Consider the following 55,890-nt stretch of genomic DNA (forward strand, 5'->3'; position numbering starts at 1 on the left):
CGCCGAGCGCGACGCCCTGGTGCCCGGTGACACAGCCCCAGGCGCGGGTGTAGCCGTCGGCCTTGGCCTGGTCGGAGGGTTCCAGCGGCACCCCGTTGGCGTCGTCGGGCACCTCCCACTCGCCGGCCGGACCGGTCTCGGTGACGATGTAGGGCTTGGTGTAACCGCCCTGCTCCCAGGCGGACTTCAGGCCGCAGACGGCGTTGTAGGCGTTGACGGCGTACAGGTCGAGGTCGGGGGCGTTCTTCTTGAAGTAGGGCCAGGCGCCGGCCCAGGCGTCCGTGGAGGTGACCGGGTGGTCGGGGTCGACGGCGTGGATCTTCTTGGTGATGTCGTTGACGAAGGCGGTGTAGGCGTCGCGCTGGCGTTCCAGTTCGGTGCCGCTGTAGCAGTTCTGCAGACCGAGGACCGATTCGTTGCCGACGTCCCACATCAGTACGCCCGGGTTGTCCTTGTAGGTGCGCACCCAGGTGGGGAACTCGTCGAGCATCCGGTTCTTGTAGGCGGTGTCGGTCGTGTAGTCGACGCAGCCGCCGCTGCCGGGACCGCCGCCGGGCTGGAGCCAGAAACCGGCGATGACCTTGATGCCGTGCGCGGCGGCGGAGTCGAACAGCGGCTTGCTCGAGGCGTCGGTGCCCCAGGTGCGGATGGTGTTGACGCCCATGGACTTCAGGTCGGCCAGGTACCGGTCGGCGTCGGCCGGGGACGGGCCCCAGGTGAGGCCCTTGATCCGGTACGGCTGTCCGTCCACGGTGAGCTGCCAGGCGCCCTGCCCGCCGGTGACCTTGACGACGCTGCCGGCCGCGTGCGCCTGGGTGGCCGGCAGGGCGGTGAGGGCGCAGGCGGCCAGCGCTCCCGCGGTGAGGGGCGCGATGAGGCGGCGGGCGCGGGGTGGTGGTCTCATGGTGGGGTCGCGTCTCCGGGGGTGTCGGCGGGCGTGCAAGTGGGCGTGGTGTGCGGTGGTGTGAGGGTGCGTCAGGGCAGGCGGTAGTCGGTGTTCAGGGCGGCCCCGGCCTCGGGGTGGGCCTGGTCGTAGCCACGGGCGTCGCACTGGAGTCCGCCGACCACGCAGTGGTCCACCAGCGCCTTGAGCGTGCGCTCGTCCCAGGCGTTGAAGAAGTCGTAGTGGAAGCTGTGGCCGGTGCCGCTGGACAGCCGGACCCGGGACAGGTCGCCGTTGACGGGGAACGCCATCTTGAACTCGATCATCGGCAGGGCCACCGGATGGCCGGCGGGACAGACGTTGTCGTTCGTGCCGGGTCTGACCACGGGGTAGGCCATGTGGCTGCGGTGGTCGGGGGTGTCCAGATACCTGCCGTCCCAGCAACTGGGCGCCTGGAACCGGATGTTGAGCTGGACGTCCGCGCGGTTCGGGCAGGTGGCCGGGAACTCGGTGTTGAAGTAGCTGTCGCCGCACTCCCAGCCCTCGACGAACCCGGGGTGGTGACGGAAGGCGTCGGCGCTCTGCATCGGGTCGCCGACGACGAACCTGAGGCCCTTGGGGAAGGGCCGCACGCTGGTGTAGTCGGTGACGCCGGCCTTGTAGTAGATGGTCTGCGGGCCGACCGGCAGGACGGGCCGGTCCCCGTCGTACAGGGTGGGCATCCAGTAGCCGGACAGGTCCCCGGGGGCCTTGCAGGTGGTGCCGCCCGCGCTCAGCGAGGCGGTCGTACTGTACGCGTCGGTGGTGGTGTTGCCCATGAACGTGTGGTCGTGGGACGCGCCCGGCTGCTGCGAGTGGGCGATCGGGTCGTCCGCCTTGGTGTGGCTGACCGCGCAGTTGGCCTGGAACTCGTGGAAGTAGCGGTGCGATGGGTTCTGGGTGGACGGGGTGACGCCGGTGACCGGCGGGACGGCGGGGATGTAGCCGTCGCCGTCGGGGTCCTCGGGTGAGGCGGCCGCCGCCACCGCCACGGTGTGGCCGGCGTGGGCGGTTCCGCCGGCGGTGTGCGGGGCGGGCGACGCGGCGACCGTGGTGACGCCGAGCGCGGCCAGCGCCACGGCGGAGGTGACCAGCGCACCCGGGAGGAACTGCGATCTCCGTGACATCGGGGGCTCCTTGACGCGGGGAAGGAGGGGTCGTACGGAGGCGTTGGGAGAGCGCTCTCCCACCGCTGGAGTGTTGGGGCGGCGACGGGAGGGTGTCAAGGGAGACGACCGAACACGCCGACGACCGCCTCCCTCCCCCGGACGCACGATGTGGGGCGGCGGCCGGGTTCGGTAACGTGGGCCCTCCGTGGAAGGAGGCACGTCAATGTCACGGAGTTCGGCCCGCCTTGCCGAGGCCATGCAGGTCGAGGCCTGTCCGGTCACCGAGGTGCTCGACCACGTGGCCGGCAAGTGGAGCATCGGCATCCTGATCGCCGCCGCCCACGGCCCCATCCGCTTCACCGAGATCGAGCGCGCCGTCCACGGCATCAGCCGGCGCATGCTCACCCTCAACCTGCGCCGCCTGGAGCGGGACGGACTCCTCGTCCGCACCGTGTACCCGACCGTCCCGCCCAGGGTCGAGTACGACCTCACACCGATGGCCCGCGAGCTGTACGCCTCGCTGACCGGACTGGTGGACTGGGCCGAGCGCCACCGGTCCGCCATCTCCCGGGCCCGCGCCGCCTACGACGCGGCGGAGGAGGCGGAGGAACGGACGGCGGACGAGGTCTGAACGGGCGCGGCAGCCGCCGGTACTCGTCGTGGTCGTAGCCGCGGTCCGCGAAGAGCGTGTCCGGCCGTCCGCGTGGCCGCCCGACCACGCCGGCCACGTGGAGCCTTGTCGAGCGGGGGCAGGAGCCGGGTGACGTCGTTGCGGTTGGCGCCGGTCAACGACACCGCGAGCGGGATTCCCTGGCCGTCGGTGAGGACGTGGTGCTTGCCGTCCGGCCGTGCACCGGCCGCTCCCCGAAGTGCCAAAGACGTACGCGAAGCGACCGTACGGCCGCTGGGACGGGTCCGGGTGGGTACCGTCCTTGCCGACAGCAGCCGTCGGCCGAGGAGCGACTCATGCGCACCGACACCGCCGCCCCGGCGCCCGGCGCGAAAGAAGCCGTAAGCGAGGCGTGGCGGGCGCTGCCCGGCATCACCCCGGACGGGGCACGGGGCCGCGCGGCGGTCCTGCGGCATCCGGCGTCGGCGGCTCCCGCACTCGGCTTCGACGGCACCCTCGTCGGCATCGTCCCGGATCCGGCCGCGGCCGTGCCGTTGCCGGATGCCGTCCGTGCGACCGCGCACCGCGCGGCGGCCGGCGGCCGGGTCGGTCCGCCGACCGGCGGTCCACCGCGGGACATGTCGCGGGAGCGGGGTCTCCCGGGTGCCGGCCCGACGGCTCGGGCGCAGGTGCCGGGGCTGTACGGGGCGGATCGCCGGGACCCCGTCACGGCACGGGTCCGGATTCCCGGGGCCGCGCCGGCGCCGGCCGAGGCGCACGCCGGGATCCGGGCGAGGCCCGCGGACCGCGCCGTCGGCCCGGGCGTGCGCAGGGCGGACGAGAAAGGCGCGCTCACCGCCCCGTACGAGCCGTCGGCGGAGCCGGTCGTCCGGCCGGGCCCGCGCGCCGTGACGGCGTGCGTCGTCGAGCCGCGTGTCCGGGACGTGGACGAGGGGACGGCGCCGGCCGCCTTCCTGGAGGAGCGGTACATCGGCGGACCCGTGGGGTACGCGGGCGACGACCACGCCGGCGTACCGGGCGCCGACGCCCCGCGCGAGCGTCGGCGGCGTACCGGACGGTCCTCGGTGCGTCTCCGCGGGGCCGCGTGGCGTGCCGGGGAGCGCCGGCGGGCGGACGCGGTCCGGCCCGCCGTCCTGGGCGGGCCGGCCCAGGCGGTCCGCCCGGCGCGCGGGGCGGACCGCCTCGCCGGCTGCCTCCTGGAGGCCCCGGGCGGCGGGCAGAGCGGTGACGGTCCGGTCAGGCGGTGCCGCCGACCGTCTCCGGCAGCCCTGCGTCGGGGCCGAAGAGGGTGTGGTAGGCGTGCGCGGCCGAGACCAGGGTCACGTGGTGGTGCCAGCCGGGGAAGGAGCGGCCCTCGAAGTCCAGCAGTCCGAACCGCGACACCAGTGAGTCCCGGGTGGGGCCGGCCGCGCACTCCAGCGCCGCCAGGGACAGCAGTTCGCCGATGCTGCCGTCGGTGATGTTGGACAGCCACAGCCGCGCGGGCCGCTCGCCCTCCGGACGCCACTGGGTGAACAGGCGGTACATGCGGTGCCGCGCGGACGCCCCGCCTGCCGGGGACGGCATCTGGACGAGCCCGGACACCACCCGGACGTGGCGCTGGCGGCCGTCGGGCAGGGCGGCGATGACCGTGCGGGGGCGCTGGGCCTGGTGGCTGCCGAGATACTCCCGGGCGGTCACCAGCCCCCGGTTCTGCTGACCGAGCGGCCCGCTGGGCCGGACCAGGGCGGACGGCGGCACCGCCATCACGAAGTCCCGTCCGCGCCGGGTGAGTTCGGTCGCCAGCCGGTGGATGTCCGGGCATCCGCTGAAGTCGGCGACGACGGGCACGTGCGGCTGGGTGGTACGGGCCGCCTGCGAGTCCACCAGACCGAGGACGTGGGACCACAGCGGGCGGCCCTGCACCGCGTCGGGAAGGTGGGCCAGTTTGCGCAGCCGCGCGTCCTCGGCCCACTGGTCGGGCAGGAAGAGCTGCCAGTCCACCGGCACGGAGGCACTCTCGGTCAGCAGGAACAGGCCCATGGCCACCTGGCAGTTGACCATCCGTCCGCTGTGCGGGATGAACCGCCGGTGCACTCCGACGGAGCGATCGCCCCGCTTGGGCAGGATGGTGATGCCGAGGATCCACGCCTGGACGGGCCGGTGGTGCTCGGTCCAGCGCGCCAGTTCCGTCCGCGCCGGATCCCACTCCCAGGGGCTGACGTTGATGAACTGCTGGAGTGACTGGCTCGCGGTGGACGACTCCGTCACCGCTGCGGCCAGTCGGCGCACCGACTTCTTGCCGGACGTGGTGAGCAGGCCCTCCAGATAGACGCGGGCCCAGCGTCGCTGGTCGGAACGGGGCAGATGCCCGAAGAGGCTCTCGGCGTAGGCGTCGATCGATGGCCCGCCGTGCGGGACGAGTGTGCGGATGGTGGCTGTGTGGTTCGCTGACATGACGATGGCTCCCCCTGTCCGTCGTCGTGTGATGGTGAGCGACTAGAAAAAGTAAATAGCGTGGATTTTGTTTTCAACGGGGACGGCGGTCCCTCACGACAACTTGGCCAAGTCTCGCCCCCCGTCGCGGTGGCGATCGGGCGGTTGCTGCCGCAACTTCCCAAGGTCGTACGAACTACTGACGCTTTGCTTGCTGGCCCCTACCGGCCCGGCAGTAGCGTCCCCGGGTCAGCAACCGACCACCCGGCACCCCATCAGGAGTGAACACGCATGACCACTGGACAGGTTTCGGACCGTTTCACGCGTGGCCAGGCCCGCCTGGAGGAGATCTCCGGCCAGGACGCGCAGGCCTTCACCGAGTCGCTGCGGGACATCGCCCCCGACCTGGCGCGCTACGTCGTCGAGTTCGCCTACGGAGACGTGCACTCCCGGCCCGGCCTGAACGCCGCCGATCGTCAACTGGCCGTCCTCGGGGCCCTGGTGGCGCAGGGCGACACCCAGGAGCAGGTGCGCCGCCAGACCGGCATCGCGCTGCACGTGGGCCTGGAGCCCCGGCAGGTCGTGGAGGCGGTGACCCACCTGATCCTCGTCGTCGGCATTCCGCGGGTGCTCAACGCGCTCGTCGCCGTACGGGCGGCCATCGAGGAGCGCGGCCTGAAGGCCGACCCGATCGAGGTCGGCGCCAACACCGAGCGGCAGAGGGACCGTTACGCGTACGGCGAGGCCCGGCTTCGGCAGATCGCCGGAGACGACGGTGTCACGGTGATCCGCGCCCTCGACCCGATCGCGCCCGACCTCGGCCGCTACATCGTGGAGTTCGCCTGGGGCGAGGTGTACGACCGTCCCGGCATCAGCGTGCGCGAGCGCCAGCTCGCCACCCTCGGCGCCATGATCGGCTTCGGTGACACGCCCAAGCAGCAGAAGACCCACTTCAAGATCGCGCTGCGTCAGGGGCTCACCCCCGAGGAGCTCGTGGAGCTCGTCGTCCAGGTCGCCCCCAAGGCCGGCTTCCCCCGGGTGCTCAACGCCCTGGCCGGACTGCGCGAGGTCCTCGACGAGCGCGGCCTCACCGTCTGACCCGCCGCCCCCACCCGTACCGTTCACGCAATCACATCGGAAGGTCTCTCCCCATGCCCCTAGCGCTCCTCGCCCTTGCCGTCGGGGCCTTCGGGATCGGTACGACCGAATTCGTCATCATGGGGCTGCTGCCCGAGGTCGCCTCCACCTACGACGTATCGATCCCGACCGCCGGATGGCTGGTGACCGGGTATGCGCTCGGCGTGATGCTCGGCGCCCCGCTGATGACCATCCTGGGCACGCGCGTCCCCCGCAAACGCATGCTGATGCTGCTGATGGCACTGTTCGTCCTGGGCAACACGCTCTCCGCCGCCGCCCCCGTCTTCGGGCTGATGCTGACCGGGCGCGTGATCGCCTCGCTCGCGCACGGTTCCTTCTTCGGCATCGGCGCCGTCGTCGCGTCCAGCATGGTCGCGCCCGACAAGCAGGCCCGCGCGCTGTCGATGATGTTCACCGGACTGACCGTGGCGAACCTCCTCGGCGTGCCGCTGGGCACGTTCGTCGGGCAGAGCATCGGCTGGCGCACCACCTTCTTCATCGTCGCCGGGCTCGGTGTCGTCGCTCTGTTCGGGCTCGCCGCGCTGGTGCCCGAGGTACCCAGGCCCGAAGGGGTCCGGGTGCGCCACGAGTTCGCCGCGCTGGCCAACGTCCAGGTGCTGCTCGCCATGGCCATGACCGTGCTCGGCTTCGGCGGGGTCTTCGCGGCGATCACCTACATCGCGCCGATGATGACCGATGTCACCGGCTTCGCGGACTCCTCGGTCACCTGGCTGCTGGTGCTGTTCGGCCTCGGCATGGTGGCCGGGAACCTGGGCGGCGGCAAGTTCGCCGACCGGGCCCTGATGCCGATGCTGTACGCCTCCCTCGGCGGCCTCGCCGTGGTGCTGGCCCTGTTCACGCTCACCGCCCACAACAAGGTCGCGGCCGGCGCGACCGTCGTCCTGATCGGCGCGCTCGGCTTCGCGACCGTGCCGCCGCTGCAGAAAAGGGTGCTGGACCAGGCCGCCGGTGCGCCGACTCTGGCCTCGGCCCTGAACATCGGTGCCTTCAACATGGGCAACGCGCTCGCCGCGTGGCTGGGCGGCCTCGTCATCGCCGCCGGCCACGCCTACACCTCGGCCAACTGGGTCGGCGCGGCCCTCGCGGGCGGTGCCCTGCTGCTGGCCCTGCTCTCCAGCGTCCTGGAGCGCTCCGGGGCCGCCGCGCCGACGGCCGCCACGTCCGCCGAGGGAACCGAGCAGCCTCCCGCGGCCGTCACCAACGGCTGACGAGCGACACCGCACGACCCTCCCTCCGGCCCCGACGGGCGGCGCCATTCCGTCGGGGCCTCGGGCCGTCGCCGCCCCGGCGACGGCCGCTTTGCCGTCACACCACGCAGCAGCGCATCCCCAGGAAAGGTGGGCATCATGTCCCTCCCCCGCAAGAAGCTCGGCACCTCGTCCCTCGAGGTGTTCCCGCTCGTCCTCGGCGGCAACGTCTTCGGCTGGTCGGCCGACGAGACGACCTCCTTCCAGGTGCTCGACGCCTACGTCGCCGCCGGCGGCAACGCCATCGACACGGCCGACAGCTACTCGTTCTGGGTGCCCGGCAACCAGGGCGGCGAGTCGGAGTCGATCATCGGCAGGTGGCTGGCGACGCGCGGCGACCGCGACTCCCTCGTCATCGCCACCAAGGTCAGCAACCACCCGGAGTACCGCGGCCTGAGCCCGAAGAACATCAAGGCCGCCGCGGAAGCCTCGCTGCGCCGCCTCGGCACCGACCACCTGGACCTGTATTACACGCACTTCGACGACCCGTCCGTCCCCGTCGAGGAGATCATCGCCGCGCTGGACGCCCTGGTGCGGGAGGGCAAGGTACGGGAGATCGCCGCCTCCAACATCAGCCCCGAGCGGCTCCAGGCGTCCCTGGCGTTCTCCGAGCGTGAGGGAATGGCGCGCTACGTCGCGCTCCAGCCGCACTACAACCTGATGGAGCGCGGGACCTTCGAGGGCGGCGCGCAGGACCTGGCGCTCCGTCACCAGCTGGGGGTGCTCCCCTACTTCGCGCTCGCCTCCGGCTTCCTGACCGGCAAGCACCGGCGGGGCATCGCCGCCGGCACCGCCCGCGCCGGCTACGTCGGCAAGTACGCCGGCACCCCGCGGGGCGAGCGCGTCCTGGCCGAACTGACCCGGGTCGCGCAGGCGCGCGGGGCCTCCCTCGCCACCGTCGCTCTGGCCTGGCTCGCGGCGCAGCCGTCGATCGTGGCGCCCATCGCCAGCGCCCGCACCCTTCAGCAGCTCCCGGACCTCCTGGCCGTGGCCGAACTGCACTTGACCTCCGAGGAAGTGGCCGCGCTGTCGGCCGCCTCGCAGTAGGCCCGGCCCGCGACAGGCCACCGGTACCCTCACACCCCCGGCGGGGACGCCCGATCGCGTCCCCGCCGGGGGTTTTCACTTGGCCGGATCCGTGCGCAGCGTGACTCCGCACCGACCGTGCGCGACTTCACCCCCGCACGTGCCTAAGTCGTCATTCGTGGCAGTCCGCATTCGTATTCCCGCCAATGCCGTACAGTAATGTTCCAGCCACGGTCGGGGGACGCATCATTTCCGCCCGGCAGCCACCGGACTTCCGTGCCCGTCGGCGAAATCTGGAATAGCAGGCTCCACGCCGGCGCCACCACGGAGGCATTACGGGGGAATTGGGAATTCCTCATTCCAGGCGTTCCGACCGTCATCGAGCGATCGTTGTACCAGATTGCTCCCGCCGTCCCGCACGTGCGTCCGGGACGGCCGGACGAACGTGTTCAAGGGGGAGAACATGATCGTACGAGCGCAGAGCGTGCCCGGCGGGCCGGCCGACGGTGTCTCACTCGTGCCCCTGGCCACCCTGGAGCCCGCCGACTCGCCACGGGCCGGCGAGATCGACGAGGTCCACGTACGGCGCCTGGCTGCCGCCCGGACGTTCCCGCCGATCGTGGTCCACCGCGGCACCATGCGGGTGATCGACGGGATGCACCGCATGCGCGCCGCCGCGCTGCTCGGCCGGGACGGCATCGAGGTGCGCTACTTCGACGGCACGCCGGCCGAGGCGTTCGTGCTGGCCGTCCAGCTGAACGTGCGGCACGGCCTGCAGCTCAGCCGCGCCGAGCGCACGGCCGCCGCCGAGCGGATCGTCGCCTCGCATCCCGCCTGGTCCGACCGGGCCATCGCGGCCGCGGCCGGGCTGTCGGTGAAGACGGTCGCCCAGTTGCGGCAGCGTTCAACCACCGCCGTTCCACAGTTGCACGCCCGGGTGGGTCTGGACGGCCGGGTACGCCCGGTCAACGCGGCGGACGGCCGCCGGCGTGCGGCCGACTTCATCCGCGGCCACCCGGACGCCTCGCTGCGGCAGATCGCCGCGGCCGCGGGCATCGCCGTGGGCACGGCCCGCTCGGTCCGCCTCGCCCTGGAGCGCGGCGAGTCCCCGGAGCCGGCACCGCGCTCCGCGCAGGCCTCGACGGCCCGGAGCCCGGACCCCGGCGCCGGTGCGGGTGGCGTCCTCGCGCAGCTGTGCCGTGACCCGGCGTTCCGGTTCAGCGCCTCCAGCCGGCTGCTGCTGCGTCTGCTCGACAACCGCATGCTGGCGGGCCGCGGCGCGGACCATGTGCTGCATCATGTCCCGGCACACGGAAAAGACGCTCTCGCCACGGCCGTACGGCAATGCATCGACACCTGGAACAAATTCCTCCGCAAATTGGAGGAGATACCCGGAGAACAGCCGCCAGAACGCGCGATCTCCCGACCCACGCTGTCGTCCGGCAGGGCATCCGTGTGTACCCGGGAATTCGAAGGAAGGCAGAAATGAACGACACACACCAGCCACAGCTGATCGACCGCGGACCGGTGCCGGAGGAGACCCGGGAATGGCTCGAACGGGTGGCCGCCATCGCCCCGGTCATCAAGGACTTCCGTGCGCAGGGCGAGCGCGACAGGCGCGCGCCGGTCGAGGTGTTCGAAGCGCTGCGGGACGCGGGCATCCACCGGATGGCCGTCTCCAAGGCGTTCGGCGGCCACCAGGTCGACCTGCGCACCGCCGGTGCCGTCATCCAGGAACTCGCGGTGCTCGATCCGTCGGTCGCCTGGCAGATGGGCGTCCAGGGGGCCATCGGCCGCTTCTCCGACTATCTGCCCGAGCGCACCGCGGAGAAGCTGTTCGACGGCCAGTCCTCGCTCGTCATCGGATCGGTCAACCCCACCGGCAGGGCCGAGCGGGTGCCCGGTGGCTACCGGCTGGAGGGCACCTGGTCCTTCGCCAGCGGCGCGGCCCACGCCGAGTGGTTCGTCGCCGCCGCGGTCGTCACCGAGCGGGGCAGCCCGCGCATGAGCGAGTCCGGCGTGCCCGAGATGGTGATGGCGTTCGTGCCGCGCTCCCGCGTGCGCCTGCTCGACACCTGGCACAGCCTGGGGCTGCGCGGCACGGGAAGCGTGCACTACGAGATCGACGGCGTCCTCGTCGCGGACGACCACGCCGTCGCCCAGGCCGCGATGTCCTTCCCGCCGGCCGCACGCCCCTCACGGGCCTACGCCATCAGCTATTACGACTTCGGCCTGTTCGGCACCGCGTCGGTCTGCCTCGGCATCGCCCGTGGCGCCCTGGCCTCCTTCAAGGAACTCGCAGGCCGCAAGACGCCGATGGGCGGCCTGTCCACGCTGGCCTCCGGTCACGTCGTGCAGGACCGGCTGGCGCGCGCCGAGATCCTGGTGCGCTCGTCGCGGCTGCTGCTCGCGGACGCCGCCTGGCACGCCGTGGAACACGGCGAGGACGGCGGCGACTCGCTCAGCGCCACGCTGCGGCTGTCCGCCGCGACCATCGCGGAGAACTGCGCGCAGGCCGTCGACACGGTCTTCACGCTGGCCGGTTCCAGCTCGGTCTACGCCGACAGCCGGCTCGAGGCGTACTTCCGCGACATGCACTCGGCGGCCAAGCACATCACCGTGTCGCCCACCAACATCGAGATGGCCGGCCAGTACCTGCTCGGCGGCGGCCTCCAGCTCCGCCGGTGAAGGCGCCGGCTTCCCCACCCCGAGCACTCCACCAGTGGACGAAGGACGAGGAATCAGCATGCGCACCATGAAGGCGGTCCAGCTCATCGCCCCCCGCAAGACCATCCTGGGCGACGTCCCGGTCCCCGAGGTCCCGGCCGACGGCCTGCTCATGAAGACGCGGTGCGTGTCGATCTGCTCCACCGACATCTCCATGTTCGAAGGGCACCTCTTCCCCTCCGAGTACCCGGTCATCCTCGGCCACGAGTACCTCGGTGAAGTGATCGAAACGGGACCGGAGTTCGACAACCCGGACATCGAGATCGGCGACCGGATCGTCTACTGGGGCCAGACGGACTTCGGCGGCTTCGCCGAGTACCGCTCACTGCGCCCGGTCTTCTCCGGCGAGACCAAGGAGGACGTGTTCCGGGCCGACCGCGACTTCCACGACGACCGCCGCGCCGCCGCGGTGAAGGTTCCGCAGGAGCTGGACGACTTACAGGCGTCCTTCATCGAGCCCGTCACCGGCGCGATGCGCTCGGTGCTGGCCAACCCGCCGAAGATCGGCGACAAGGTACTGATCATGGGCACCGGCCCGATCGGCATCATCGCGGGCAGCGTCATCCGGCGCCTGCTCGCCGCCCGCACGGTGGTCTCCGTCGACGCCAACCCGGCCCGCAACGAGCAGGCCGGCGAGCACTTCTCGCACCGCGCCTACCTGCCCGACGAGCTCATCGCCGAGGTTCCGGACAACACCTTCGACTACGTCTTCGACGCGCTGCCCACCGTCAAGACCGATGACGAGCGGAAGGACCCGCGCCGGGTGGCGATGCGCAAGCTGAAGCCGAAGGGCAGGTACGTCCTGTACGGCGCCTCCCAGGAGATGCAGAAGTTCGACACCTGGCTGATGCTCGCCAAGGGCATCCACATCTGCGCCTCGCCGTTCGACGTCAGCGCCTTCCCGATGCACTGGACGGCGAACGTCATCCAGTCGGCGATGCGGATGCTGCTGTCCGGCATCGTCGACGGCAAGCGGCTGCTGTCCACCGTGCACCGGTTCGACGACTACGACGGCCTGGTCGGCATCTTCGAGAACTACCGCTCGACCACGGACCTGAAGACCATCGTCGACTTCCGGGCGCGCGACGCCTCCTGAAGGGCGCGCCGGTGCCGGCCCGGGTCCGGCACCGCCCCTTTCCGTCCCACGCCGGACAGCGGTCCTCGCCGGCCGGCTGCCCGTCGTCGCGGAACGGGCCGCCGACGGCATGAACGGGTGGAAGCTCAAGCCGGGCGGACCGGCCGGCGCCGTGGGGCCGTTCCCGCTCTCCCGGTGCGCGCCGACTGGGCCGGCCGGCCCGGTTCCCCGACGCCGGGGCGGCGCGCTTCACCGGCGACGGACTCCGGCCGCCCCCGGTGCCCCTGACCGCCGCGGAGTTCCACCACCAGGAAGCCGCCGCCGCAGCCGAGGACGCCACAGTGTGGGACCGGGACCACCAACTCCAACTGGTCCGGGCCGTCCTGCGCGGGCCGCACCCCGACCTGCGCATCGGGTTCTTCCCGCACCTCCCGTTCCCGCCCGTAGGACGGCCCGGCAGACACCGTCGTACCGCTCACGCTCGCGCGGTGCTCCCGGCTGCGCCCACCGCCCCGCACGCCATGGATGTGGCGGCCGTCACACGGTGACGACTCTGCCACGTCGACCTTGCTTCGAATTCGAAGCAAAACCTACTGTCACGGCAGCTTCGCTCGACGAACGCGGAGCAGCCCTCCTCCGAAAGGGAATAACGCGCATGTCCAAGATCCTGATCATCGGCAACGGCAACGTCGGCTCCGCCCTGTCCGGCCGGCTCACCGAGGCCGGTCACGAGGTCACCGCGGTGAACAGCTCGGTGCCGGCGCAGGAGGTGGCCGCCACGGCGAGCGCGTCCGACGTGGTGGTGCTCGCGGTGCCGTTCTCCGCTGTCGCCGGTCTGGACGGGGCGGTCAAGAGCGCGCTGGACGGCAAGACCGTCATCGACGCCACCAACCCGCTCGCCGCCGACTTCATGTCGCTGACGGTGGGTCACACCACCTCCGGTGGCGAGGAGGTCGCCAAGGCGCTGCCCGGTGCCCGTGTCGCCAAGGCGTTCAACAGCGTCTTCGCCAACCACCTGGCCAGCGGCGAGGTGAACGGCAACAAGCTGTTCCTGCCCGTCGCCGGCGACGACGAGGCCGCCAAGAAGACCGCCATCGACCTGGCCACGCAGCTCGGCTTCGACGCCGTGGACGCCGGCCCGCTGTCCAGCGCGCGGTACATCGAGCCCGCCATCGAGCTGCTGATCCAGCTCGCCTTCGGCAAGGGCCACGGCCCGGGCATCGGCCTGACCCTGGTGCGCGGCTGAAGCGCGGCCCGTCGACCGACTCCCCCCACACCTGGGAAATGCCCGGTGATCTCCCGATCGCCGGGCATTTCCCATGACCATGGACAGGTATGGACAGGGCTTTTCCGTGGACCCTCTCCACGCTCGTGAGTCTTATTTTCCCCAAAAACTTGGGCATCGCTTGATCGGTTGAATCGGCGAAGCGGCTCCCGGAGAATCATTCCCACCCAAAGAGGCGGACGGTGCCACTCCTCGCGGAGTTCGCGCACCCGGACAAAATTCCTCCGCTTCCTCCTTCAGGGACTCTTCTCCAAGGAGTATTTCCATGTCCACGGAAGAAATGACCGTTCGGGAGCGTGAGCTCCGGCCGGAAGTCCCCGGGCCCCGGCGCAGCGCCCGCCTGGACACGCTGACCGGACTGCGCTTTCCCGCCGCCCTGCTCGTCTTCGTCTTCCACGCCTCGCTGCCCTACCCGTCGGTGCGCATGTTCGCCGACGACGCCCTGGAGAGCGACTTCACCGCCACGCTTGCGCAGGCCGGCGCGCTCGGCGTGACCTTCTTCTTCATCCTCAGCGGCTTCGTGCTGACCTGGTCGGCCCGCCCCGGCGACACCGCGCCCGCCTTCTGGCGCCGCCGCTTCGTCAAGATCCTCCCCAACTACGTCGTCGCCTGGGCCCTGGCGATGGTGCTGTACGCGGCGGTGGAGACGGAGGCCTGGCGCGCGGTGCTCAGCCTGTTCATGCTCCAGGTCTACATCCCGGACTTCGCCACCAACCTCGCCGTGAACCCGCCCGGCTGGTCGCTGGCCGTCGAGGCGGTCTTCTACCTGGTGTTCCCGCTGCTCATCGCCGTCTGCAACAAGATCCGCGCCGACCGGCTCAAGTACTGGATCGGCGGCACCATAGCGGCCGTCTTCGCCACTCCCCTGCTGACCTACACGCTCGTCCCGGCCGGCACGGCGATGATGGACAACAACCCGAGCACCTCCGCGACGCACTTCTGGTTCGCCTACATCCTGCCCTTCCCGCGCATCCTCGACTTCGCCCTGGGCATCCTGGTCGCCCGGGCGGTCATGCTCGGCCGCTGGCGCAACATCGGCATGCTGCCGGCCGGGGCGCTGCTCGTGGTCGGCTACGTCATCGCCTCCTACGTGCCCCACCTGTACGGCCAGCGCGCCGTCTGCGTGATCCCGGCCGTGCTCCTGATCGCGGCCGGTGCCCTCGCCGACCACGAGGGGCGGCGCTCCCTCTTCCGTCACCGCGCTATGGTCTGGCTCGGCGAGATCTCCTTCGCCTTCTACCTGCTGCACTATGTGGTCCTCGCCTCCACCCGCGAGCTGCTGGGCACCGAGCTGTACTCGACGCCCGTGGGCGTCGCGATCCTCGTCGCGGAGGCAGCGGTCACCGTCCTGGCCTCCTGGCTCCTGTACACCCTGGTCGAGGTCCCGATCGTGCGGCGCTGGTCCCGGCCGCGCGGCGCACGCCGGCCTGTCGCGCCGGCCAAGGGGTGACCGGCCGCTCCGGCCGCACACAGGGCAGCGCCCGCCACGTGAAAGTCGTGGCGGGCACCGCCGTGTGTGCGGCCCGCCGCGACACCGAATTGCATGAACCATTCCCATCGGGTGGCGTGGTGCACGGGCAATTGATGAGCACAATGCCGTCGGCCGACCCGCTATTCCCGCCCGGCACACTTGAACACGCGTGGCAGCGGGCGGCCCGCCGGCTCTCACCGGGGCCTATTTCGAAAGCCATTGCCAGCCGATAGGGTGGCTTCATGGAAACGAGCGAACACCGGTGGCTGAACGACACGGAGATGCGCGCCTGGGCCGGTTTCCTGGAGACGTACCAGCTGCTGCACCGGCTCGTGGACCGGCAACTGCGCGACGACGGCGAGGTGACCCAGGTGCAGTACGAGATCCTCACCAGACTGAACGAGAGCCCCGGCCTCCGGCTGCGGATGACCGAGCTGGCCGACCGTATGGTCTGTTCGCGCAGCGGTCTCACCTACCAGGTCACGCAGTTGGAGAAGGCCGGGCTGCTGTGGCGGCAGACCGACGCCCAGGACGAGCGCGGTGTCCTCGCGATCCTCACCGACGCGGGCCGTGAGGTGCTCGACCGCACGGCCCCCGGACATCTCGCGACCGTCCGCGGCGGCTTCCTCGACGTCCTCACCGAGGAACAGATCGCGCAACTGGCGGACATCTTCGACACAGCCCGGGCCCACCTCGGGGGCATCGACGGACTCTGCTACGGCACCACGGCCGGGGCCAAGCGTCCGGCCGGCCCGCCGGAATGACTCAGTCGGCCGCCGCCTCGGCACTGATCGCGGCGAGCGTCAGCTGCCACACCTGCTCCAGCCGCTCGGTGACGTGCGTGGACGCCGACCAGTCCTGGGCACGCAGGTTCGCGTCCATCCCGACCAGCAGGAAACCGATCATGTCGGCGGCCTTCTCGGCGGAGACGCTCCGCTTCAACTGGCCCTCGTCGGAGGCTTCCTGGAGCAGTTTGCGCATCTCCGGCAGCCAGATCTGCGACCAGCAGCCGGTGCCGCGCTCCGTGGACAGCCGTACAGTGGCCCGGACGACGACGTCCTGCTCCAGCAGCCTGGCGAGCTCCAGCAGCAGTTCGCTCAGCCGCCGCAGCGCGGGCCCCCCGCTCGAGACGGCGCCGGCCACAGCCGCCCGCAGAGTCTCCCGGCCCCGCGCCTCGACCACGTTGGCGAGGTCGCACTTCGAGCGGAAGTGGAACGTCAGCGCGCCCATCGTCATGTCGACGGTCTTGCTCACCCGGGCCAGCGACGTCCCGGCATACCCGCACCGGTCGAACTGCTCGGCGGCGGCCGTCATCAGCGCGTGACGCGTCCTCAGTGCCCTCTCCTGCATGGGCCTGCCCCTCCCGAACGGACTCGGTCGCCCCTCACTGAGGCTCCGCCTCGGCTCGGGCTGCAAGACCCGATGTACGTTCCACACAGTGCTCCGCACAATGATCTAGCTCGGCTCCCGGGGTCCGCAAGGCGAACTTGCCGAAAAAGCCGCCACTGGTGGCGCTTCGTTACTTTCAGTGACCTTTCCTGGTCATGGCCAACTTCCCGGCACCACCCGCGCGTTGTGCCGCGGGCCGCTGCCGCGGGCCGTTGCCGCACAGGGGCCGCTTCGGCATGGGACACCGGCCGTACCGCGTACCGTTCCCGGCGCACCGGCCGGCCGTCGGCCACCGCTCGGGCCGTGTCCCTCCTGGAGGATCCGCTCGGCCGCCGCCCCGGTCCGGAGGCCGACGCCGACGGGCCGCCCCCGGCGTGTGCCACCGCGACCGGCCGCTCCCGCACGGAACACCTGGCCTCGGACGGGAACCGTGCGCTGCGGGCCGCGATCGGCGCACAGATCACCGAGGGGGCCCGGGACCTCGCGGCCGTCGGGCACCACCGGGTGGCTGGGACGGACGGCATGACGGCAACACCCCTCCGCGACACAGGTGCGAGGCGGCCCTGCGGCACACGGCCTGGGCTCAGCGGGCCGCGAGGGCCCCATCTTCTTCGCTGCCGGGCGTGGGCACGGCGGTGGGCGACGGCTGCCGCTTCAGGGCGAGCGTGACGAGCAGACCGACGGCCATGCCGGCCGCGGTGAGCATCACGACCAGGAACTCGCCGTCCGCCCGCGCCGCCTTCAGCGCCCGGCCCGCCTTGCCGTCCGTGCCGATCTCGGCGATGACGGTGAAGATCGCCAGGCCGATGGCGTTGCCGATGTTCAGCGCGGTCGAGGCGATGCCGTTCGCCACGCCCTGCTCCTGCGGGGCGGTGCCGGTGGCGGCGGCGATCCACATCGCCGTCCAGACGATGCCCTGGCCGACGCCGGACACGATCAGGCCGGGCACCAGCACGGCGTAGCTCGCGCCGGCGTCGAAGCCGAAGGCGAGGCCGACCGTGCCGGCGATGCCGACGACGAAGCCGATGACCAGCGTGGTGCGGGTGCCGGTCCTGCCGGCGAACCGCTCGCCGAGTTGGGTGCCGGTGGCGATCGCGAGCGACGGGATCAGGAAGCCGAGGCCGGTCTGCAGGGCGCTGTAGCCGTGCACGCTCTGCATCAGGACGGTGAGGAAGTACGGCAGGACACCGAAGGTCGCCATGTAGAGGAAGGTGATGAGCATTCCCACGGTGAGGTTCCGGTTCTTGAACAGCCGGAACGGCATCAGGGGGTCGGAGCTGCGCGACTCGGCCACGGCGAACAGCGCGAGCAGCACGACGGCGAGGACGAACGCGCCGACCACCAGGCCGTCACCCCAGCCCCGCTCGGGCCCCTCGACGAGGGCGAACACCAGCAGCGTGGCACCGCCGGTGACGGTGAGGGAGCCGGGGAAGTCGAACTTGCGGCGCTCGGTGCGGGCCGGATCACGCGGGATGACGAACAGGGCGCACAGGGCGACCAGAGCGCCGAAGGGGACGTTGACGAAGAACACCGACGGCCAGCCTAAGTTCTCCGTGAGCACACCGCCGAGCAGGGCACCGATGGTCAGACCGCTGGCCCCGGCGCCGCCCCATACCGCGAGGGCCCGGTTCCGCTTGGGACCCTCCTCGAAGAGGGTGTTGATCAGCGACAGGGTGGACGGCAGCAGCAGGGCGCCGGCGATGCCCTGCACGGCGCGGGCCACGACGATGACCTCGGGGCTGGGCGCGAGACCGCCGGCCAGCGACGACACGGCGTACATCGCGAGGGCGAGGACGAACATCCTGCGCCGGCCGAGCAGGTCCGCCGCGCGCCCGCCGAACAGCAGGAAGCCGCCCGCGAAGACGACGTAGGCGCTGACCACCAGCTGCTGGGTCTGACCGGGGAAGCCCAGCTCCTGACCGATCTCCGGCAGCGCCACGAACACGATGTTCAGGTCGAGGCCGTAGAGCAGCTGGGCGAGGGCCAGCAGCGTCAGGGTCCAGACCAAGTGGCGTGGGGCGCCGCCCGGGCTTCCTTGGTTCGGTGCTGATGTGGAGGACATGACAGAAGGGCCCCTTCTGGATCTGCGGGTGTGGTTCTCGGAGCTGCGGTCCGTGCGGTCTCTTGGGACGTGGAAGCCCGGGCGACGCACCAGGCGGCCCGGACGGCGCCGCATCGCCACGACTGTTCGTATAATTACGTACGTTGCATTGTTCGGCAACTTTAGTACAGTCGAACCATCGCGGCCCGCCGACCGGTCCGGCCGCGCGGGCGCGCCGAGAGGAGATCCATGCGGGCGATCAGCTCCCGAGGGGTGTCGGAAGGCGCGCCTAGAGGGACGCCGGGCCGGCGGCCCGGCACCCGGGGAAGAGGCCAACGGACGGTAAGCGCCCAGGTGATGGAAAGTTTGAGTATCGCGGTACTGTGGCAATATGAGCCGCCATCCAGACCGCGACCAGATCCGGATCGAAAGCGTCCTGTCCGCGCTGGGCAGCCCCGTACGACTCGCCGTCGTCCGTGTGCTCGACGCGGGCGGGGAACACAACTGCGGCAGCGTCCTGGGACTGTTGGGGATCACCGCCAAGTCCACGATGACGCATCACTGGCGCGTCCTGCGCGAGAGCGGTGTCATCTGGCAGCACCCCTCCGGCAGGGAGAACCTGTTGTCCCTGCGCCGCGACGACCTCGACGCGCGCTACCCGGGCCTCCTGGACGCCATCCTGGCGGGGGCCGACGACGACGAGGCGCTGGAGAAGGCCCGGCGTCTGATGGCCGTGGGCGGCCGGGACCGATCCGAAACCTGACCCGCGCATCCGGGACCGGCACGGTCCACGCCTCCCCCACAGCGGGTGCGCACCACTGCGACCTGTCGTCACTGCGACCCCTGTGAGGAGCTGCCCCGTGCAATTCGGCATCTACAGCGTCGGAGACATCACCCCTGACCCGACCACGGGCCGTGTCCCGACCGAGCACGAGCGGATCAAGTCGATGGTCCGGATCGCGCTCAAGGCGGAGGAGGTGGGCCTGGACGTCTTCGCCACCGGTGAGCACCACAACCCGCCCCATGTGCCCACGTCCCCGACGACGCTGCTCGGCTACATCGCCGCGCGCACCGAGCGGATCATCCTGTCCACCGCGGTCACCCTGATCACCACGAACGATCCGGTGAAGATCGCCGAGGACTACGCGATGCTCCAGCACCTGGCCGACGGGCGCGTGGACCTGGTGCTCGGCCGGGGCAACACCGCCCCGGTCTACCCGTGGTTCGGCAAGGACATCCGGCTGGGCATCCCCCTCGCGCTGGAGAACTACGCGCTGCTGCACCGGCTGTGGCGGGAGGAGGAGGTGAACTGGCACGGCAAGTTCCGTACGCCGCTCAGCCACTTCACCGCCACGCCCCGGCCGCTGGACGGTGTGCCCCCGTTCGTCTGGCACGGTTCGATCCGCAGCCCGGAGATCGCGGTGCAGGCCGGCCACTACGGCGACGGGTTCTTCGCCAGCAACATCCTGTGGCCCAAGGAGCACTTCCAGGACCTGATCGCGCTCTACCGGCACCACTACGCGGAGAGCGGGCACGGCCGGCCCGAGCAGGCCGTCGTCGGGCTCGGCGGGCAGGCCTTCATGCGCAAGAACTCGCAGGACGCCATCAGGGAGTTCCGGCCGTACTTCGACAACGCGCCGGTGTACGGGCACGGTCCGTCCCTGGAGGACTTCATGGAGGTCACGCCGCTGTCCGTGGGCAGTCCGCAGCAGGTCATCGAGAAGACCCTGCGGCTCCGTGAGTACTTCGGCGACTACCAGCGGCAGATGTTCATCATGGACCACGCCGGGCTGCCGTTGAAGACCGTGCTGGAGCAACTGGACATGCTGGGCGAGGTCGTTCAGGTGCTGCGCAAGGAGTTCGCGAACCAACGGGCCGCCGGTGTCGCCGAGCCGCCGCTGCATCCGGCCGTCGCGGCCCGCCGGCAGGAGCCCGCGGCGGGCCGGCCGGGTGCGGCCCCGCGCCCGAGCCGGACGGATCCCAGGACCTGACCGGTCCTGGGGTCCGTCGCCGCGCGGGCCGGGACGAGCGGCGCGGCGGTGGGGAGCAGGTGTCCGAGCGAGTACCGACGAACACGCTCCAGTGACCGCGGACGGCCCACGGCGACTTCCAGAGGTGAGGCGGTGGATGTCATTCCGGTTCCGTGCGCGCCGCCCGGTCGATGGCGTCCAGGGCGCGGGCGGTGCGTACGATCTCCCGGGCGGTGGGCGGCTCCCAGCGCAGGTCTCCCCTCAGCTGGCCGAGGAATGCCTCCAGCGCGGCTCCGGCCCGCGGCCGCGGCTCGACGGTCACGCTGGCGCGCGTGCCCTCGATGTGCAGGTGCAGGCCGCCGGGGCGGGACGTCCAGCCCGCCTGGAGGGTCACCGGCACGCCGCCCCAGGACAGCACGGCGGCCCCGCCCACGTTCAGGTCGGTGCCGGAGCGGCCGAGGTAGGAGGCGCCGCACACCCGCAGACCCGCCGAGGGGTCCAGCCACTCCAGCAGGTCGACCAAGTGGACCGCGAGGTCGGCGAAGGCGCCCGCGGCGCCGTGCCGCTCGGCCAGCATCCAGGCGGCGGGGCCGGTGAACACACCGTCCAGCAGCCCCGGATGGGTGAAGCGGAGGTGCACGCCCGCCAGTTCGCCGAGGGCCCGGTCGGCCAGCTTGGCGCGCACCTCCCTCAGTTCGGGCGCGCAGCGCAGGAACATCGCGGTGGTGACCGGCCGTTCGGCCGCCGCGAGGAGCACCGCGAGCCGGCCGGTCTCCTCGGCGGAGGCCGCCAGGGGCTTCTCGATCAGCGCAGGGACGCGGGCCCGCACGGCCTGGCGCAGCAGGGTGCCGTGCTGGGCCGTGGTGGAGACGATCACGGCCGCGTCGGCCCCGGCCAGTGCCTCGGCCGCGTCCCGCGCGGGCTCGATGCCCGCCACCGGTGCCGGGCGGTCGCTGTAGACGGCGGCCAGCGCGGCCCGCGGGTCGCGGTCGACCACCTCCAGGTAGTCGGGGAGGTGCACATGGTCCGTGCCCAGCACCGCGAGCCGGAGCGGGGCCGTGGCACGGGTCATCCGGTCGCGGCCATCTGGTCGTTGGGGACGGGCCGGCCGAAGACGCGGTCGCTGTAGACGAGGGGCGCTCTGTCGCCCGCGTGGGTCGCCTCGACCCGGCCGACGAGGATGCTGTGATCGCCTCCGTCCAGGATCTCGTGGGTGGTGCAGGCGATGCGCGCCGCCGCCTCCGGCAGCCCGGGCAGGCCGAGTTCGCAGGGCGTCATGTCACCGGCCTCGAACCGGTCGACGCCCGAGGTCGCGAAGCGCAGGGCGACATCGCTCTGGTCGTGGGCGAGTACGTTGATGAGGAAGTGCCGGGCCGAGGTGAAGGCGCCGTGCGTGCTCGCGCCCTTGTCCAGGCAGATGAGCACGAGCGGCGGATCAAGGGACAGCGAGGAGAAGGAACTTCCGGTGAAACCCCACCGCCGCCCGGACGCGTCGGCCGTGGTGGCCACCGTGACAGGGGCGGGTACGCGGGACATGGTCCGGGTGAAGGCGAGGCGGTCGACAGGCATACGGTCATCCGTTCGTGTCTGGGGCTGAGCGGGCGGGAGTGAGGGGTGGACGGGCCCTCGGCGGACCCTCGGCGAACCCTTCGCGGGTCCTTTGGGGGTCCTCCGGCGAGCGGTCCTGAGCCGTCCGAGGGCCGGAGCCCGAGGCGTGCGCGTCGGGCTGCGTGTCGGGCGTGCGCGTCGGCTCCGCCGTCCGGCCGGGGGGCGGCACGGTCAGGAGGCCCGTCCGCCTCCGCCCGTGGACGGGAGGGCCGGGGCAGGGCTGCCCGCCCCGGGGCCCGTACGGCCGGTGCCTCGCCGTCCGTGGTGGCGCGGCTCCGTCGCCGCGCCACCACGGCATGCGCCCGGTGTGCCCGCCCGGCCGGCCGGGTGGTCGGCCGGGCGGCCGCCGCGCCGGGGCGGCGCCCTGCGGTCAGGCGGTCAGGCGGTCAGGCGGTCTGCCGGACCGGCTCGCCGACCGGCGTGCGGTCTTCGAGCGTGCTCAGGAAGGACTGTGCCCAGTGCCCCACGTCGTGGGTGAGCACCTGGGCGCGCAGCGCGCCCATCCGACGGCCGGCCTCGGCCCGGCTGATGGTCAGGGCCTTCTCCAGTCCCGACTTCACCTCCTCCAGATGGTAGGGATTGACCTGGAAGGCGCTGGTCAGTTCGGCCGCGGCACCGGCGAACTCGCTCAGCACCAGGGCGCCTTGCAGGTCGTGCCGGCAGGCGACGTACTCCTTGGCGACCAGGTTCATCCCGTCGCGCAGCGGGGTGACGAGCATGACGTCGGCCGCCCGGTACAGGGCGGCGAGTTCCTCGCGGCCCACCGAGGTGTGCAGGTAGTGCACGGCCGGATGACCGACCCGGCCGAACTCGCCGTTGATGCGGCCGACGGTGCGTTCGATGTCCTCCCGCATGCGCAGGTAGTGCTCGACACGCTCCCGGCTGGGTGTGGCGATCTGCACCATCGTGGTCGTCTCGGCGGTGACCCGGCCCTCGGCCAGCAACTCGTGCAGCGCGCGCAGCCGGATGTCGATGCCCTTGGTGTAGTCGAGCCGGTCGACGCCCAGGACGATCTTGCGGGGGTTGCCCAGCTGCGCGCGGATCTGCTCCGCCCGCCGCTGGACGTCGGCGCGCCGGGCCAGCCGGTCGAGGTCGGCTGCGTCGATGGAGATGGGGAACGCGCCCACCTTCACGGTCCGCCGCCCGGCGGGGGACTGCGCCACGCCGAGGAGTCCGGGTTCGTCCCCGACGTCCGACACGGCGCGCTCCTCGCGCACTCCGGCCAGCCGCCGGGCGAGCCACTGGAAGTTGCGGGCCCCGCCCGGCCGGTGGAAGCCGATGAGGTCCGCGCCCAGCAGCCCCTGGATCAGCTCGGTGCGCCAGGGCACCTGCATGAACAGCTCGACGGGGGGAAACGGGATGTGCAGGAAGAAGCCGATCCGCAGGTCGGGGCGCATCTCCCGGAGCATCGCCGGCACCAGTTGCAGCTGGTAGTCCTGCACCCAGACGGTGGCCCCGCGTGCGCTGATGTCGGCGGTGGCCTGGGCGAACTTGCGGTTGACGTGGACGTAGGCGTCCCACCAGCTACGTCGGTAGCGGGGCGGCATGATCACGTCGTGGTACAGCGGCCACAGGGTCGCGTTGGAGAAGCCCTCGTAGAAGCCGTCGACCTCGTCGGCGGTCAACGCGACCGGGTACAGGAGCAGTCCGTCGTGCCGCCAGGCACGGGCCGGGGTGCCGCCGGCCTTCGCGGTGCCGGGCCAGCCCACCCAGGCCCCCCGCTGGGTACGCAGGAACGGTTCCAGCGCGTTCACCAGGCCGCCGGGGCTGCGCCGCCAGCGCCGGCGACCGCCGTCGGTGCCGTCGTCCTCCAGGCTCACGGGCAGCCGGTTGGCGACCACGACGAGCCCGGCACCGGCCGCGGGCGGCACGGTGTGCCGCGGCGCGGGTGTCTCCTCCGGCACGTCCATGGGCGGCGGCTTCATCGCCGGAAGTCGACGATGGTCTTGAGGTCGGTGGTGGAGCGGTAGTTCTCGAAGATGTCCACCAGGCCGTCGTAGTCGTCGAACCGGTGCACGGTCGACAGCAGCGCCTTGCCGTCCACGATGCCCGATCGCAGCATCTGCATGGCGGAGGCGATGACATTGGCGCTCTTGTGCATCGGGAAGCTGGTGACGTCGAAGGGCGCGGAGCGGATGGTGATGCCCTTGGCGAGCATCAGCCAGGTGTCGAACTTCTGCATCTCCTGGGAGGCGCCGTAGAGGATGTAGCGTCCGCCGGCCTTGAGCTTGCGCATGGCGACGCGGCGCGGGTCCTTGTTCTCGTCGTCGACCTTGACGGTGGGCAGGGCGTCGAAGACGTAGTCGAAGGTGCCGTCCTCGACGGTCTCGATCAGTTCGTCGGGCAGGTACGCCCGCTGCGAGAACTGCTCCTCGGCGAACGCGTTGCGGGCCGGGTTGTTGTCCACCGAGACCACGGAGTTGGGGGCCAGCAGGCGCCGGATGACGCTGCCCGCGATGACGCCGATCGGTCCCGTGCCCATGATGAGCACCCGGTCGCCGATGCGCGGCGGGTTGGACAGCACCGAGCGCAGCGCTCCGGTCACCGGCTCGATGAAGGAGGCCTCCAGGTCGCTCATGTCCTCGGGGATCTTCACGGCCGCGGCACGGCGGTCGTCGTAGAAGTCGCGGTCGGCGGCGAAGACGTCTTCCTTGACCTGGCCGGAGAAGATCGGCCGGACGGTGCGGTACTCGGCGAAGCCGCCGAAGTCCGTCTGGCCCCAGTACACGATCCGGTCGCCGATCCGCACGTCGGTGCCGCTGCGGTCGAAGTCCGGGCCTATGTCGACGATCTCACCGAGGTACTCGTGCCCGAGGATCACCGGGTACTCGGAGGGGAAGAGGTGGCCTTCGAAGAAGGAGATGTCGGTCGAGCAGATGGACACGCAGCGCGTCTTCATCAGCAGTCCGTCCGCCGGGGTGGCGGGGATGGGCAGGTCGGCCAGCACCGTCTTGCGCGGGGCGAGGAGTTGCACGGCCTTCATCGTCTGCATGAGTGGGTCCTCGTCATGTGGTGGGGCGTGGTGTCGGTCGGGCGTGCGGGTCCCTTGGGGCCGGCCGGGCGGTGGGGCGCCGGGGCCGGCCGGTGGTGGGGGTGGGGGTACGGGGTGGCGCCGTCAGCGCCGCATCACGAGTTCTCCGCCGAGCAGGAACTGCCCGACCGTCTCGAAGTGCGTCGCGGAGAGCGTGATGTGTTTCGTGGCCGAGTGGATGTCGCGGAAGCAGCGCTCCAGCCGGCTGGTGGCGTACACGGAGGTGGCCCCGGCCAGGGTGAACAGCGAGTCCACCGCGGCCACGGTCTTCTCGGCGACGGTCGCGGCGGTCAGCCGCACCAGGGCGGTGAGCGCGTCGCCGCCGTCGGTCCCGTGTGCGGTCACCTGCGCCGCCGCGTGGGCGAGCAGGGTCTCCGCGCTGTGCACCTCCGCCTGTGCGCGGGCCAGCTTCTCCTGGACCGTGTGGCTGGTGGCGAGGCTGCTGGACGCGCCGGTGGCGGTCTTGCGGGCGGCCAGCGCCTTGAAGTCGGCGAGGGCGTCCTGGGCCACGCCGAGGGCGGTGGAGGCGGAGGTGAAGGGACCGAAGTCGTAGTAGCTGATCGGGTAGGCCCGGGAGGGGCGGGCGGCGGGCGGGCGGTGCATGGCCGCTCCGTCGACGGTGAACTCCTGCGGTACGTAGACCTGGTCGACGCGGTAGTGGTTGCTGCCGGTGCCGCGCAGGCCGACGGTGTACCAGGTGTCGCGGATCTCCGCCTCGGCGCGCGGGATGAACAGCATGCGCACGGCCGGTCCGGCGGGGGTCCGGCGGATCTCGCCGCCGTCGGTGACGGGGGCGGCGCACACGAGCCAGTCCGCGTGGGCCGAGCCGCTGGCGAAGGCCCACTCGCCGGTCAGCAGGTAGCCGCCGTCCACCGCCTCGGCCCGGCCGGAGGGGTTGACGCCGCCGACCACCAGACCGTCGCTGTCCCGGAAGAGGGTGCGCGAGGTGCTGTCCGGCAGATAGTCCGACAGCCGTCCGATGGCGCCCTGGACGCCCATCTGCCAGGCGATGGAGGCATCGAGCCGGGCGAGCGCCTGGATGACGGCCGAGCCGGTCTCGATGGGCAGCTGCTCGCCGCCGAACTCCTTGGAGACCCACATGCGCGGGATGCCCGCGTCGCGCAGCGCCTCGAAGACGGGGCGGGGCGTGACCCGGTCCTGCTCGGCTCGCTCGCGGTTCTCCTCGATGACGGGCGCGATCTTCTCCACGCGCGCCAGCCAGTCCTGGGTCTGCTCCGAGGGGGGCGGGCGGAGTATGTCGCCTGCGGCGCCGGCTGAGCTCACGGCAGTCTCCATTCGTAATTACTACAACTTACGTACTGATGGGTACGCAAGTGTGCGGACGATGACTTCGAGGAACGGGGTGTGGTCCGGGAACGCGGGGCCGTATCACGCGGATTCACGGTGATTCTTGGGGCTGGCCCCTGGCCGGGGCAACCTCGACTTGCGGAAGTCGCAGGACGGATCGGCGCCCGTCCGCGCGCCGGTCAGGCGCAGACGCTGTCGGGTACGGTGAGGGCCATGACGCGGTCCCGCGCGGTCAGCCGGGTGAAGGCGTGCGCGGCGGAAGCCATCGTCATGTGATGGTGCCAGCCGGGGTAGGACCGGCCCTCGAAGTCCTGTACGCCGAAGTGGCCGAGGTCCCGGACGGCCGCCTCACCGGCGGTGGCGTGCCGGGCCAGGGCGAGTACCTCCTCGGCCCGCCAGTCGGCCAGGCTGGTGATCCAGTACCGTGCGCCCGGTCTGCCGACGGCCACCGGGCGGGCCAGGGCGCGGTAGACGCGTGGGCCGCCGGATGGTTCGCCCGCCCTTCCGGGCAGCCGCACCTCCCCGCAGTGGACGGCCAGCCGTTCGAGCCGGCCGGTGACGGCCTGGCGCACCACCACCTGTGGCTGGCGCGGATGGCTGCGCGCCATCCATTCCCCCAGACCGGCCGCCGGGGCCACGCCGAATGCCGGCAGTACGGGTTCCGCGGCGCCGACCTCGCAGACGAAGTCCAGTCCGCGCCGGGCCAGCCCCTCCATGACCGCGCCCGCGTCGGCGGTGCGGCGCAGGTCGAGCGCCCACGGGATGCCCGACAGCGAGGGGGTGGCGGATACGTCCGACGCGAAGTCCAGGATATGTCTCCAGGTCGGGCGGGCGGTCACGGACGCCGGGATGCGCGCTCGCGAACGGCGCTTCTCGTCCGCGCACCAGGACTCCTCCAGCAGCAGACTCCAGTTCACGGGCACGCAGCCGACCTCGGCGGCCAGGAAGAGCCCGATCGCCAGTTGGCAGTTGACCGTCCGGCCCAGGTCGGTGTCGAAGCGGCGGTGCACGCCCACGGAGTGCACACCGCGCTTGGGTATGGTCAGTTCGGCCACGGTCCAGGCCCGTGGCAGTCCCTGCGTGGCCACTGCCCGCGCCAGGCTGCGCCGGACCGGCCCCCAGTCCCAGGGACTGGCGTTGATGAACTGCTGCAGTCCGTGGGCGGCGGCGGGAGCGGGTGAGACCGCCTTGGCCAGCCGCTGCAGCGTCTTCTTGCCTGGCACACTCAGCAGGGCGCCGAGATACGCATGAGCCCAGCGGCGCTGGTCCGCACGCTGGAGTGGTTCGAAGACCTCCTCGACGAAGGCCCGAAGCTCATGAGTGTCGACCGCAGTTGCGCCTAAGGTGCCTGCCGGCATGTTCGAAACCTCTCCCCCTGGCATCGGCCGCACCGATGTGCGGTGCGGTGCTCGGTGCATATGCGCAATCAACCCCGAGACAAAATACCTTCTCAAACGTCAATTTCCGGGGAGTGGTTGACGACTTTCCAACCTCCCCCCGCAACCTGCGGGAACTCACACCGGCGGCCGCCGACGCGGTGCCGTCCGGGCGGACCGGGTGACACTCGCCCCCCGTCGGACCGGTCGCGCACACCGTGCCCTTCGAGCCGTGAGAGACAGCAGTGATCCGGCCAGCCGATCCGCGCTTCTCCATATGACCGGCCACCTTCCTACCTATAGGGGCGGTAGCAAGCGGTGTCGGTTTCGGACAGCTCATCTCACTCCGCTTGTGGGCCCCGCAGCGTTAAGAAAGGATTTCTTGGGGGTGATTTGTCGATCCATTCCGGAGCACGAAGGGGCACCGTGATCAAGCAAGACAGAGCACGCAGGACTCATGAGCTACTGCTCGACGCGGCAGCGGGAGAGTTCGCCCGGCATGGGTACATGGGTGCGAATCTGCAACGTGTTGCGCAGGAAGCCCATATGACAAAGGGCGCCCTGTACGCGCACTTCGCGTCGAAGCGGCTCCTGGCCATGGCACTGACCGGACCCTTCGAGCGCGCCTGGCAGGAACTGCTGACCCAGGTCGAACAGGGCCCTGCCACGCCGATGGAGAAACTGCGCCTCCTCGCCGTCAGGCTGGCCGAACGACTGCAGACGGACCTGCGTTTCCGGGCCGGGTTCCATCTGTGCAGCGAGGCCGCCCGCACCCACGGCCGGCTGCCGCGAGTGGCCCAGGACCTGTGCGGCACGGTCGCGACGCTCATGGCACAGGCCCGGCGCCAGGGACAGCTGACGGATCATCATGATCCCGAGCGAATGGGCAAGTTGCTGTTGGCCCTGATGTTCGGCGTCTACTACTCGACGCCCGAATGCCGGATGGATCGCTTCAGCGAACTCCTGTGCACGGCGTGGTGGCAGGCGCTGAACGACGGGCAGCCGGCCCCGCCCCTCCGGCAGCAGGAGGTACCCGAGCCCTGCCGCCAGGCCTAGCGGGGAACACGGAACGGCGCCGGCGGCCGGGCGGCGCCCGGCCGCCGGCGCCGTTCCGTATGCGGTCGGGTGGGTACTCGCGTTCACCCGCGCACTTCGACAAGTAAGACACCGTTCGTGGCGCCGACATGACGTCCGGAGGGTCGGTCCGGTATGCATGGGAACGGTTTTCCGCCACATGGGAGTACATGATTCACACGCATGGCCGTTCTGCCGCCGCTCAACTCCACGCCCGCGTACCCCGCACCCCCGTCAGGCCAAAGAGCCGAATCTGCCCTCATGCCCGGCGATACCGCTTCCCCCCATGCGCCGACGCCGTGCCGAACGGGCCTCAACGGCGGTCGGCATCCTTCCGTTTCCGCGTCAGGGATCCACGCACGTGCGCTGCTGCGCATCCCGCTCATGCCCCGCGACGCGTCGTCGATCACGTCAGACAAGGGATGCCTTCGTGACACCTCCCCGCACTCCCCCCACGCACCCCACCACCGCCGCACGCTCCAAGGAACCCAAACAGGAGCGCGCCATCAGGTCGCGGCACAATATCCTGCTGGCTGCCGGACGTGCCTTCGCCGAACGGGGTTACCCGGCCGTAACCATGCATGACGTGGCCGACCTCTCGGGAATGACGAAAGGGGCCGTCTACTTCCACTTCAGCAGCAAGGAGTGCCTGGCCGTCGCCGTCAGCGCCGAGTTCGCCGACCGGCTGCCCGCCCTCTGCGACGCCGTCGCCCGGCTGTCCCTGCCCCCGGTCGCCTCCGTCACCGAACTGCTGCTGCGCACCGCCGCCGCGCTGCGCGACGAGCCGCTGATGAAGGCCGGGGCGCGGCTGCAGATCGAGCGGAGCCTGATCGACGTCGAACTCCCCCTGCCCTTCGAGGACTACACCGCGCTGATAGCCACCTGGCTGCGGGGCGCGCTGACCGCGGGCGACCTGGAGCACTCGACGCCTCCCGAGCCGCTGGCCCGCGTCCTGGTCTCGGCGTTCTTCGGTGCCCAGCTGCTGTCCTGGATGGCCGACGACCGGACCGGCATCATCGAGCGGACCGTGGAGGTGCTCCACGCCGTCGTCCCCTGCACGCGCGACCCGCGGCACATCAGCCCGTACCTGCACGAGGCGTCCACGGCACGCGAGCCCGCACGGACGCGATCGCGACACCGCGCGGGCCGGCCCCTGGCCTAGCACCGGCGCCGCGACGCGCCACGGCGGCGGTCCGCCTATCCGGCGCGCGCCTCGGCCGTCAGGGGGCGCGGCCGGCGGGCCGGCGGTGTGCCCGGGTGCGGGTGGTGCGCGGGCGGGCCGTCCGGCACACCGGTGCTCTCCGGTCCGCCGGCTGCCGCGCGGCCGAGCCATTCGCGGTACGCCGGTGCCTCCCATGCCACCGTCCAGTAGGCCTCCTCCAACTCCGAGTAGACCCGGTCCAGTTCGCGCTCCGTTCGGGCCGCCAGCAGCAGCCGTACCCCGATCGGGTCACCCTCCAGGGGACGGATCGCGAGGTCGGGACGCACCGGGGCGGTCGGCTGGCTGACCGTGACCACCTCGCCGATGGCGGCCAGCGAGTAGGCGGTGAGGTAGTCGCCGTGCAGCATCTCGGAATCGAGGCCCGCCGCGCGCAGCACCCGGCACAGGGCGTCCCACTCGCCGTCGACCGTGGAGTCGACCATCCACCGGTCGCCGGCCAGGTCGGCGAGGCGCACCTGGGACCGCGACGCCGCCGGATGGTCCGCGGCGAGCGTGACGAACTGCGGTTCCCGCTCGACCAGCACCCGCAGGCACAGTCCGGCCGGCACCCGCAGCGGACTGCCCTCGACCTCGTGCACGAAGGCCGTGTCGAGCCGGCCGGCCGCGACCATGTCCAGCAGCGCGTTGGCGGACACGCTCATCTGCAGCACCGGCTCGATCCCCGGGCGCCGGGCCCGCAGCAGTCGCAGCCAGCCGGGGATGGCCCTGCTGGCCGTGGCCCCGATGCGCAGCTGGTACCCGCCGGCGGCGCGGGCCGCCGCCGCCCTGGTCTCGGTGACGATCGCGGCGAACTCCGCCACCAGCGGCCTGGCCCGGCTGAGCACCGCCAGCCCCAGCGGGGTGGGCCGGCAGCCGGTGCGGGCGCGCACGAAGAGCTGAGCGCCGAGCGCGCGCTCGATCCGCCGTAGCTGGGTGCTCAACGAGGGCTGCGCCAGACCGAGTTCCCGGGCCGCTTTGTGCAGGCTGCCGGTGTCGGCGATGGCGCAGAGCACACGCAGATGTCTCACCTCCAACTCCATGGGGGGAGCGTAGGGCGACATGGAACACGACACCAGATGTTCAAGTTGCAAGGAAAGCGGACGAGTCGGTCGGCGATAGCCCCGAGCTATCCCCAAGTGCCATCATCCCTCGCCGTGTTGGGCTGCCTGAGACTCACTGGCAACCGATCGTTCAACCCCACAGGACGAGAAGGAGCTCCCCCATGGCATCGTTCGGGAACAGCACCGGGTCGAAGAGCACCAGGAGACTTCTGGGTCTGGCCCTCGGCCTCGGGCTGGCCACCGCCGCGCTCGGCACCGCGAGCCCGGTCAGCGCGCAGGACACCGCAACGGCCCCCGCCCGCACCGCACCCGCCCGCACCGCGGCCGCCGGTTACGTGGGCAGCGCCGAGGACGCCGGCGCCAAGGCGTTCTTCGACGCCGTGGTGAAGTCGGTCGCCAAGCGGCAGGCCGAGCAGCCCTCCCTGAAGGCGGTGACCGTCTACTACAACGCCTCCCAGGCCCCGAGCTTCCGCACCCAGATATCGAGCTCCGCCTCGATCTGGAACAGCTCCGTGTCGAACGTCAAGCTCCAGGCGACCTCCAGCGGCGGTGACTTCGCCTACTACGAGGGCAGCGACTCGCGCGGGTCCTACGCCTCCACCGACGGCCACGGCCGCGGCTACATCTTCCTGGACTACGCGCAGAACCAGCAGTACGACTCCATCCGTGTCACCGCCCACGAGACCGGCCATGTGCTGGGCCTGCCCGACCACTACAGCGGGCCGTGCAGCGAGCTGATGTCGGGCGGCGGCCCCGGCCCCTCCTGCACCAACCGCTACCCGAACGCCACCGAGCGCTCCCGGGTCAACCAGCTGTGGGCCTACGGTCTCGCCAAGGCGATCGCGCAGGTCGACAAGGCGGGCTGAGCACGAGGGAACACCACGGGCCGGCTCCCCCGCAGCCGGCCCGCCACGGACCGCGGCCCGGCATCCGCGGTCCGTGGCCCGGCACCCGCGGTCCGGGCACCGGGCCGTGGATAGCATCGGCCTCCATGACCCCGACACAGCGGCGAACATCCCGTGTCCTCCTGGTCGATGACCGCGACCGCCTCCTCCTGCTGTGCGGACGCGATCCGCGCCGGCCGGGAGCGCGCTGGTGGTTCACCGTCGGCGGCGCCGTGGAGGACGGGGAGGACTATGTGCGGGCGGCCGTGCGCGAGGTCGAGGAGGAGACGGCACTGACCCTCGCCGCCCACCGGCTGAGCCCGGTGGTGTGGACCCGGCGCGCGCTCTTCAGCGTGGACGGCCACGGCTTCGACCAGTACGAGGAGTACCGCCTGGCCCGCGTCACGGCCGGCGAGGCGCGCGGGGTCCAGGTCGCCACCGAGGAAGCCCGCTACGGGCACCGCTGGTGGCCGCTGGACGCACTCGCCACCACCGAGCAGACCGTCCGCCCGAAGAGGCTGGCCTGGCATCTGAGCGCCGTGCTCGCGGCCGGCGAGTCCCCTCCGGCGCCCCTTCACCTGGGCGACTTCGACGAGGACACCGATCCCGATTGACGCATCCCCTGACACGGCACGCCCGGGTCGCCCCGGCTAGGTGGCCGGCCGCTCCCTGCGCGGGCCGAGCAGGCGGTCCAGCGCCCGCCGGGTGCGGTCGGTGGCGTCCGGTGCCGCGAAGAGCTGGATCTCCTGGTTCAGGGCCATGAAGAGGCCGATCAGCTCGAACACGACCTGGTCCGGATCGGTGTCCGCCGGCAGGTCGCCCGCCGCCACCGCCGTACGCACCTCGGCGGCCAGCCGGCGCCGCCACACCCGGGACATCCGGGCCACGGCCTCCCGGACGGGGCCGCCGCGGGCGTCGAACTCGATGGACGCCGTGGTGAAGAAGCACCCGCCGGGGAAGACGGCCCGCCCGGCGTCCAGGTCCAGGTAGGCGATCCACTCCTCGCAGACGGCCCGCAGCCGGGGCAGGCCCGGCTCCACGTCCGCCGCGGGCTCCCACACCAGGCGGGAGAACGCCGCCGCCGCGCCCTCCAGCGTGGCCAGCTGAAGGGCCTCCTTGGTGCCGAAATGCCCGAGCACACCGGCCTTGCTCATCTTCAGCTCGGCGGCCAGCCGCCCGATCGTGAGCCCTTCGAGACCGTCGCACGAGGCCAGGGCGATACCGCGCTCGACGATGCGCTGCCGCGTCCTGCGGGCTTCGGCCACGGAATTGCGAGGGCTCATGCCCACCATCGTAGGCGAGGAGGGACCGCTTCAGCTTCCGACCGATCGGTTGCTATATTCCGGGGCACCTGATGCCGAGCCGAGGAGATCACGCCGTGCCGGGAAGCCGTATCGCCGCCCTGGGCCACTACCAGCCGACGCGCGTCCTGACCAACGACGACCTGGCCACCATGGTCGACACCAGCGACGAGTGGATCCGGCGCCGTACGGGCATCGTCACCCGCCGCATCGCCGCCCCTGAGGAGTCGGTCACCGACATGGCGGCGGCCGCCGCGAGCAAGGCGCTGGCCGCGTCGGGGCTGGAGCCCGCCGACATCGGGATGATCACCGTGGCGACCTGCTCGGCCATCGACCGCTGCCCCTCCATCGCCGCCCAGGTCGCCGGGCGCCTCGGTCTGCCCGCCCCGGTGGCCTTCGACCTCAACAACGGCTGCGCCGGCTTCTGCACCGCGCTGGCCTGCGCCGACCACTCGCTGCGCGCGGGCGCCGCCCGGCACGCCCTGGTCATCGGCGCCGAGAAGATGTCCGACGTCACCGACTGGACCGACCGCCGTACCTGCGTCCTGCTCGGCGACGGGGCGGGCGCCGCCGTGCTGAGCGCCTCCGCCGAGGAGGGGATCGGCCCGGTGTGCTGGGGCTCGGACCCCACCCGCGGTGACGCGGTCCGGCTGGTCGGCGACTGGCACCCGCGCTTCGCCCAGGAGGGGCAGACCGTGTTCCGCTGGGCCACCGGCGAGCTGCCCGCCATCGTCCGCGAGGCCTGCGCGCGGGCCGGTCTGACGCCGGCCGACCTGGCGGGTGTGGTCACCCACCAGGCCAATCTGCGGATCATCGACGCCGTCGTACGGCAACTCGATCTGCCCGAGAGCACGGTGATCGCCCACGATGTCGTGGAGTCCGGCAACACCTCCGCCGCGTCCGTCCCGCTCGCCCTGTCCAAGCTGACCGAGCGCGGCGAACTCCCCAGCGGCGCCCCGGTCCTGCTCCTCGCCTTCGGCGGGGGCCTGTCCTGGGCCGGCCAGGTGGTCACCTGCCCCTGAACACCGCGCCCCGGCGGCGTCCGCGGCGCCGACGCCGCCGGCGTCCGGCCGGCCGGCCCGTCACCGCGGCCCGCCCGTCACACCGCTGTAACGGCGGGACAGCACTGTGACAGCGAGACAAAAAAGTGCCTTCTTCCCCGCTCGGGGACGGTTACCCAGGATGGAGCCCGTAACAAATCGGCTCCCATGAAAGGCACACGCATGTCCGCTCGGACCGTGCCCGCACCGGCGGTACGGACGTCCCGCCGGCTCGCGCTGGCGATCCTCTGCGCCGGCCAGTTGATGGTGATCCTCGACGGCACCATCGTGAACGTGGCGCTGCCGGCCGTCCAGGAGAGCCTGGGCTTCTCCTCCTCGGCGCTGGGCTGGGTCGTGAACGCCTATCTGATCCCGTTCGGCGGCCTGTTGCTGCTCTCGGGCCGGTTCGGCGACCTCTTCGGGCGCAAACGGGTCTTCGTCACCGGTCTGGTCCTCTTCACCGGGGCGTCCCTGCTGTGCGGCCTGGCGCAGAACGCCACCGCGCTGCTTGTCGCCCGGTTCGTCCAGGGCGTCGGCGGCGCGGTGACGTCCTCCGTCACCCTCGCGATGATCGTCACCATGTTCACGGAGCCGGGCGAACGCGCCAGGGCGATCGGCGTCTACAGCTTCGTGCAGTCCGCGGGCGGCACCCTCGGGCTGCTGCTGGGCGGTGTGCTGACCCGGGCCGCCGGATGGCACTGGATCTTCTTCGTCAACGTGCCCATCGGGGTCGTCGCCGCCGTCCTGGCCCAGCGCATGCTGGTCGCCGAGCGGGGCACGGGCCGGGGCAAGGGCACCGACGCGCTCGGCGCCGTACTCATCACGTTCTCGCTCATGCCGGCCGTCTACGCCATCGTCGCGGCGGCCGACCACGGTTTCGGCTCCGCCCGCACGCTCGGCTCCGGCCTGGCCGCCCTGGTCCTGCTCGCCGCGTTCGTCGTACGGCAGGCCAGGGCCGAGAACCCGCTGCTGCCGCCCCGGATGTTCCGCTACCGCGCCGTCTCCGGCGCGCTGGCCACACATGCCCTCATGATCTCGGGCATCTTCGGCTTCCAGTTCCTGGCCGTGCTGTACATGCAGAAGGTGCTGGGGCTCGACGAGGTGCAGACCGGTGCCGGTGTCGTCCCCGTCTCCCTGCTGATCGGCATCATGTCGCTGTTCCTCGCCCCCCGTCTCCTCGGCAGGTTCGGGGCCCGGGCCGTCCTGTGGGCGGCACTCGCGCTGATCGGCGCCGGCCTCGGCATGCTGGGACGGATTCCGGCGGACGGCACCTATCTCGCCGATGTGTTCCCCGCGACCGTGCCGCTCGGGATCGGGTTCGGCCTGGCGATGCCGGCGCTGGCCGGGCTGGCCATGTCGGGCGCGACCCCGCAGGACTCGGGCCTGGCCTCCGGGATGTTCAACACCGTGCAGCAGGTGGGTGCCTCCCTCGGTCTCGCCGTGCTGAGCGCCCTCGCCGCCTCGCGCACCGGCACCCTGCTGCACGACGGTGCGTCCCGGGACGAGGCGCTGACCGGCGGCTACCGACTCGCCTTCCGGGTCGGCGCGGTCTTCGTCCTGGGCGCACTGGTGATCGCCGTGACCGTCCTGCGTACACCGCGCCGGACCACGCGCGATGCCTCCGCCGACGGTCCCGCGCCCTCCCGGGCGGCGGAGGCGGACGCGGGCACACCGTGACGGTCCGCGCGCGCCCTGCCGCCCTGGGACGACTACGGTGTTCCGCTCCTGTTCCCTGCGCCCCGCCGTGCGCGGCACCTGAAGTGAGTGCGCACGGCACAGCACCTCCGCACCATCGCACCGAAGCTCCACACACACGCCGCGCACCACGTCCGCCGCACCGCGTACGGCACCTACGCGGTGTGCGGGGTGTCGGCGAGCGACGCATCGGCAGAGAGGAACTGTCCCGCATGCTCCGTACGCTGCGCACATTCCGCACGCCGCGCGAAAGAAGAGGCAGACGCGGCCGGATACGCGCCAGGGCGGTGGCCCTCTCGACCGTGTTCGCCACGGGGGTGGGCGCGCTTGCCCTCGCGCCCCAGCCCGCCTCCGCGGCGCCGAACTACTCCGGCGACCCGGTCCTGTACTGGAACGACGTCCTCCTCGGCGCGATCCGCACGGCCGGCGGCACCCCCGGCCCGATCTCGCGGGCCGCCGCCGAGATGAACGCGGCCCTCTACGACGCCGAGAGCTCCTACCGGCTGCGCTGGCACACGATGACCTCCGACCCCTATCTCAAGGCGGTCGACTACACGGAAGCCCCTGTCGGGCACGACACCGTGCTCCCCGGCCTGGGCCTCCGGCCACTCCGCGTTCGGTGCCGCGTGGGCGAGGATCATGCGGCAGTACTTCAAGACCGACGGCATCACCTTCACGGCATCGACCGACGAGCCCAAGTCACCGGTCAGGAACCGCACGTTCACCAGCTTCAGCCAGGCCGCCCGCGAGGAGGCCGACAGCAGGGTCTGGCTCGGCGTCCACTACCCGTGGGACGCGAGCGACGGACTGACCCTCGGCGAGAACGTCGCCACCTGGTCTTCACCCACAAGATGAAGTTCGCTGGTTTGTAGGGCAGTTGGCTCCGGGACTACCTGAGTCCGCGCGGGCGCCCGCCCCCCCCCGGCGGGCGCCCGCCTCGGGCGGCCTGAGCTCAGACCGCGCGCCACAGAGCCGGTACGGACGGGGGTTCCCAGCCCGGCTGGGCGGTGTGCGGCTGGAGGCAGACGTAGCCGCGGCCTCCGTAGCTGACCTGGTCCCCCGCCCGGTACGCGGTCCCGACGGCCCAGGTGCCGCCGGGCGGTGTGGGGCTGGGGCCGGGGCCCGGGTCCTGTGCCACGTCGAGGACGAAGTCGAACGCCGCCTCCCGGCCGCCGTTGCCGTCGCGCACGGTCATCAGCAGCCGTGGGTCGAAGATCGTGTCGGTGTTGTTGCGCGGTTCGTTCGGGAAGTACAACTGCGTGGTGAGCACGGGCCGGTTGGGGGCCTGCACCTTGACGTGGAGGTGCCGGGTGCGCCCCGGGTACAGGCCCGGCACGATCGTGGTGAGCGCGAAGGTGCCGCGCGAGTCGGTGTACTGGTGGCCCCGGAACCGGAACCCGGTGTTGTCGTAGGCGCCGTTGTCGTCGGCCTGCCAGAAGTCCAGCAGGACACCGGACAGGGGGCGGCAGGCCCGGCCGAAGACATAACCGCTCACGGTGAGCCGGGTGCCGGGCACTCCGGGCTCCAGGAGGCTGGTGCGCTCAGGCGAGTGGGGCTTGAAGTACGGGCCCTCGATCTGCTCCGGGGTGGGGTCGTCTCCGTCGTCGCACGGCGGCGTGAGCTGGGGCTCCGTGCCGCTCGCGGCCAGGGTGCGGGCGAGCGCGGGGCCCCCGGCGAGGGCCAGGGGGATCGCGGCGGTGGCCGCGAGCGCCGCGCGCAGCACGGTCTTGCGGCCGACGAGCCGGGCGCCACCCGGTGCGTCCGGCACGTGCGCGCCATCGTCGCCGGTGCCGTTGCCGTTGCGGTCGGTGTCGTGCGTACCTGCTCCGTCCATGTCTCCTCCTGTGGGGGCGGGCGCCCTGGGGCCGGATCGGCAATGAACCTAGGCGTGCGCCGGCGGGGCTTCGAGGGACTGATGAGGGCGGCTGTGGTGTTTTCGGAAGTCGCCGGGGCTGCTGCCGGTCTCCCGCCGGAAGAACCGGCTGAAGTAGGCGGGGTCGGCGAAACCGGTACGGGCGGCGACCTGCCGTACCGACAGCTGGGTGTGGGCCAGCAGCCGTTGCGCCTGGTAGGTCCGGGCCTCGATGAGCAGCCGTCCGGGCGGGCGGCCGGTGGCGGCCCGGACCGCCTGGGTGAGGTAGTGGGGGGTCACCCCGAGCCGGTCGGCGCACTCCCGTACGGACCAGGTCGCCGCCTCCGGGCGGGTGATCAGCCGGGTGAACGCCCCGGCGACGGCGGCCGGCCGGCCCTGGGCACGCGGGTCCCGGCCGGTGCCGGTGCGGCCCGGCAGCCGGGCGGCGCGCACGACGAGCACATGCAGCAGGGAGCGCAGCACGCTCTCGTGTCCGGGGGCCCGCTCCCGGTGCTCCGCGACGAGTTCGGCCATCAGGCTCCGCACCGACCGGTCCTGCTCGGGGTCCAGGGCGAACCAGCACCGCTCGCCGAGTTCCCGCAGCACCTCGCGGTCGCGGGGGTGGTCCACCAGGAAGTCGTCGGTGAACAGGGCGAGCGTCCCCTCCGGTCCCCGGCCGCCCTCCCAGTGGTGCACCTGGCCGGGCAGGATCACCGCCAGGTGCGGGGGGCGCAGCGGCCAGCGCGCGAGGTCGACGACATGGGTGCCGGAACCGGCACTGACGTGGACGATCTCGTAGAAGGTGTGCCGGTGCGGCCGGTCCCACCGGGACAGCGGCCCCACGGCCTCGAAGGAACCGGCGGCGAAGGGCGGGGCGCCGGGTCCGGCCACCTCCAGCCGGTGCAGGGGCACGTCCCCGGCCGCGGGTGGCGAGCCGGGGGTTCCCGGTAACACGGTGGTGCTGCGCATCGGCCATGCTCCCCTTTCTCCAGGACCTGTCGGGCCCCGCACGGACGCCAGCAGGTACAGACCAATCGCGTCGCTGTGACCATGCCACGGACCGGGACACCGGGAAACAGCGAAACCCGTCCCTCTGGTCTGTACCAGCCTCTTGCCCCGGGCCCTCCCACCCCGCAAGCTCCCCTCATGGAGCTGGAGTTGCGGCATCTGAAGACCATTCGGGCCATCGCGGAAGCGGGCAGTCTGACCAAGGCGGCGACGGCCCTCGGACTCGCCCAGCCGGCGCTCAGCGCGCAGCTCAGGCGCATCGAGCGGGCGTTGGGCGGCACGCTCTTCGAGCGCGGACGGTACGGCGTACGGGCCACCGCCCTCGGCGAGCTGGTCCTGGAGCGCACCCGGATCGTGCTGCCCGCGGTCAGCGAACTCCAGCGGGAGGCGGCCCGGTTCGCGCGCGCCCGGCGGGACGGGGAGCGGCTGCGGCTCGGCGGCACCCACGGTCCGCTGCTGGGCGCGCTGGTGGACCGGCTCGCCGACGCCGTCCCCGGCACCACCGTGACCACCTGCGCCTCCTGGTCGGAGCGGGAACTGGCGGAGCTGCTGGCCGAGGGGCGCCTGGACTTCGCGTTGGCCGGCGCCTGCGGCTCCGCTCCCCCGCCGGACGCACCGCACCTGACCTGGGAGGAGGTCGCCGTCGACCCGGTGTTCGTGATGCTCCCCGACGGTCATCCGCTCGCCCGTGGCCGGGAGGTCGACCTGGCCGCGCTCGCCGGCGAGGAGTGGGCGTGCGTTCCGGGCGACGGCTGTTTCGGGGACTGTTTCACCGCGGCCTGCGCCCGGGCCGGTTTCACGCCCCGCCGCATGTACGAGACGGACACCGCGTCCTGTGTCCATCTGGTGCAGGTGGGCCGGGCGGTGGGCCTGTGCCGGGCCACCTTCCCGCCGACGCCCGGGATCACCACCCGGCCGCTGGCCGGGACCCCGCTGGTGTGGCGGCACCTGCTGGGCTGGCACCGGGCCGGGCAGCGGTCGGACACGGCGGCGACGGTGCTGGCGCAGGCCCGCGCGGCGCACGCCGGCGTCGCGGCCCGCAGCGACAGCTACGCGCACTGGCTGGCGCGACGCGAGGACCGGGACGTCGCGGCCCGGCAGCACCGCACCGGCCTCGCCTCCTGAGCACACCTCATCTCCGCCTTCTCGACATCCCGCCCACGTCCCCGCCCATAACGCGGAGGCAGGGGGTCGGCTGACGTCTTACGGCGCGGCGCGGGATCTCCCTACGGTTTCGGCACTCCCACCGAATCCGAGGAGACCTCCCCATGCTCCAACGCCACCTCAGAGCCGCGTGCGCCGCCGCCGCGGCGGCGGGTGCCCTGCTCGCGGCCGGGCTCAGCGGCTCCGCGAGCGCCCAGCCGGCCGCCTCCCCCGCCCAGCCCACGGCGGCCCGGACGCTCCGCACCGACGCGGCGCCGCCCGCCCTCCTCGGCGCACTCCAGCGGGACCTGGGACTGGACCGCCGGCAGGCGGAGCGCCGGCTGGCCAACGAGGCCGAGGCGGGCGCCACCGCCGGCCGGCTCCGCGCCGCGCTCGGCACGGACTTCGCCGGCGCGTGGGTGCGCGGCGCGGAGTCGGCCACGCTGACCGTGGCCACGACCGATCCGGCCGACGTGCCGGCGATCCGGGCGCACGGCGCCCGCGCGGTCGTCGTGGACCACTCCCTGGCCGAACTGGACGCCGCCAAGGCCCGGCTGGACCGCGCCGCGGCGCACCGCGCCACCACCGACGCCCCGGTCTGGTACGTCGACGTGCCCACCAACACGCTGGTGGTGGAGGCGATACGGCCGGAGGCCGCGCGTTCCCTGCTGGCCGCCGCACACGTCGACGCCTCCCTCGCCCGCACCGTGAAGTCGGCCGAACAGCCCCGTCCGCTGTACGACCTGCGCGGCGGTGACGCGTACTACATCGGCAACAGCAGCCGCTGTTCGATCGGTTTCCCGGTGACCCGGGGCACCCAGCAGGGCTTCGCGACGGCCGGGCACTGCGGTCGGGCCGGCAGCACCACCACCGGCGCCAACCGGGTCGCGCAGGGCACCTTCCAGGCGTCGGTCTTCCCGGGCAACGACATGGCGTGGGTGGCGGCCAACGCCAACTGGACGGCGACGCCGTACGTCACTGGTTCCAGCGTCCCGGTCGCCGGGTCCGCGCAGGCCCCGGTGGGCTCCTCGGTGTGCCGCTCCGGCTCCACCACGGGCTGGCACTGCGGCACGGTGCAGCAGCTCAACACCAGCGTGACGTACCAGGAGGGCACCGTCAGCGGGATCACCCGTACGTCGGTGTGCGCCGAACCGGGCGACTCCGGCGGCTCGTTCATCTCCGGCAGCCAGGCGCAGGGTGTCACCTCGGGCGGCTCGGGCAACTGCACCAGCGGCGGTACGACGTACTTCCAGCCGATCAACCCGATCCTCCAGTCCTACGGCCTGACCCTGACGACGACCGGGACCGGCCCCGGGGACCCGGAGGACCCCGGTGACCCGGGCGAGCCGGGCGGCACCTGGGCGGCCGGCACCGTCTACCAGGCGGGCGACACGGTGACGTACGGCGGGGCCTCCTACCGCTGTCTCCAGGGCCACCAGGCGCAGGCGGGGTGGGAGCCGCCGAACGCCCCGGCGCTGTGGCAGCGGCTGTGAGCGATTAGTCCACCGGACCCCCGAGGGCCCGGGCGCCGGCGACGGGGCGCTCGGGCCCGATGCGCGTCCCGGGCTCCCCGGGTCACGCCCCGGTCGCCACCATGACGACGAGGACGGTCAGCAGCAGGACGACGTAGGCGACCGAGTGGACGCGGTCCGGGACCCGGCCGGTGACCCGTCGCAGCAGGGTGATGGTGGGCAGCGAACCGAGGAGCAGGGCGGCGCCCGCCGCGAGGTCGACGTAGCCGAGCCGGCCGGAGGCTGTGGACGCGCCGGGGGCGAGGGCGTAGACGAGGGTGCCGGCCACCGCGACGGGGACGCTGAGCGGGTTGGCCAGGGCGGTGGCCTCGGCCATGGGCAGGCCCCGGCGCCGCAGCAGCGGGACCGTCATGACGCTGCCGCCCACGCCGAGCGCGGCGGCGATCAGGCCGATGCCCGTGCCGCCGAGGGTGGTGGTGGCCCGGTCCAGGGGCCTCGGACGCGGCTGGTGCGCCACCGAGAGGAAGCCCTTGCGCAGCAGGCTGTCGCAGATCGTCACCAGCAGATAGCCGGCGAAGAGCAGGCGCAGCGCCGTACCGCCGAGGAAGGTGGCCGCGAAGGACCCGGCGGCGGCGCCCGCCGTGATGAACCCGGCCAGCGGCCAGACGTAGGCCCGGCGCAGCCGGCCCTGGCGCCACTGGACCAGGGCCGCGGCCGTCGCGTTGACGACCATGACCGCCGTCGAGGTCGCGACCGCCACGTGCATGGCGTCGGCGTCCGGTCGTGCCGTGGCGGTCCAGACGCCGTAGACGACGGGAACCGTGAGGAAGCCGCCGCCGAAGCCGAAGAGCACGGTCGTCACGCCGGTCAGGCAGCCGAAGAACAGGAGGGTGGGGAGCGAGGACAGCACGGCAAGGACGCTACGAAGCACAAGCGATGGCGGGCAATCGACAAGTCGCCGACTTCTTACGCGCAGCGGACAGGCGGGTCGGTACGCTCGCGGTATGCGCAACATCCCGGTCGCCGAGGTGGACGACCTGGACCGCGCCGTGCTCGCCATCGGCACGGACTACCCCCACGACCACCTCCTCGCCTGGCACGAACACCGCCGCGCCCAGGTGCTGTACGCGGCCACCGGTGTCATGCAGGTCGAGACGGCGGACGGCGGCTGGACGGTCCCCACCGCCCGCGCGGTGCTGATCCCGCCCGCGACCCGGCACCAGGTCACGATGACGGGGGTGAGCACCCGCAGCCTCTACATCGAGCCGGCCGCCGTGCCGTGGTTCCCCGCCCGCTGCCGGGCCGTCGACGTCTCGCCCCTGCTGCGCGCCCTGATCCTGGCGGCCGTCGAGATGGAGCCGCGCTACGCCGAGCACGGCCGCGACGCCGCGGTGGCCGCCCTGCTCCTGCACGAGCTGCGCAACCTCGCCCCGCTGCCCCTCGATGTGCCGCTGCCGGCCGAGCCCCGGCTGCGCGCCCTGTGCGAGGCGTTCTGGTCCGCGCCGGACATCCACGACCCGCCCGCGCGCTGGTGCGCCGCCCTCGGCGTCAGCGAACGCACCCTGGCCCGGCTGTTCCGGCGGCACACCGGCCTGAGCTTCGCGCAGTGGCGGCAACGCGCCTGCATCCTGCGTTCCCTGCGGTACCTCGCCGCGGGCATGCCGGTCACCCGGGTCGCGGTCACGCTCGGCTACGACAACCCGGCCGCGTACACGGCCGCGTTCCGCACGCTCCTCGGCCGGCCCCCGTCGGCGTACCGGAGCACCGGCGCGGTCCCCGGCCCTCCGTAGGGCGGGCGAGCGGGTCGCCGTGCGCGCGATGATCATCCGAGTAGTCTCGGGGCCATGGTTGAGCATCGCATGGTTGACGTGAACGGAATCAGGCTGCACATCGCCGAGGAGGGCGAGGGCCCCCTGGTCGTGCTGCTGCACGGTTTCCCGGAGTCGTGGCACTCCTGGCACCGCCAGTTCGGCCCGCTGGCCGCCGCGGGTTTCCGGGTGGTGGCCCCCGACCAGCGCGGATACGGGCGCAGCGACCATCCCGAGGCCGTCGACGCGTACACCATCCTGCACTTGGTCGGCGATGTCGTCGGGCTGATCCGGGAGCTGGGCGAGGAGCGGGCGTACGTCGTCGGGCACGACTGGGGCGCGCCGGTCGCCTGGCACACCGCGCTGCTGCGGCCGGACCTGGTGCGCGGGGTGGCCGGTCTGAGCGTGCCGCCGCCGTTCCGGGGGTCGCGGCCTCCGCTGCCCGCCATGGACCAGATGTTCGGCGGCCGCTTCTACTGGAACTACTTCAACCGTCCCGGGGTCGCCGACGCCGAGTTCGCCGAGGACACCCGCACCGCGTTGCGCAAGTTCTTCTACTGGGGTTCCGGGGACGCTCCCGGCGCCGGGCAGAAGCAGCCGCTGGTCGACCCCGAGCGCGGCTGGCTCGCGGACATGGCCGACCCGGAGGTGCTGCCGGCGTGGTTCACCGAGGAGGATCTCGACGCGCTCACGGAGAGCTTCTCCCGGGGTTTCACCGGGGCCCTGAACTGGTACCGCAACCTGGACCGGAACTGGGAGCTGACCGCGCCCTGGCACGGCGCCGTCGTCACCCCGCCGGCCCTGTACGTCTACGGCGACCGGGACGTGGTCCCCGCCTTCCCCGGCACTCCGGAGCTCATCGAGCGGCTGCCCTCACTGATGCCCAATCTGTGGCGCGAGCCGCTGAAGCTGGCCGGCTGCGGCCACTGGACCCAGCAGGAGCGGCCGGACGAGGTGAACGCGGCGCTGATCGAGTTCCTGACCTCGTGCCCGTGAACTGATCACCTCGGGCCCGTGAACTGATCACCCGGCGTACCGGCCCGACATCCGGCCCCGGGCCGGTACGCCGTCCGGGGCATCGGCCCCACCGGTGTCACATCCCCGGCTCGCGAGTGGGTACCCCGTGCACAGGAGGTACCGATGTTCGAGGCATCCGATATCCGCGAGTGGCGGGGTCACGACGTGGTCGACACGGGCGGTCACAAGATCGGCGTTCTGGAGTCGGTCTACGTGGACACCGCCACCGACCAGCCCTTCTTCGCCACGGTGACCGTGGGTCTGCCCACCCGTCGCCGGCTGGCGTTCGTCCCCCTGACGGGCGCGACGGTCGGTCCGGGCTACCTGAAGGTCGCCCAGAGCAAGGACCGGGTGAAGAAGGCCCCGTCCATCGAGACCGACGGCGAACTGACCGCCGCCGACGAACCGGGCGTCTTCGCCCACTACGAGCTGCCCTACGCACCGGGCGCCGGCGGCGAGCGACGTCTGGCCCGCCGCTGATCCACCGAACCCGCCGGAGATCCGGGAGATCCGATGAGCCTGTTTCTGTTCCTGATCCTCGTGGCCGTCGTCCTGGGGATCATCGGATTCGTCGTCAAAGGCCTGTTCTATCTCCTGGTCATCGGCGTCGTAGTCCTCGTCCTGGCCCTGGTCTTCGCCGCCGTGCGCTTCCGCCGGGGCGGCCGCAAGCACCGCGTCCCCCGCTGACGCGGCCGGTCCCGAGGCGGCTCCGGTCGCGGGTCCCCACCGGAAGGCGGCAAGCTGGTACAGCTTCTGCTGCGAGCCGTAAGGGAGCGGTCATGGATGGCGCGGACGGCGTGACCGTAGGCGTACTGGGTTCCTACGGGGGCCGCAACGTCGGCGACGAGGCGATCCTCACCGCCCTGCTGGACCAGGTCCGGGCCGGCCGCCCGGACACCCGGTTCGTGGTCTTCTCCCGCAATCCGGCGCACACCCGCTCGGTCCATCCGGACGTCGAGGTGGTCGGCTGGGAGGGGGTCTGCCGGGAGGTCGTCTCGGGGCCGCTGCGCCGGCTGAACGTGCTGGTGCTCGGCGGCGGCGGGATCCTTTACGACACCGAGGCGCGCCGGTATCTGCGGCTGGCCGGCACCGCGCAGAGCCTCGGCGTCCCCGTCTTCACCTACGCGGTGGGCGCCGGGCCGCTCACCGACGAGACGGACTGCGCGTACGTGCGCACGGTGCTGTCGGACGCGGTCGAGGTGACGGTCCGCGACGAGGAGTCGAAGCTCGTCCTCGAAGAGGCCGGACTCGTCCGGCCCGTCCGCGTCACCGCCGACCCGGCGCTGCTGCTGGAGCCCGGAGACCGCGGCCGGGCCCTGCTGCGCGCGGAGGCGGTGCCCCGGCGGAGGCGGCTGGTGGGGATGAGCGTCCGGGAACCCGGGCACGCCGCCGAGCACCTGGACGAGGAGGGGTACCACCAACTGCTCGCCAGCATGGGCGACTTCCTGGTGCAGCGGCTGGACGCGCACATCGTGTTCATCTCCATGGAGCGCGGCGACATCCGGCACGCCCACGCCGTGGCGGCCCGCATGGCGGCGGCCGACCACTGCACCGTGCTGCACCGCGACCACGGTCCCCAGGAGGTCCTGGACATCGTCGCGCAGCTGGACCTGGCCGTCGGCATGCGGCTGCACTTCCTGGTCTTCGCCGCGCTCGCCGGCATCCCCCTGCTGCCGCTGCCGTACGCCGGGAAGGTCTTCGACTTCGCCCAGCGGATCGGCGCGCCCGCGCTGCGCGGTGTGGTCCGGGAGACGTCCGGGCTGCTGCTGGCGGAGGTGGACCGGCTGTGGGACGAGCGGCACGCCCGCGCGGCGGACGCGGCGGGACGCACGGCCGCGATGCGGCTGCGGGCGGCCGGGACCGGGGAGCGCCTCCTCGCCTATCTGGACGGTGCCGCCGCGCCCGGCGTCCGCCACGCCGGCACACCGGTGCCCGCCTCCACCGCCCGCTGACACCGGTGCCCGCCATCCCCCGAGGGAGTGAACGTGTCCCACCTGATGCCACCCCGGGTCCCCACCACGGTGGAACTGCCGCCGCGCCGGGCCCTGCACGCGGGCTCCACCCAGGTGCTGGTGGTCGGCGGCGGGCCGGCCGGTCTCGGCGCGGCCGTGGGGGCGGCCAACGCGGGCGCCGAGGTGGTCCTCGTGGAGCGCTACGGCTTCCTCGGCGGCAACGCCACCGCGGCCCTGGTCATGCCGCTGATGAGCTTCCACAACGAGGTCAAACAGGCCGTGCCCGGCGACACCACGCGGCTGCTGCCGCCCGACCACGGCGAGGGGGAGCCGGTCGTCGGCGGGGTGCTGTGGGTCCTGCTCGAGCAGCTGGTGCGCACCGGAGCGGCGATCCGGCCCTCCCTGGAGACCGGCTACACCGTGCCGTTCGACCCGGAGCTGTTCAAGCTGGCGGCCTATGAGCTGCTGGAGAACCACGAGGTCCGGATGCTGCTGCACGCCTTCGCCTCCGGCCTCGTCGGTCTGCCCGACCGGGTTCGGGCGGTGTTCGAGACCAAGTCGGGGCCGCTCGTGCTGGACGCGGACGTGATCGTCGACTGCACCGGGGACGGTGACATCGCCGCGGCGGCGGGTGCGGGGTACGAGACCGGCCGGCCGGAGGACGGCTGGACGCAGCCCATGACCCTGATGTTCCGCATGGTCCGCTTCGACCACGAGGAGTTCGCCGCCTACACCCGCGCCCGGCCGGACCAGTGGAAGGGCGTGCACGGGCTGTGGGACCTGGTCCGCGCGGCCACGGACGCCGGTGAGCTGGACCTGCCGCGCGAGGACATGCTCTTCTTCGCCACCCCGAACGCGGGCGAGGTGGCGGTCAACTCCACGCGGGTCACCGAGGTGCTCGGCACCAGCGTCTGGGACCTGACCCGCGCGGAACTCGCCGCACACCGCCAGATGGCGCAGATCGCCCGGTTCCTGCGCGACCGCGTGCCGGGCTTCGCCGATTCCTACGTGGCGCAGAGCGGCGTCCAGATCGGGGTCCGGGAGACCCGGCGGATCACCGGCGAGTACCTGCTGACCGGCGAGGACGTACTGTCGGCCCGCAAGTTCGACGACGCCGTGGCGCGCGGCGCCTACCCGGTCGACATCCACAACCCGAGCGGTCGCGGCACCAGGCTCGAACGGCTGCCGCGCGGCGAGTCGTACGACATCCCGCTGCGCTGCCTGCTCCCCCGGGGTCCGGAGCGGGTGCTGGTCGCGGGCCGCTGCATCTCCGGGGACCACGTGGCCCACTCCTCCTACCGCGTGATGCCGATCTCCATGGCCACCGGGCAGGCGGCGGGCGTGTGCGCGGCCCTCGCGGCGACCGGGGAGCGGCGGCCGCGGGACGTTCCGGTGAGCGCGGTCCAGCGGGAACTCCGGGCGCAGGGCGCCAGCCTGCCTTGACGCCTCCGCCGTCTCTGCTTCACCCACACGAAGGAAATACGCTGCGCCGGTCAGCCCCCGCGCATGTCCGGGCCGTCGCCGGTGAGACATCCGACATGAGCGAACCGACGACGGGCGCCTCGCCGCCGGCCCCCCGCCACCCACGCCGGTCCGAGGTGGTGTTCACGGCCGACTTCGCCTCCACGGCGCAGTGGACGGCGGGCCGTTCCTCGGCCTATCCGGGAGGCGGTCCGGTCAATCCGGACGACGACAAACTGGACCATCTGGTGGACGACGCCGGTCACAGCCGCTCGGGTGTGTTCCGGGCCACCCGGCGGCCGGACGGCACCTGGGACACCGGCCTGCTGACCACCGAGGACAGCGAGGAGGAGTTCGTCCTCCTGGCAGGGGACGTGCTGGAGGCCCGGGTCCGGCTGCCCACGGAGACCGGCGCGTGGCCGGCCATCTGGACCTGGCGGGACGGCGGCCAGGAGATCGACGTCTTCGAATACCACCCCGACCACCCGGACCTGCTGGAGCTGACCAACCATGTGCGCGGGTCCCAGCGGTACGTGCACCACGACGCGGTCCGGCCGGGCGCCTGGATCGACCTGCGCACCGAGTTCGGGCGCCACTCGGTGGACTGGTGGCTGAACGGCGAGCAGGTGTTCGCGGACGGGCGCGGGGTGGGGCGCCGCTGGCACGCCTTCCTCATCGTCAACCTCTCGGTCTGCGCCGGGCGCTACCACCCGCCGCCCGAGCCGGAGACGACCGAGATGACCTTCGAGGTGAGCAGCCTGGTGGTGCGGCGCCCGGCCGACGACGACGCGTAGGCTCCGTCAGCCGTCGGACCGGTCCTCCTCGCCGCCCCGCGGCCGGTCGTCCTCCCGCCGCCGGTCCCCGGCCTCCACGCCGCGCAGCGGCTCCCCGGCCGTGGTGCCGCTGTCGGGCTGGTAGCCCTCCTTGGCGCTCGCCGTGCCCGGGACGGTGTGCTCGTGCGCCTGGCTCTCGGCGCCGGAGTGCGCTCCGGGCTCCTTCTCGTCGCGGGCCCGCCCGTACCGGTCGGCGGGCTCGCCGGTGTGTGCGCTCATGGCGTCCTCCGCTCCACTCGTCGGCATGCCCGGGTTCCCCCGTGCCGGGCGGGAAAACTCCGGGCCGGCCTCAGCGACCGGCCGGTATCCGCTCCAGGACCCCGCCCGCGAAGACGTCGTACAGCGGGAGCGTCTCCAGGTGGACGTAGCCGATGTGGCAGTCGCACACGGCCAGCGGGCAGGGGCGCGGGCCGAGTGCCGCCCGGTAGGAGCCGTCGTAGAGGTTGCCCAGCTCGGCGCGGACGAAGTGGCAGCGGCGGACGGTGCCCTCGCCGTCGACCGAGACGACCGACTCGCCGGTGCGGCAGGGCAGCCCGGCGCTGGCGTGCGGATGGCGGCTGTAGGGGAACAGCGGGTCCAGGTCCGTCCAGTCGGCGGCGTCCGCGTCGGTGTAGGTGTGGCCCTCGGCGGCGTTCACCCAGAGGTAGACGTGGTCCGGCAGGTCGGCGCGGAGCCGGCGGGCGTGGTCCAGGTGCCCGGGCAGGCCCACGATGCCGACGCTGTACCGGATGCCGCGCCCGGCGAGATCGCGGCACTTGGCGAGGAAGCGGTCGTACGGGGTCTGCCCGGGGTGGTAGGTGCACCACAGGGCCACGGTGGCGGGGTCGGCGTCGGCCAGCCAGTCCGTGCGGCAGCTGAGGTTGGTCTGGATGGCGACGCGGCGCACGTGCGGCAGCCGGGACAGGTCCACCAGGGCCCGCCGGTACCAGGACCGGACCAGTCCCTCGCCCCACGGGGTGAACAGCACCGACAGGCGGTCACCGGTCTGCGCGGCGGCCCAGGCGGTGAAGCGGTCCAGGGCGGCGCGGTCGGCGCGCAGCTGCTCCGGGGTGTCACGCCGCTTGGCGAACGGGCAGTAGGGGCAGTCGTAGTCGCAGGAGGCGAGCGGGCCGCGGTAGAGGATCGTCAGGTCCACGCGGGCCGCCTACTTGCTTTCGTAGGCGGCCATCGCCGCCCGTACGGCCGGGGAGAACAGCTGGGGGCCGATCGCGTCGGAGTGCGCCAGTCCTTCCGCGGTCAGCCGCAGCCGGCGGGTGCCGTCCGGTTCCAGCCAGCCGCGGTCGGCGAAGCGGTGCAGTTCGGCGCCGAAGTCCTCGGCGGGGTCGGTGCCGAAGCGCGCACGGTAGTCGGCGACCGCCAGGCCCTCCGCCTGGAGCAGGGATTGCAGCAGATGGCGGCGGCGGGCCTCGTCCGGTGTCATGCGGCGGCCGTACTCGGCGTGCGCGAAGCCGGCGGCGGGCCGGGCCACGTAGTCGTCGATGATGGCGCGGATCTGGTGCATGCCGACGGCGTAGTCGAAGGAGTAGTGCAGACCGGCCGTGTACGAGCGGGCGCCGCAGCCGAGGCCGATCATGCCGTCGGTCTGGCAGGCGTAGTCGTCCGGGCCCTGGGGCGGGGCGTCGGCGCGGCGGAACATGCGCATGGAGTGCTGGACGTAGCCGTGTGCGAGGAGGTGGTCGCGGCCCAGCCGGTACAGGCGCAGCCGCTGCTGGTCCCAGGCCGGGTCGGGGCCGGGGCGGCGGCGGTCCAGGCCGGTGAGGGGGCGGACGTACAGGGGGTAGAGGTACAGCTCCTCGGGGTGCCAGGCCAGGGCGGCGTCCAGGGAGTGCAGCCAGGTGGTGTCGGTCTGGCCGTCGATGCCGTAGATGAGGTCGATGTTCAGCACCGGAATGGCCGCGTCCCGGATCCGGGTGAGGGCCGCCTCCACGTCCGCGCGGCGCTGGGGGCGTACGGCGGCGCGGGCCTCGGTGTCGACGAAGCTCTGCACGCCGAGGCTGAGCCGGGTGGCGCCCCGGTCGGCGAGGACCGCGAGGCGGTCGGCGGTGGCGGTGGCGGGTGACGCCTCGACGGACAGCGGTACGGCCCGCAGGTCGGCGCCCATCCGGTGCTCGGCTATGTCGCACAGGCGCGTCAGTTCGGCGGCGGTGAGGAAGGTGGGTGTGCCGCCGCCGAACGCGGCCGTCGCGAAGCGGACGCCGGCACTGTCGCCGAGGGCGGCGCGGACCGTCGTCGCCTGGCGTTCCAGGGCGTCGAGGTAGGCGGTGGTGAGGCCGTCGGGGGCGCCGATCCGGGTGAACAGGTTGCAGAAGCCGCAGCGGACCTCGCAGAACGGCACGTGCAGGTAGAGGGAGAGCGCGTCCTTGGGCTCCCCTGCCCACAGGGCGGTGAGCGCGGGACGGTCGGGCAGGGGGCCGTAGGCGGTCTTGTGGGGGTAGGCGTAGACGTAGCTCTGGTACGGGCTTGCGTCGGTGGGCTGGGGGGCGAGCGTCATCGGGCGGCCTCGGCGGGCGTGGGTTCCTGGGGGTGGGCGGGGTCGAGGACGAAGTGGGCGTAGGGCACGGTCCACACGGACGGGTGGCCGAGGCGGTGCCCGGTGTAGCCGTCGTCGCCGTAGGCGGTGCCGTGGTCGGAGCAGACGATGGCGAAGCAGGGGCGCCGGCTGCTCGCGGCGGCGAACAGGCGGCCGATGTGCCGGTCGACGTATTCGAGTGCGGCGGCGTGCGTGGCGCGGGTGTCGCCGGCCTCGCGGGTGGCGCCGGGCAGGTGGAACCAGTTGGGCTGGTGCAGGGCCGACACATTGACGAAGAGGAACAGCCGCTGGTCGGCGGGGAGCCGGCGCACGACCTGTTCGGCGCGGGTCACCTGGGCCTCGAAGGAGGTGGGTGAGGCGACGCCGAACTCCGGTTCCCAGTGGGACTCGTGGAACAGTCCGGGCAGGACCGAGCCGAGCGGGCCCTGCTTGTTGAAGAAGCCCACTCCCCCGATGCACACGGTGTGGTAGCCGTCCTTCGCGAGGGCGGAGACCAGGTCGGGGGTGTCGTAGACATAGGTGCCGTCGGCGGTGGTCTCGCTGCCCGCGAAGCGCGCGGCGAACAGCCGGGGGTGCGGGCCGGGGGCCGCCGGTGTGGGCAGGAAGCCGGCGAAGATGGCCTGGTGGGAGGCGTAGGTGAAGCTTCCGGGGGCGTGTCGTTCCTCCCAGCGGCCGCCGGGCAGGTGGCGGGCCAGGTGGGGGATGCGGCCGGCCGCCGCCAGTTCGGCCGCCACGTCGTGGCGCAGGGTGTCGAGGGTGACCAGCAGCAGGTCGTGGCTGCCGATGATCCGGTTCATGTCCGGTTGCCCGGCGCGGCCCGGGGGCTGGTGCGACGGCGTCGGGTCAGGCGAGGGCATGGGGTGTTCCCGTTCTGTTCTGGTGCGGGTGGGACGGCGGTGTGTGCCGGGCGAGGGCGGCGGCGACCTGTGTCGCGTAGGTGTCGAGGTCCTGGGCGCCGCTGCCGGGCAGGCCGGTGAGTCCGGGCAGCAGGTCGCCGAAGGCGTTGACCTCGCCGACGGCCGCCCGGCGCCAGCCGGTCGCGGGCAGCAGGTCGACGCCGACACACAGGGTGCGCGGGAAGCAGGCGGCGGCCTGTTCGCACACCCCGAGGACGTCGGCCCAGCGGGCGCCCGACGCCTCGACGGCGGCGCGGGCGGCGTCGAGGTCGCCGCGCCGGCCGCCCAGGTGGAGGTTGGTCAGCGGGGAGGTGCCGGTGCGTACGACGGCGTGGGTGGCCCGGCCGGCGACCACGACGACCCGTAGGTCGGCGGGGCGTCCCCGCTGGGAGGCCTTGGGCAGCCAGCGTTCCAGGTGCAGGCCGTCGGGGGCCAGGGTGTCGACGATGGCGGCGATGTGCCGCTCGTCGGTGTAGCGGTGGATCCGCAGCGAGTTGAACAGCCGCCCGTCCGGGGCGAGTTCAACGGAGGTGGTGGCGCGGATCCGGCCGCCGCCCGCGGCCTCGACCGCGAGCACGCCGGACGCGGACGAGCCGTGCGCGAGCTTCACGAACAGCCGTGGCATCCGGTGCTCCCGCATCAGGGCGCGCACGTCGTCCCACCCGCGCACGGCCGGCGCGTGGGCGCCGGAGGTGGGTGAGTACGGCACGGGCACACCCGCGCCGGCCAGGACGGCGTGGCAGCGGCGCTTGTCGAACAGCACGGCGAGGTCGTCCGGGTCGTCCAGACGGGTGCCGCCGCGCAGGCCGCGCAGCGCGGCGGTCAGCGTGGCGTACCAGCGGGCCGAGCCCTCCACCCGGGTGGGGTCCTCGGAGCCGCGCAGCAGCCGGTCGACCTCGGTGTTCTCGCCCGGGGAGTCGAGCCGGACCAGTTCGCCGGCGTCGAAGGCGGCTCCGCCGGCGCGCAGGACGTCCGCCCAGGCGACGACGCGCGGGGCGGGCAGGCCGGCCGCGCGCACCGCCCGGGCGAAGAGCGTGACGCGGCGGTTCTCGGGGTTGCCGACCACCGCGAAGCGCACGCCGCCTGCTTCGCGCGCGCGGAGGTCCTGGTGGTGCGCGGCCACTTACTCGCCCACGGACACGTAGCGCCACACCGTGCCGTCGCTCTCCACGTCCTCGTCCGCGTCGTCCCGGTCGAGGTCGAGCTCGACGCCGGCGGGCTCCAGGGTCTGCCGGAGCCGGTCCAGCAGGGGCTCGGTGATGTAGTGGTGGTGCAGGTCGAGCTTCTTCAGGTGGGTGAGCGGCTGGCCCGCGAGGAGGGCGGCGGCGCCGTCGTCGGTCAGGATGCCCAGGGAGAGGTCCAGCGTCTCCAGGCGGGCCACCACCGGGGCGGAGGCGACGGCCGCGGCGACGGCGTCCTGTATCTCGCTGTCACGCAGCGCGAGGTGGCGCAGGCTCGGCAGGCGCGCCCCGGACAGGATGGGTTCCAGGTCGGCGGGCTCGCTGTCGCCGCCGTAGTCGGGCGTGCCGAGCCACAGGTCGAGGTGTTCCAGGGCGGGCAGGTCGCTCGCGCCGACTCCGCGCACGACCTCCGCGGGCAGCCCGCCGCTCTCCATCGTGAGCACGCGCAGCCGGGCGTGGCTCACGGCGGGGAACTCCAGGCCCGATCCGCCGCGCACGCCGAACTCCTCCAGCGCGGGGAAGCCGGTGAGCAGCGGGGTGACGTCCGTCTGGTTGATCCAGGAGATCTCGCACTCCTCGGACTCCATGTCGCCGAGGAAGAGCGCGCGCAGGGCGGGCAGGCGGTCCCGGGCGGCGAGCAGTGCCTCGATGACGGCCGAGGAGTCGGTGTCGTACGCCTCGTGCCAGGCGCCGACGACCAGCGCGCGGACGCGGGTGGTGTCGACCTTGTCCAGGAAGCGGGCGAAGACCTCCTCCCACTCCTCCCCGGCGTCGTAGACGGTGGTGCCGACGCGCCAGGCGACGCCGTCCGGTTCGGGCAGGTCCGTGTTCCGGTCCGGCTCGGGGAACGTGTACACGGGCAGGCCGTGGAAGACGTGCGGGTGGTCGCCAAGGGTCATGCTGCTGCTCCCGGAAGCTGGGTCGGACGCGGGGTGATGGGGGCAGTTCTACCAACCGGCACTGACAACGGCGGAGGGCGGGGGGCGTTCACGGGGGGCGTTGTCAGTGGTGGGTCCTACTGTCGGTGGCACTGCGGGCGGTGCGGTGTGCGCCGCCGTCGAGGGGAGTGTTCATGTACCGGCAGGGAGACGTGCTGCTCGTGCCCGTGGCCGAGGAGGCGGTTCCGGCTCATGTGGCGGGTGCGCCGCGGGAGAAGAGGGACGGGCGGGGCCGGCTGGTCCTGGCCCTGGGCGAGGTCACCGGGCACGCGCACGCGGTGGTGGGTCCGGGTGAACTGGTGCGGGAGCCGGGCCCGTTCGGGCCGATGCTGCTGCGGCTGCCCCAGGGCGGGCGGGTGGTGCACGAGGAGCACGCGCCGATAGCGCTGCCCGCGGGGTGGTACCGGGTGGTGCGGCAGCGGGAGTACGTGCCCGGTGCCGTGCGGATCGTGGCGGACTGAGGGACGGGGCGGACCGTGAGGACGGGGACGCGGCGGGAGGGGTCGTCGGTGGAACGTGAGGACACGGGGCGGGATGTGGCCGGGCAGTGGCGGGCGTGGGCGGCGTCGACGGAGCCGGCCGACCGGCGGCGGGCCGAGGCGGGTGTCCGTGCGGCCTATCGCGCGGTGGGGCTGCCCGGGCCGGAGCGTGTGGTGTGGGCGGGTTCGCCGTGCGAGGGCGTCGCGCTGGTGCGGTCGTTGCCGGACAAGGGGCCGAGTGTCCGCGAGGCGGTGCGCAGCGCGCCGTGGGCGGCCCGACGGCGGCTGCTGCACGAGGAATTGGGCGCGGCCGGCTGGGCGGCGCACTGGGCGGCCACCGGTGGGCGGCTGTGGAGTGGGAACCAGGCGCTGGTCGACCGGATCCGGGCGGGTGTGCTGGAGGAGCTGGGCGAGGGCCCGGAGATACGGCTGGCGCTGCTGGACGCGGTGCTCGGGCAGCACGACGCGCCCTGGCTGGCGGCGTTCGCCGGGCGGGAGGGCCCCCTGGCGGGGCTTGCCGAGGTGTGCCGCAGCGCGGGGTGGTGGTGGCCGTTCGCGAAGGTGGCCGTGGTCTGCGAGCGCCCTTCGGCGCTGTACCGGGACGAGGCGGGCCGGCTCGACCGCGGTGACGGCCCGGCGCTCGCGTTCCCGGACGGCTTCGCGCTGTACGCGTGGCGGGGCATGCCGGTCCGGGCGTCCTTCGTGGCGGAGCTGCGCACGCTCACCCCGGAGCGCATCCGGTCCGAGGAGAACGCCGAACTGCGCCGGGTGATGCTGGAGTTCTACGGCTACGACCGCTATCTGGCGGACTCGTCGGCCCGCCCGCTGCACCGGGACGAGACCGGCACGCTGTGGCGGATCGATCTCGACGGGGACGAGCCGGTGGTGATGGTCGAGGTGCTCAACTCCACTCCGGAGCCGGACGGTTCGCACCGCACCTACTGGCTGCGGGTGCCGCCGGCGACCCGGACGGCACGGCAGGGGGTGGCCTGGACGTTCGGTCTGGCGGAGGCGGCGTACGCGCCGCTGCGGGAGACCTGATCCCGGTCCCTCGGTCCTGGGTCGCACGGGGGACGGCTCCGCACCGCGTCGGTGGCGGTGCGGAGCCGGGGCGGTGCGCTTGCCGGGGGCCGCGGGCGGGGCGTCAGTCGCGGTCGACGTGCTCCCGGAGGATCTTGCGGTTGGTCGCGTCGATGTCGAAGGTCGTCTTGTTCCAGTCGCCGGTCGTCACGACGTCGACGGACCACTTCGGGGTGGAGCCGTCGGTGTCGTCGA

General features: G+C 72.5%; 53 protein-coding genes and 1 pseudogene (2 of these 54 only partly in view). 30 read left to right on the forward strand and 24 right to left on the reverse strand.

Annotated features, from left to right (window positions below; genetic code table 11):
- Nucleotides 1–904: the 5' portion of a discoidin domain-containing protein gene (locus IH25_RS0118095; RefSeq protein WP_030610884.1), read on the reverse strand. It extends 845 nt beyond the left edge of the window; the window shows 904 of its 1,749 coding nt (coding positions 1–904); it begins with the start codon at nucleotides 902–904; its stop codon lies beyond the left edge, outside the window.
- A 71-nt stretch (nucleotides 905–975) separates the two neighbouring features.
- Nucleotides 976–2,049 (reverse strand): DUF1996 domain-containing protein, encoded by a 1,074-nt coding sequence (locus IH25_RS0118100; protein WP_030610888.1) that lies wholly within the window; start codon nucleotides 2,047–2,049, stop codon nucleotides 976–978.
- 205 nt (nucleotides 2,050–2,254) lie between these two features.
- On the opposite strand from IH25_RS0118100, the gene IH25_RS0118105 reads away from it, so the two are divergent.
- Nucleotides 2,255–2,662 (forward strand): winged helix-turn-helix transcriptional regulator, encoded by a 408-nt coding sequence (locus IH25_RS0118105; RefSeq protein WP_030610891.1) that lies wholly within the window; start codon nucleotides 2,255–2,257, stop codon nucleotides 2,660–2,662.
- A 16-nt stretch (nucleotides 2,663–2,678) separates the two neighbouring features.
- Here IH25_RS0118105 and IH25_RS42310 read toward each other — a convergent pair.
- A pseudogene (locus IH25_RS42310) lies at nucleotides 2,679–2,880 on the reverse strand (transposase); the annotation flags it as partial.
- Between the two features lie 1,018 nt (nucleotides 2,881–3,898).
- Entirely contained in the window at nucleotides 3,899–5,098 is a 1,200-nt protein-coding gene (locus tag IH25_RS0118110) for an IS701 family transposase (RefSeq protein WP_051753992.1), read from the reverse strand.
- A 270-nt stretch (nucleotides 5,099–5,368) separates the two neighbouring features.
- Between IH25_RS0118110 and IH25_RS0118115 the strand changes: the two genes are divergently transcribed.
- The 9 genes from IH25_RS0118115 to IH25_RS0118160 all read left to right on the forward strand — a co-directional run bounded on the left by IH25_RS0118115 (nucleotide 5,369) and on the right by IH25_RS0118160 (nucleotide 15,830).
- The gene (locus IH25_RS0118115; protein ID WP_030610896.1) at nucleotides 5,369–6,175 is read left to right on the forward strand and encodes a carboxymuconolactone decarboxylase family protein; all 807 of its coding nucleotides are present in this window, start codon (nucleotides 5,369–5,371) and stop codon (nucleotides 6,173–6,175) included.
- A gap of 53 nt (nucleotides 6,176–6,228) precedes the next feature.
- Nucleotides 6,229–7,443, forward strand: a complete 1,215-nt coding sequence (locus IH25_RS0118120; RefSeq protein WP_030610899.1) for an MFS transporter — start codon at nucleotides 6,229–6,231, stop codon at nucleotides 7,441–7,443.
- Between the two features lie 138 nt (nucleotides 7,444–7,581).
- Nucleotides 7,582–8,529, forward strand: coding sequence for an aldo/keto reductase (locus IH25_RS0118125; protein WP_392636742.1), 948 nt, complete (start codon nucleotides 7,582–7,584; stop codon nucleotides 8,527–8,529).
- Nucleotides 8,530–8,971: 442 nt separating this feature from the next.
- A complete protein-coding gene (locus IH25_RS0118130; RefSeq protein WP_078844314.1) occupies nucleotides 8,972–9,997 on the forward strand; it encodes a ParB/RepB/Spo0J family partition protein in 1,026 nt (341 codons plus the stop codon).
- A complete protein-coding gene (locus IH25_RS0118135) occupies nucleotides 9,994–11,196 on the forward strand; it encodes an acyl-CoA dehydrogenase family protein (RefSeq protein ID WP_051753994.1) in 1,203 nt (400 codons plus the stop codon). The genes IH25_RS0118130 and IH25_RS0118135 overlap by 4 nt, the downstream gene beginning before the upstream one ends.
- A gap of 58 nt (nucleotides 11,197–11,254) precedes the next feature.
- The gene (locus IH25_RS0118140; RefSeq protein WP_030610906.1) at nucleotides 11,255–12,331 is read left to right on the forward strand and encodes a zinc-dependent alcohol dehydrogenase; all 1,077 of its coding nucleotides are present in this window, start codon (nucleotides 11,255–11,257) and stop codon (nucleotides 12,329–12,331) included.
- Between the two features lie 634 nt (nucleotides 12,332–12,965).
- Nucleotides 12,966–13,556, forward strand: a complete 591-nt coding sequence (locus IH25_RS0118150; protein ID WP_030610908.1) for an NADPH-dependent F420 reductase — start codon at nucleotides 12,966–12,968, stop codon at nucleotides 13,554–13,556.
- 304 nt (nucleotides 13,557–13,860) lie between these two features.
- Nucleotides 13,861–15,045, forward strand: a complete 1,185-nt coding sequence (locus tag IH25_RS0118155; protein ID WP_030610911.1) for an acyltransferase family protein — start codon at nucleotides 13,861–13,863, stop codon at nucleotides 15,043–15,045.
- A 263-nt stretch (nucleotides 15,046–15,308) separates the two neighbouring features.
- Nucleotides 15,309–15,830, forward strand: coding sequence for a MarR family winged helix-turn-helix transcriptional regulator (locus IH25_RS0118160; protein ID WP_037655151.1), 522 nt, complete (start codon nucleotides 15,309–15,311; stop codon nucleotides 15,828–15,830).
- 1 nt (nucleotide 15,831) lies between these two features.
- Here IH25_RS0118160 and IH25_RS0118165 read toward each other — a convergent pair whose 3' ends face one another.
- Both IH25_RS0118165 and IH25_RS0118170 read right to left on the reverse strand, forming a co-directional pair.
- On the reverse strand, nucleotides 15,832–16,416 hold the full coding sequence (locus IH25_RS0118165; RefSeq protein ID WP_030610917.1) for a ScbR family autoregulator-binding transcription factor: 585 nt from the start codon (nucleotides 16,414–16,416) through the stop codon (nucleotides 15,832–15,834).
- A 622-nt stretch (nucleotides 16,417–17,038) separates the two neighbouring features.
- Entirely contained in the window at nucleotides 17,039–18,517 is a 1,479-nt protein-coding gene (locus IH25_RS0118170) for an MFS transporter (protein WP_078844292.1), read from the reverse strand.
- A gap of 370 nt (nucleotides 18,518–18,887) precedes the next feature.
- On the opposite strand from IH25_RS0118170, the gene IH25_RS0118175 reads away from it, so the two are divergent.
- Together IH25_RS0118175 and IH25_RS0118180 are read left to right on the forward strand one after the other, a co-directional pair.
- The gene (locus tag IH25_RS0118175; RefSeq protein ID WP_051753995.1) at nucleotides 18,888–19,259 is read left to right on the forward strand and encodes an ArsR/SmtB family transcription factor; all 372 of its coding nucleotides are present in this window, start codon (nucleotides 18,888–18,890) and stop codon (nucleotides 19,257–19,259) included.
- A gap of 97 nt (nucleotides 19,260–19,356) precedes the next feature.
- Nucleotides 19,357–20,487, forward strand: coding sequence for an LLM class flavin-dependent oxidoreductase (locus IH25_RS0118180; RefSeq protein WP_030610927.1), 1,131 nt, complete (start codon nucleotides 19,357–19,359; stop codon nucleotides 20,485–20,487).
- Between the two features lie 139 nt (nucleotides 20,488–20,626).
- On the opposite strand, the gene IH25_RS0118185 is transcribed toward IH25_RS0118180, so the two are convergent.
- From IH25_RS0118185 to IH25_RS37590, 6 genes are all read right to left on the reverse strand, one after another.
- The gene (locus IH25_RS0118185) at nucleotides 20,627–21,538 is read right to left on the reverse strand and encodes a Gfo/Idh/MocA family protein (RefSeq protein ID WP_030610930.1); all 912 of its coding nucleotides are present in this window, start codon (nucleotides 21,536–21,538) and stop codon (nucleotides 20,627–20,629) included.
- Entirely contained in the window at nucleotides 21,535–22,035 is a 501-nt protein-coding gene (locus IH25_RS0118190) for a flavin reductase family protein (protein WP_030610932.1), read from the reverse strand. The genes IH25_RS0118185 and IH25_RS0118190 overlap by 4 nt, the downstream gene beginning before the upstream one ends.
- 425 nt (nucleotides 22,036–22,460) lie before the next feature.
- A complete protein-coding gene (locus IH25_RS0118195; RefSeq protein ID WP_245172815.1) occupies nucleotides 22,461–23,999 on the reverse strand; it encodes an alpha,alpha-trehalose-phosphate synthase (UDP-forming) in 1,539 nt (512 codons plus the stop codon).
- Entirely contained in the window at nucleotides 23,996–25,066 is a 1,071-nt protein-coding gene (locus IH25_RS0118200) for a zinc-dependent alcohol dehydrogenase (RefSeq protein ID WP_030610938.1), read from the reverse strand. Before IH25_RS0118200 ends, IH25_RS0118195 begins: the two co-directional genes overlap by 4 nt.
- A gap of 123 nt (nucleotides 25,067–25,189) precedes the next feature.
- Nucleotides 25,190–26,389 carry an acyl-CoA dehydrogenase family protein gene (locus IH25_RS0118205; protein WP_030610940.1) on the reverse strand — a complete coding sequence of 400 codons (1,200 nt, stop codon included), beginning with the start codon at nucleotides 26,387–26,389 and terminating at the stop codon, nucleotides 25,190–25,192.
- Nucleotides 26,390–26,592: 203 nt separating this feature from the next.
- Entirely contained in the window at nucleotides 26,593–27,771 is a 1,179-nt protein-coding gene (locus IH25_RS37590; protein WP_051753998.1) for an IS701 family transposase, read from the reverse strand.
- Nucleotides 27,772–28,215: 444 nt separating this feature from the next.
- Between IH25_RS37590 and IH25_RS0118220 the strand changes: the two genes are divergently transcribed.
- Both IH25_RS0118220 and IH25_RS0118225 read left to right on the forward strand, forming a co-directional pair.
- Nucleotides 28,216–28,845 (forward strand): TetR/AcrR family transcriptional regulator, encoded by a 630-nt coding sequence (locus IH25_RS0118220; protein ID WP_051753999.1) that lies wholly within the window; start codon nucleotides 28,216–28,218, stop codon nucleotides 28,843–28,845.
- Nucleotides 28,846–29,368: 523 nt separating this feature from the next.
- Nucleotides 29,369–30,025 (forward strand): ScbR family autoregulator-binding transcription factor, encoded by a 657-nt coding sequence (locus IH25_RS0118225; RefSeq protein WP_280842506.1) that lies wholly within the window; start codon nucleotides 29,369–29,371, stop codon nucleotides 30,023–30,025.
- Nucleotides 30,026–30,060: 35 nt separating this feature from the next.
- Here IH25_RS0118225 and IH25_RS0118230 read toward each other — a convergent pair whose 3' ends face one another.
- The gene (locus tag IH25_RS0118230) at nucleotides 30,061–31,104 is read right to left on the reverse strand and encodes a LysR family transcriptional regulator (RefSeq protein ID WP_107058408.1); all 1,044 of its coding nucleotides are present in this window, start codon (nucleotides 31,102–31,104) and stop codon (nucleotides 30,061–30,063) included.
- Nucleotides 31,105–31,286: 182 nt separating this feature from the next.
- Between IH25_RS0118230 and snpA the strand changes: the two genes are divergently transcribed.
- Together snpA and IH25_RS0118240 are read left to right on the forward strand one after the other, a co-directional pair.
- Entirely contained in the window at nucleotides 31,287–31,991 is a 705-nt protein-coding gene (gene snpA, locus IH25_RS0118235) for a snapalysin (protein WP_030610955.1), read from the forward strand.
- 125 nt (nucleotides 31,992–32,116) lie between these two features.
- A complete protein-coding gene (locus tag IH25_RS0118240; protein ID WP_030610957.1) occupies nucleotides 32,117–32,623 on the forward strand; it encodes an NUDIX hydrolase in 507 nt (168 codons plus the stop codon).
- 36 nt (nucleotides 32,624–32,659) lie between these two features.
- Here the strand turns inward: IH25_RS0118240 and IH25_RS0118245 are convergent, their stop codons facing one another.
- Complete coding sequence (locus tag IH25_RS0118245) at nucleotides 32,660–33,292, reverse strand: TetR/AcrR family transcriptional regulator (RefSeq protein WP_030610960.1); 633 nt, start codon at nucleotides 33,290–33,292, stop codon at nucleotides 32,660–32,662.
- 95 nt (nucleotides 33,293–33,387) lie between these two features.
- Here IH25_RS0118245 and IH25_RS0118250 point away from each other — a divergent pair, with 95 nt between their 5' ends.
- The 3 genes from IH25_RS0118250 to IH25_RS0118260 all read left to right on the forward strand — a co-directional run bounded on the left by IH25_RS0118250 (nucleotide 33,388) and on the right by IH25_RS0118260 (nucleotide 36,900).
- Nucleotides 33,388–34,332 (forward strand): beta-ketoacyl-ACP synthase III, encoded by a 945-nt coding sequence (locus tag IH25_RS0118250; RefSeq protein ID WP_030610963.1) that lies wholly within the window; start codon nucleotides 33,388–33,390, stop codon nucleotides 34,330–34,332.
- Between the two features lie 201 nt (nucleotides 34,333–34,533).
- The gene (locus IH25_RS0118255; RefSeq protein ID WP_245172816.1) at nucleotides 34,534–36,027 is read left to right on the forward strand and encodes an MFS transporter; all 1,494 of its coding nucleotides are present in this window, start codon (nucleotides 34,534–34,536) and stop codon (nucleotides 36,025–36,027) included.
- A gap of 582 nt (nucleotides 36,028–36,609) precedes the next feature.
- A complete protein-coding gene (locus tag IH25_RS0118260) occupies nucleotides 36,610–36,900 on the forward strand; it encodes a phosphatase PAP2 family protein (RefSeq protein ID WP_078844293.1) in 291 nt (96 codons plus the stop codon).
- Between the two features lie 97 nt (nucleotides 36,901–36,997).
- Here the strand turns inward: IH25_RS0118260 and IH25_RS0118265 are convergent, their stop codons facing one another.
- Both IH25_RS0118265 and IH25_RS0118270 read right to left on the reverse strand, forming a co-directional pair.
- Nucleotides 36,998–37,879 (reverse strand): dioxygenase family protein, encoded by an 882-nt coding sequence (locus tag IH25_RS0118265; RefSeq protein WP_078844294.1) that lies wholly within the window; start codon nucleotides 37,877–37,879, stop codon nucleotides 36,998–37,000.
- A gap of 48 nt (nucleotides 37,880–37,927) precedes the next feature.
- Nucleotides 37,928–38,866, reverse strand: a complete 939-nt coding sequence (locus IH25_RS0118270; RefSeq protein WP_030610975.1) for a helix-turn-helix domain-containing protein — start codon at nucleotides 38,864–38,866, stop codon at nucleotides 37,928–37,930.
- A gap of 177 nt (nucleotides 38,867–39,043) precedes the next feature.
- Here IH25_RS0118270 and IH25_RS0118275 point away from each other — a divergent pair, with 177 nt between their 5' ends.
- Entirely contained in the window at nucleotides 39,044–40,030 is a 987-nt protein-coding gene (locus IH25_RS0118275) for a LysR family transcriptional regulator (protein ID WP_051754001.1), read from the forward strand.
- A gap of 143 nt (nucleotides 40,031–40,173) precedes the next feature.
- Nucleotides 40,174–41,541 (forward strand): trypsin-like serine protease, encoded by a 1,368-nt coding sequence (locus tag IH25_RS0118280; RefSeq protein ID WP_030610980.1) that lies wholly within the window; start codon nucleotides 40,174–40,176, stop codon nucleotides 41,539–41,541.
- A gap of 82 nt (nucleotides 41,542–41,623) precedes the next feature.
- Here IH25_RS0118280 and IH25_RS0118285 read toward each other — a convergent pair whose 3' ends face one another.
- Nucleotides 41,624–42,430: a sulfite exporter TauE/SafE family protein gene (locus IH25_RS0118285; RefSeq protein WP_030610984.1), complete on the reverse strand. Its 807-nt coding sequence runs from the start codon at nucleotides 42,428–42,430 to the stop codon at nucleotides 41,624–41,626.
- Between the two features lie 94 nt (nucleotides 42,431–42,524).
- Here IH25_RS0118285 and IH25_RS0118290 point away from each other — a divergent pair, with 94 nt between their 5' ends.
- From IH25_RS0118290 to IH25_RS0118320, 7 genes are all read left to right on the forward strand, one after another.
- A complete protein-coding gene (locus IH25_RS0118290) occupies nucleotides 42,525–43,310 on the forward strand; it encodes an AraC family transcriptional regulator (RefSeq protein ID WP_030610986.1) in 786 nt (261 codons plus the stop codon).
- A 54-nt stretch (nucleotides 43,311–43,364) separates the two neighbouring features.
- A complete protein-coding gene (locus IH25_RS0118295) occupies nucleotides 43,365–44,324 on the forward strand; it encodes an alpha/beta fold hydrolase (protein ID WP_030610989.1) in 960 nt (319 codons plus the stop codon).
- A gap of 144 nt (nucleotides 44,325–44,468) precedes the next feature.
- Entirely contained in the window at nucleotides 44,469–44,825 is a 357-nt protein-coding gene (locus IH25_RS0118300) for a PRC-barrel domain-containing protein (protein ID WP_030610994.1), read from the forward strand.
- Nucleotides 44,826–44,858: 33 nt separating this feature from the next.
- Nucleotides 44,859–45,032, forward strand: a complete 174-nt coding sequence (locus tag IH25_RS41680; protein ID WP_167346032.1) for a hypothetical protein — start codon at nucleotides 44,859–44,861, stop codon at nucleotides 45,030–45,032.
- A 92-nt stretch (nucleotides 45,033–45,124) separates the two neighbouring features.
- A complete protein-coding gene (locus IH25_RS0118310; protein WP_051754002.1) occupies nucleotides 45,125–46,297 on the forward strand; it encodes a polysaccharide pyruvyl transferase family protein in 1,173 nt (390 codons plus the stop codon).
- A 33-nt stretch (nucleotides 46,298–46,330) separates the two neighbouring features.
- Complete coding sequence (locus IH25_RS0118315) at nucleotides 46,331–47,740, forward strand: FAD-dependent oxidoreductase (protein ID WP_245172817.1); 1,410 nt, start codon at nucleotides 46,331–46,333, stop codon at nucleotides 47,738–47,740.
- 95 nt (nucleotides 47,741–47,835) lie between these two features.
- Entirely contained in the window at nucleotides 47,836–48,552 is a 717-nt protein-coding gene (locus IH25_RS0118320; RefSeq protein WP_051754003.1) for a LamG domain-containing protein, read from the forward strand.
- A 6-nt stretch (nucleotides 48,553–48,558) separates the two neighbouring features.
- Here IH25_RS0118320 and IH25_RS0118325 read toward each other — a convergent pair whose 3' ends face one another.
- The 6 genes from IH25_RS0118325 to IH25_RS0118350 all read right to left on the reverse strand — a co-directional run bounded on the left by IH25_RS0118325 (nucleotide 48,559) and on the right by IH25_RS0118350 (nucleotide 54,097).
- A complete protein-coding gene (locus IH25_RS0118325; RefSeq protein ID WP_051754004.1) occupies nucleotides 48,559–48,810 on the reverse strand; it encodes a hypothetical protein in 252 nt (83 codons plus the stop codon).
- Between the two features lie 70 nt (nucleotides 48,811–48,880).
- Nucleotides 48,881–49,726 carry an STM4011 family radical SAM protein gene (locus tag IH25_RS0118330; protein WP_030611005.1) on the reverse strand — a complete coding sequence of 282 codons (846 nt, stop codon included), beginning with the start codon at nucleotides 49,724–49,726 and terminating at the stop codon, nucleotides 48,881–48,883.
- A 9-nt stretch (nucleotides 49,727–49,735) separates the two neighbouring features.
- Nucleotides 49,736–51,082, reverse strand: coding sequence for an STM4012 family radical SAM protein (locus tag IH25_RS0118335; protein ID WP_030611007.1), 1,347 nt, complete (start codon nucleotides 51,080–51,082; stop codon nucleotides 49,736–49,738).
- Nucleotides 51,079–51,918 (reverse strand): STM4013/SEN3800 family hydrolase, encoded by an 840-nt coding sequence (locus IH25_RS0118340; RefSeq protein ID WP_030611010.1) that lies wholly within the window; start codon nucleotides 51,916–51,918, stop codon nucleotides 51,079–51,081. The genes IH25_RS0118335 and IH25_RS0118340 overlap by 4 nt, the downstream gene beginning before the upstream one ends.
- 46 nt (nucleotides 51,919–51,964) lie before the next feature.
- Complete coding sequence (locus IH25_RS0118345) at nucleotides 51,965–53,095, reverse strand: STM4014 family protein (RefSeq protein WP_107058414.1); 1,131 nt, start codon at nucleotides 53,093–53,095, stop codon at nucleotides 51,965–51,967.
- Between the two features lie 45 nt (nucleotides 53,096–53,140).
- A complete protein-coding gene (locus IH25_RS0118350) occupies nucleotides 53,141–54,097 on the reverse strand; it encodes an STM4015 family protein (RefSeq protein ID WP_030611014.1) in 957 nt (318 codons plus the stop codon).
- A gap of 173 nt (nucleotides 54,098–54,270) precedes the next feature.
- On the opposite strand from IH25_RS0118350, the gene IH25_RS0118355 reads away from it, so the two are divergent.
- Both IH25_RS0118355 and IH25_RS0118360 read left to right on the forward strand, forming a co-directional pair.
- Nucleotides 54,271–54,597, forward strand: a complete 327-nt coding sequence (locus IH25_RS0118355; RefSeq protein ID WP_030611016.1) for a hypothetical protein — start codon at nucleotides 54,271–54,273, stop codon at nucleotides 54,595–54,597.
- A gap of 48 nt (nucleotides 54,598–54,645) precedes the next feature.
- Nucleotides 54,646–55,656 (forward strand): DUF6745 domain-containing protein, encoded by a 1,011-nt coding sequence (locus tag IH25_RS0118360; RefSeq protein ID WP_051754006.1) that lies wholly within the window; start codon nucleotides 54,646–54,648, stop codon nucleotides 55,654–55,656.
- A gap of 103 nt (nucleotides 55,657–55,759) precedes the next feature.
- On the opposite strand, the gene IH25_RS0118365 is transcribed toward IH25_RS0118360, so the two are convergent.
- Nucleotides 55,760–55,890 carry the 3' end of a PepSY domain-containing protein gene (locus IH25_RS0118365; RefSeq protein WP_078844295.1) on the reverse strand. The gene runs 559 nt beyond the window's last position, so only the last 131 of its 690 coding nucleotides appear in the window; its start codon lies beyond the right edge, outside the window — the gene reads right to left on this strand; the stop codon is at nucleotides 55,760–55,762.

It is taken from the genome of Streptomyces achromogenes subsp. achromogenes (genome assembly GCF_000720835.1).
GTDB lineage: Bacteria > Actinomycetota > Actinomycetes > Streptomycetales > Streptomycetaceae > Streptomyces > Streptomyces achromogenes.

Coding starts and splice junctions, on each gene's coding strand:
- IH25_RS0118100 (WP_030610888.1), bottom strand. CDS start 2,049: ATGTCACGGAGATCGCAGTTCCTCCCGGGTGCGCTGGTCACCTCCGCC.
- IH25_RS0118105 (WP_030610891.1), top strand. CDS start 2,255: ATGTCACGGAGTTCGGCCCGCCTTGCCGAGGCCATGCAGGTCGAGGCC.
- IH25_RS0118110 (WP_051753992.1), bottom strand. CDS start 5,098: ATGTCAGCGAACCACACAGCCACCATCCGCACACTCGTCCCGCACGGC.
- IH25_RS0118115 (WP_030610896.1), top strand. CDS start 5,369: ATGACCACTGGACAGGTTTCGGACCGTTTCACGCGTGGCCAGGCCCGC.
- IH25_RS0118120 (WP_030610899.1), top strand. CDS start 6,229: ATGCCCCTAGCGCTCCTCGCCCTTGCCGTCGGGGCCTTCGGGATCGGT.
- IH25_RS0118125 (WP_392636742.1), top strand. CDS start 7,582: ATGTCCCTCCCCCGCAAGAAGCTCGGCACCTCGTCCCTCGAGGTGTTC.
- IH25_RS0118130 (WP_078844314.1), top strand. CDS start 8,972: ATGATCGTACGAGCGCAGAGCGTGCCCGGCGGGCCGGCCGACGGTGTC.
- IH25_RS0118135 (WP_051753994.1), top strand. CDS start 9,994: ATGAACGACACACACCAGCCACAGCTGATCGACCGCGGACCGGTGCCG.
- IH25_RS0118140 (WP_030610906.1), top strand. CDS start 11,255: ATGCGCACCATGAAGGCGGTCCAGCTCATCGCCCCCCGCAAGACCATC.
- IH25_RS0118150 (WP_030610908.1), top strand. CDS start 12,966: ATGTCCAAGATCCTGATCATCGGCAACGGCAACGTCGGCTCCGCCCTG.
- IH25_RS0118155 (WP_030610911.1), top strand. CDS start 13,861: ATGTCCACGGAAGAAATGACCGTTCGGGAGCGTGAGCTCCGGCCGGAA.
- IH25_RS0118160 (WP_037655151.1), top strand. CDS start 15,309: ATGGAAACGAGCGAACACCGGTGGCTGAACGACACGGAGATGCGCGCC.
- IH25_RS0118165 (WP_030610917.1), bottom strand. CDS start 16,416: ATGCAGGAGAGGGCACTGAGGACGCGTCACGCGCTGATGACGGCCGCC.
- IH25_RS0118170 (WP_078844292.1), bottom strand. CDS start 18,517: ATGTCCTCCACATCAGCACCGAACCAAGGAAGCCCGGGCGGCGCCCCA.
- IH25_RS0118175 (WP_051753995.1), top strand. CDS start 18,888: ATGAGCCGCCATCCAGACCGCGACCAGATCCGGATCGAAAGCGTCCTG.
- IH25_RS0118185 (WP_030610930.1), bottom strand. CDS start 21,538: ATGACCCGTGCCACGGCCCCGCTCCGGCTCGCGGTGCTGGGCACGGAC.
- IH25_RS0118190 (WP_030610932.1), bottom strand. CDS start 22,035: ATGCCTGTCGACCGCCTCGCCTTCACCCGGACCATGTCCCGCGTACCC.
- IH25_RS0118195 (WP_245172815.1), bottom strand. CDS start 23,999: ATGAAGCCGCCGCCCATGGACGTGCCGGAGGAGACACCCGCGCCGCGG.
- IH25_RS0118200 (WP_030610938.1), bottom strand. CDS start 25,066: ATGCAGACGATGAAGGCCGTGCAACTCCTCGCCCCGCGCAAGACGGTG.
- IH25_RS37590 (WP_051753998.1), bottom strand. CDS start 27,771: ATGCCGGCAGGCACCTTAGGCGCAACTGCGGTCGACACTCATGAGCTT.
- IH25_RS0118230 (WP_107058408.1), bottom strand. CDS start 31,104: ATGGAGTTGGAGGTGAGACATCTGCGTGTGCTCTGCGCCATCGCCGAC.
- snpA (WP_030610955.1), top strand. CDS start 31,287: ATGGCATCGTTCGGGAACAGCACCGGGTCGAAGAGCACCAGGAGACTT.
- IH25_RS0118240 (WP_030610957.1), top strand. CDS start 32,117: ATGACCCCGACACAGCGGCGAACATCCCGTGTCCTCCTGGTCGATGAC.
- IH25_RS0118245 (WP_030610960.1), bottom strand. CDS start 33,292: ATGAGCCCTCGCAATTCCGTGGCCGAAGCCCGCAGGACGCGGCAGCGC.
- IH25_RS0118255 (WP_245172816.1), top strand. CDS start 34,534: ATGTCCGCTCGGACCGTGCCCGCACCGGCGGTACGGACGTCCCGCCGG.
- IH25_RS0118265 (WP_078844294.1), bottom strand. CDS start 37,879: ATGGACGGAGCAGGTACGCACGACACCGACCGCAACGGCAACGGCACC.
- IH25_RS0118270 (WP_030610975.1), bottom strand. CDS start 38,866: ATGCGCAGCACCACCGTGTTACCGGGAACCCCCGGCTCGCCACCCGCG.
- IH25_RS0118275 (WP_051754001.1), top strand. CDS start 39,044: ATGGAGCTGGAGTTGCGGCATCTGAAGACCATTCGGGCCATCGCGGAA.
- IH25_RS0118280 (WP_030610980.1), top strand. CDS start 40,174: ATGCTCCAACGCCACCTCAGAGCCGCGTGCGCCGCCGCCGCGGCGGCG.
- IH25_RS0118290 (WP_030610986.1), top strand. CDS start 42,525: ATGCGCAACATCCCGGTCGCCGAGGTGGACGACCTGGACCGCGCCGTG.
- IH25_RS0118295 (WP_030610989.1), top strand. CDS start 43,365: ATGGTTGAGCATCGCATGGTTGACGTGAACGGAATCAGGCTGCACATC.
- IH25_RS0118300 (WP_030610994.1), top strand. CDS start 44,469: ATGTTCGAGGCATCCGATATCCGCGAGTGGCGGGGTCACGACGTGGTC.
- IH25_RS41680 (WP_167346032.1), top strand. CDS start 44,859: ATGAGCCTGTTTCTGTTCCTGATCCTCGTGGCCGTCGTCCTGGGGATC.
- IH25_RS0118310 (WP_051754002.1), top strand. CDS start 45,125: ATGGATGGCGCGGACGGCGTGACCGTAGGCGTACTGGGTTCCTACGGG.
- IH25_RS0118320 (WP_051754003.1), top strand. CDS start 47,836: ATGAGCGAACCGACGACGGGCGCCTCGCCGCCGGCCCCCCGCCACCCA.
- IH25_RS0118325 (WP_051754004.1), bottom strand. CDS start 48,810: ATGAGCGCACACACCGGCGAGCCCGCCGACCGGTACGGGCGGGCCCGC.
- IH25_RS0118335 (WP_030611007.1), bottom strand. CDS start 51,082: ATGACGCTCGCCCCCCAGCCCACCGACGCAAGCCCGTACCAGAGCTAC.
- IH25_RS0118340 (WP_030611010.1), bottom strand. CDS start 51,918: ATGAACCGGATCATCGGCAGCCACGACCTGCTGCTGGTCACCCTCGAC.
- IH25_RS0118350 (WP_030611014.1), bottom strand. CDS start 54,097: ATGACCCTTGGCGACCACCCGCACGTCTTCCACGGCCTGCCCGTGTAC.
- IH25_RS0118355 (WP_030611016.1), top strand. CDS start 54,271: ATGTACCGGCAGGGAGACGTGCTGCTCGTGCCCGTGGCCGAGGAGGCG.